This window comes from Streptomyces sp. NPDC058985 (assembly GCF_042740985.1).
Taxonomy (GTDB): Bacteria; Actinomycetota; Actinomycetes; order Streptomycetales; family Streptomycetaceae; genus Streptomyces.
This window is the reverse complement of sequence record NZ_JBHYJX010000022.1, coordinates 1-56,595: the sequence shown is the minus strand read 5'-3', so window position 1 is coordinate 56,595 and position 56,595 is coordinate 1. Positions and strand designations below refer to the sequence as shown.

The following is a 56,595-nucleotide window of genomic DNA, read 5'->3' as shown; positions in this document are numbered from 1 at the left end:
TGTACGCCGACGACGGCCGTACCGTGCGCCTGGGCGGTCACCGCTTCGCGGTCAACACCCAGCCCCTCGACCTCACCCTCGTCCCCCAGGGCGACGGCCTGGCCTTCGCCCTGACGGGCACGGACTACCGCGCCCCGGTCACCGACCCCGAGTTCGCCGCGACCCGGCCTTACTGGGACCGCCCGCTGCCCTCGGAGTCGCCGGGGATCTACCGCGCCGAGCACCTGGCCGCCGCCCTGCTCGACGAGCACGGCCCGGCCGCGCTCGCCGCGGCCGAGGACCTGCCCGCCCTGGTCCGCCACGCGGCGGAGGCGGCCTACGACGAGGGCTACGAGCGCGGGGTGCACGACCACGACGCGGCCCTGATCCTCGCCGCCCTCCTGCGGCTGCACGAGGGCGCCGGCCTCCTGCGCCACGAGCCCGCCGCCCGCGCCGCCGCCCAGTTCTTCTGGGCGCACGGCACCACGGCCGAGGAGCGGGACGCCTGGACCCGCCGCGCCGTCTCCCTCGCCCGGGCCCGCGACACCTTCGGGCTCGCGCCCGCGATCGCCGACCTGGAGGCGGAACTCGCCGGGGCGACCGGCACGCGAGCGGCGGCCGCGTACCTCTTCGAGGAGCTGACCTCCGGTCCCGACGGCTTCGTCATCAGCGCCGGCACGCGGACGCTGCTCGACAAGTTCCGCCGCACGGTGGGCGACTCCGCCTACGACGACGACCTCACCGCCCTCACCGACGAGGCCGCCCGCAGGCAACTCGTCGAGGCGTGGCTGACGTCGTACACGACCGCGACCGGCACCGACCTGGCCCCGGGCGACCTGGCGGAGGCCGTGACCGCGGAGCTCTGCCCCCACCTGCCCCGCTACGAGTCGGACGCACCCCTGGCCGAGACCGTCGGAGACCTGCTCGGCACCCACCCCCGCGTCCACGACCGGACCCTGACCGTACGCGTCGACGAACTCCTCGCCCGCGCCGCGGAGTTCCGCGCCCGTGAGGTGCCCGCCCACCGGGCGTACCAGCGCCGCCGCGCCGCACTGGTGGCCACCGAGCGAGGGCGCCTGCGCCTGGACGAGCACCGGCCGCGCGTGATGTCCGCCTTCGTGCGCGGCAGGCTCATCGACGAGGTCTACCTCCCGCTGATCGGCGACAGCCTCGCCAAGCAGCTCGGCACCACGGGCGACACCAAGCGCACCGACACCGGCGGCCTGCTGCTGCTCATCTCCCCGCCGGGCTACGGCAAGACGACCCTCATGGAGTACGTCGCCGACCGGCTCGGTCTGCTGCTGGTGAAGGTCAACGGCCCTGCCCTGGGCCACGCGGTGACCTCCCTCGACCCGGCCGAGGCCCCGAACGCCACCGCCCGACGGGAGGTCGAGAAGATCAACTTCGCGCTGGAGGCGGGCAACAACACCCTCCTCCACCTGGACGACATCCAGCACACCTCGCCCGAACTGCTGCAGAAGTTCATCCCGTTGTGCGACGCCACCCGCCGCGTCGAGGGCGTGCGCGACGGCGAACCGCGCACGTACGACCTGCGCGGCAAGCGGTTCGCGGTGTGCATGGCGGGCAACCCGTACACGGAGTCCGGCAGCCGGTTCCAGGTGCCCGACATGCTCGCCAACCGCGCCGACGTGTGGAACCTGGGCGACGTCCTGACCGGCAAGCGGGACGCCTTCGCCCTCAGCTTCGTCGAGAACGCGCTGACCGCCAACCCGGTCCTCGCCCCGCTCGCCGGCCGCGACCGCGCGGACCTGGAACTGCTGCTCCGGCTGGCCGCGGGAGACCCCGCCGCGCGCGCCGACCGGCTGGCCCACCCGTACGCACCCGCCGAGCTGGACCGGATCACCGCGGTCCTGCGTCATCTGCTCACGGCCCGGGACACCGTCCTCGCGGTCAACGCCGCCTACATCGCCTCCGCCGCCCAGTCGGACGCGACCCGTACCGAGCCGCCCTTCCGGCTCCAGGGCTCCTACCGCAACATGAACAAGATCGCCCAGCGCATCCAGCCGGTCATGAACGACGCCGAGCTGTCCGCCCTGATCGACGACCACTACACGGCCGAAGCCCAGACCCTGACCACGGGCGCCGAGGCCAACCTGCTGAAGCTGGCCGAACTGCGGGGCACGCCGACCGCCGCCCAGGCCGGCCGCTGGACGGAGCTGAAGGCGGCGTACGCACGCACCCAGACCCTCGGCGGCCCCGACAACGACCCGCTCACCCGGGCCGTCGCCGCCCTCGGGCTCCTCGCCGACCGGGTGGCGGCCGTCGAGTCGGCGATCAACCGTGCCGCCGACCCGCGCCATCTGCTCGCCCATCCGTCCCCCCGGCACGCCGCCCGCCCGGGGCGGGGACCCGGAGAGGACTGAGGAGGGCACCCACCGCGGTGGAGGGGGCCCCACCGCGACGGCGGAGTGCCGGAACGCGGCAGCGCACGGCGTCCGCCGCTGCCCGTCAGATACCTGTCAGGGACGCGTAAGGGACCTGTAGGGTCGGTTGCGGAGTGCCGGGAAGTCTGGTCGGCGATCAGGGAACAGTTGTCTTCGTCGATCGGGGTTGGTCTTCGTGGTGCTCGTCGCGGTTTTCGGCGCGGCTCTGCTCATCGCGGTTCTGCTCTCCGGGCTCGCGGCCCGGACCGTGCTGTCCACCTCCTTGCTCTTCCTCGTCGGCGGTGCGCTCGTCAGCGACGGGTTCCTCGGGCTCATCCACATCACGCCGGACAGCGACATCGTCGCGGTCACCGCCGACCTGGCGCTGTTCGCGGTGCTGTTCACCGACGGCATGCACGTGTCCTTCCCGAAGCTGAGAGAGAACTGGAAGAACCCGGCCCGCGCCCTCGGCCTCGGTATGCCGCTCGCCTTCGTGGGCATGGCACTGATCACCCACTACCTGGTCGGGCTGGACTGGACGACCTCCTTCCTGGTGGGCGCCGTACTGGCCCCCACGGACCCGGTGTTCGCCTCGGCGATCGTGGGCCGCAAGGAAGTGCCCGCCAAGCTGCGGCAGCTGCTCAACGTGGAGAGCGGCATCAACGACGGGCTCGCCCTGCCGGTGGTGCTCGTCCTCATCGCCGCCGCCGGCCCGACCAGCGGCCACGCGGAGTCGGCCTTCGGGAAGATCGCCCTGGAACTCGGGCTCGGGCTCGTCTTCGGCGTGGTGCTGCCCCTGCTGGTGAACGGTCTCGTGCGCTTCAGGCTGCTGGGGGCGGAACCCAAGCTGCAGCCGTTGCTGCCGCTGGCCACCGGCATCGTCCTGTACGCCGCGTGCCACCTGACCCATGCCAACCCGTACCTGGCCGCCTTCTCCGCGGGTGCCGTTCTCACCGCCGTGTCACCGGAGGCGAAGACGGCCTTCGAACCGCTGGGTGAGGCGCTCGCGGAGCTGGCCAAGTTCGCCGCCCTGCTGGTCTTCGGCGCGCTGCTGACGCCCCAGCTCTTCGCCGACCTGTCCTGGACCGGCTACGTGGCCGTCGTCCTGGCGATCGTGCTGGTGCGGCCCGCCTCGATGCTGGTCTCGCTCGCCGGAACGCGGTTCGACCGCCGGGAGAAGCTGGTGGCCGCGTGGTTCGGTCCCAAGGGGTTCGCGTCGGTGGTCTACGGGCTTCTCGTGCTGCAGGCCGGCATCCCGCAGGGGGAGCAGGCGTACACGCTCATCGCCGTCTGCATCGCCTTCTCGATCATCGCCCACAGCAGCACCGACGTGCCCATCGCGAGGATCTTCGACGTGGAGGACCTGACGGGCATCCCCGAGCCGGCCGGCAGCACCCGGCCCCAGGCCCCGAGCGAGGAGGACGGACCCGTCCGCAGGCCGTGAACGCCTCGTCCGCCGGCCGGGACACAGGTCCGGGAGACGGCCTGCCCGCGCGGGGACCCGGACACGGCGAACGGGCCCGTGCTCACCAGGCGCGAGGTGAGCACGGGCCCGTTCAGGAGCCGGGCCGTGTGAGCGGTCAGACGATGGTCTTCACCGACTCCTGGTCGTCGTCGCCGTCGGCGCTTCCGCCCGCCTTCCGGGTGCGGACGTACTCCAGGAACGTGTGGAGTTCGCGCTTGACGACGGGGGCGAGCAGGTAGAGGCCGATGATGTTGATGACGGCCAGCGAGAAGAGGACCGCGTCCGCCAGGTCGATCAGGGTCTGCAGCGTCAGCAGCGAACCCGCGATGGCGAAGACGGTGTAGAGGGCCTTGTACGTGATCTCGCTGACCCGGCTGCGGCCGAAGAGGTACGTCCACGCCTTGAGGCCGTAGTAGCCCCAGGTCAGCACCGTGGAGACCGCGAACAGCAGCACCGCGACGGTGAGGACGTACGGGAACCAGGGCAGGACCGTCTCGAAGGCGTCCGAGGTGATCGTGACGCCGCCGATGTCCTCGCCGAGGCTGTCCGGGTTGGCGATGACGATGGTGAGCGCGGTCATCGTGCAGATGACGACCGTGTCGATGAAGGGCTCCAGCAGGGCGACCAGGCCCTCACTGGCGGGGTGCTTGGTCTTGACCGCGGAGTGGGCGATCGGCGCGGAGCCGAGACCGGCCTCGTTGGAGAAGGCGGCCCGCTTGAAGCCGATGATCAGGGCACCGAGGACACCGCCGGCGACCCCCTCGGGGTTGAAGGCGCGCTCGACGATCGACACCAGGGCGTCCGGGACGGCGGTGATGTTGACCAGGATCACGATGAGGCACGCGACGATGTAGACGCCCGCCATGGCCGGCACGAGCCTGCTGGTGACGTTGGCGATGGAGCGGATGCCGCCGAGGAGCACGATGCCGACGACGACGGCGATCAGGATGCCGAAGAACAGGGCGCCGGCCGAGGAGCCGAGCGCGCCGTCCTCGCCGCCGGTGACGGAGACCAGCTGCGCGTAGGACTGGTTGACCTGGAAGAGGTTGCCGCCGAAGAGACCGAAGAACAGGATCATGAAGGAGGCGAGGACCGCGAGCACCTTGCCGAGCGTCTTGCCGTTCTTCCCGAAGCGTTCGGCGAGGCCCTTGGGGAGGTAGTGCATGGGGCCACCGGACACGGTGCCGTCGGCGTGCACCTCGCGGTACTTCACGCCGAGGGTGACCTCGACGAACTTGGTGGCCATGCCGAGCAGGCCGCACAGGATCATCCAGAAGGTGGCGCCGGCGCCACCGATGGACACGGCGACGGCGACACCGGCGATGTTGCCGAGACCGACGGTGCCGGAGACCGCCGCGGTCAGTGCCTGGAAGTGGTTGACCTCACCGGCCGACCCCTTCTCGTCGTACTTCCCGCGCACCACGTCGACGGCGAGTCTGAACTTGCGGAACTGGATGAAGCCGAACCAGCCGGTGAAGACCAGGCCGGCGACGACGAGCCAGGCGACGATGAGGGGCAGGTCGGTTCCGCCCACGGGGACGGCGTAGAAGACCACCTCCCCCAGCCACTCGGCTATGGGCTCGAAGAATCCGCTGACTGCATCGTCGACGGACTGGGTGACGGAGTCGAGTGACACGTGGCTACCTCGGTGACGCTGGTGTGGCGGGCGGGGAGCCCGCCTGGGTGAGCGGTCTCTGGGCGAACGTCGTTGTCCGATGAGCGAACCCGGGGTACACGAAGCGGTTTCGGAACGTGATCAGCCCGGGCGGTAGTGGGATACAGGCCAAACCCCGCGGATCCCGGTGGCCGACCGAGTCACCTGCGGAGTTGCGCTGTTCTACCACGTCTTTGCCGAACGTTTAGTGACGTATCTCACGTAACGGTTCGTGACCAGTGAAAGTCCCAGCAGGTGAGACCGGACCGTTATTCGGCCACGGGGAGCGTGTCGTCTACACATATACGGGGCCGCCGACCGGGTGACGGGCGGGTGACCGGCGGGTGGACGCGTGGCGTGCCGACGAGAGCGTGCTGGAGGGTACCGGAGGGTGCTCAGCCTTCTCGGGCGGGCCAGTCAAGGAGCCGGGCCCCGATGGTCGCGGTCTGCAGCATGTAGCGGTGGGAGGGGTCCGTCGGGTCGGCGCCGGTGAGCTGGTGGATGCGCTCCAGCCGGTAGGTGAGGGCCCGCACGCTCAGCGAGAGACGGCGCGCCGCCGCGGCGGCGACGCAGCCCGAGTCGAAGTACGCGGTGAGCGTCTCCAGCAGGGGCCCGGCACCGCCGCGCGCGGTGGTGAGCGGACCGAGCGTGTCGTGGACCAGGTCGGCCATGGCCTGGCGGTCGCGGGTCAGAACGGGGTAGACGAGCAGGTCGGCGGCGCGCAGCACCGGATCCGCGAGGTCGAGCCGCTCGGCCAGGTCCAGGGCGTTGAGCGCTTCCTCGTAGGACTGGACGACTCCGCCGGGGCCCGGGTGCGGGCGGCCTATCGCGACCCGGCCGCCGTCGGTGGCGGCGTGCGCCTGCTTGGCGAAGTAGGGCAGCACCTCGCCCTCGTTGCCCGGCGCGATGCACAGGAGCCGGCCCTCCTTGGTGGTGAGCAGGACGTTGTGGTTTCCGAAACGCGCGAACAGCGCCTGCTCCACCTGGCGCGGGGCGCCGGATCCCTCCACGTAGGAGTCGGCGCCCTGCGCGACGGCGACCGCGTGGGCGTGGGACAGGCGCAGCCCGAAGCGTTCGGCCCGCTCGGCGAGCCTGCCGAGGTCACTGCGCCCGTGGAGCAGGTCGTCGATGAATTCGCGGCGTGCGGCCTCCTCTTGCCGTACCGCGAGCCGCTGGGCGCGCTCGTAGCCTTCGGCGAAGGCGTCGATCGCCTGGTGCACGGCTGCGAGAGCCCGGTCCGTCGGTGCGGAGAGCCGGGGCCAGACGGCGAGCGCGGCCGACAGGTGCCCACTGACCAGGGCGCGCAGCCCGTGGCCTGCCTCCGCCGCCCGTTCGCCCAGGACCCGCCTGGAGTCCAGCTCCTCCCGGGACAGCCGGCGGCCGGTGGAAGCGACCTCCGTGAGGATCCGTTCAAAGCCGGCCAGATAATCCTCGGGCACGTCTCCGTCCCGCACACCGCCCCCTGAGCCAGTCATCCGCTTGCGACGCGTCCTTGCTCGGCAGCGTGCCCACAGACCCTAGCGAACGCCACGGGGACGGCGTGCCCGGCGGGGGCGTCCCGGCCGGCGAGCAGGCCCGTGCCGCCCCGTGTGCGGACCCGGCAGAACGGGGCACATGGCGGAGCGCGAGCCCCGCGAGGGGACCACGGACGATGTCGACGCGGTGACGCGGGAAGTGTTGCGCACGGTGGACCGGCTCATCGCAGCCGGTCTCGCGGACCGTCGGACCAATCCGCACAACCGCAGGGAGAACCCGTTCCCGTCGACCACACCGATCCGTCCCCACTCGGCTGGCAGTGACACCGGGTTTCTCCCGCGCGGGCAGCCCTCGGAGGATGCCGCTCAACGTCGCCGAGGACACGGCGAAGGGCCCGGCGAAGGCACGGGCGTTGCCTGAGGCGGCGGGTGCGGCAGGGCGACTGCCGGTCAGGTGACGGCCGAGGCCGTTGAGGTCTCTTCGACGCCGCGGGAACCGACCGCGTACCCCGTCCGACTGCTCTGAGGAGGTGGGGAGGTGGCATGGAAGGGCTGGATGTCCGGCTGTCCGGCGTCGTGTGCCGGCACGGCAGGGTCGAGGCCGTGCGCGACGTCGACCTCGACGTCGCGCCGGGGCAGCGTGTGGCTCTGACCGGTACCAACGGGTCGGGCAAGACCACGTTGGTGCGCGCCGTCCTGGGGCTGCACCGGCATGTCGCCGGCCGGATCCTGGTGGGTGGGCGGGACACCGGGAGCGCCGCCGCGTGGGCATGGCGGAGACGGGCGTGCGCCTGGATCCCGCAGAAGCCGGCGACCGGACGCTTTCCCCTGCTGGGCCACGAGCTGCTGACCAGCGGGGGTGCCCGCGCCGAGGCGCTGGAGGCGGCCGACAGGCTGAGGGTCGGTCACCTCGTGGACCGGCCCCTGCACACACTGTCCGGTGGCCAGCTCCAGCGCATGTACCTGGCGCGGGCGGTCGGCTGTGTGGCGGCCGGGGCGGGCGTGCTGCTCGCCGACGAGCCCACCGCCGCCCTCGACTTCGCCGGGCAGGAGGAGGCGGCCGGCGTACTGCTGTCCCTGCCGGTGACCGTCGTGGTCGTCACGCACGACAGGGCTCTGGCCGAACGCTGCGACCGGGTGCTGGAGATGGCCGCGGGCCGGCTGCGGGAGGCCCGGTGAGTGCCCTGGCCGCAGCCGACGTCGGGCAGCTCCTGCAACTCGTGCCCGTTCAGCGGGCCGGTATCGCCCTGCTGGTGGCCGCGGTCGGGCTGCCGGTGATCGGCGTGGTGATCGTAGGCCTCGACATCATGCCCGTGCGGTTCGCGATGATGCACGTGGCTCTCCTGGGCATCGCCGTCGGTCTGACGACCGGGCTCGACCCCATGCTGTGCGCGCTGGTGGCCTGCGCACTCGCCGGCGCCGGAGTCGCACCGCTGGCCCGCACCCCGGACGGTCTGTCCGGCGCCATGGGACTGCTGATGAGCCTGGCGATCGCCGCCGCCCTGCTGCTGCTCGCCGTCTCCGGCGTCAACGCGGCCGGCGCCTTCGCCCTGCTCTGGGGGTCCATCCTCTCGGTCGGCACCGCCGACCTGTGGCTTCTCGTCGCGCTGGCCGTGGTCGTACCCGCCCTGTTCTGGTGGCGCCGCAGGGACATCGCCCTCCTCCTCTACGACCGTGAACTGGCCCTGTCCTCGGGTGTACGGGCCGACCGGCTCACCCTCGTGCTGCTGGTCCTGGTCGCGGTGTCCGTCGCCGGAGCCATCAAGCTCACCGGTGCTCTCCTCGTGGACGCGCTGACGCTTCTTCCGGCCCTCGCCGCCCGGCGGCTCGGCCGTTCCCTGCTGTCCATCACCGCCTGGGCGATCGGCATCGGTGTGGTCGTGAACCTGACCGGGTTCCTGATCGCGCTCCGTTTCGACTGGCCTCCCGGCCCCGTCCTCGTTCTGACCGCCGGCGTGGTCGTCCTCGCCGTCCACCTCGTACCCGAACGGAGAATCAGCTCATGGCGCGCACCAGCGTCCGCATCACTCCCCTCCTCGCACTGAGCTTCAGCGCGGCCCTCCTGCTGACGGCCACCGGCTGCGGTGGCGACAGCGATACGCCGGCCTCCTCTTCCTCCTCGGCCTCCTCTTCCTCCTCGTCCGGCGCGGAAGGTGACGCGGCCGGTGAGGACGGCCCGGTCGTGGTCGCCACGACGAGTTGGGAAGGCGCGTTCGCCAAGGCGGCCGGTGCCCAGGACGTCACCGTCATCGTGCCGGAGTCGGTACAGCACGCCCCCGACTACGACCCGAAGCCCTCCGATCTCGCGGCCGTGGCGGACGCGGACTTCGTGCTCTACGCGCCCTTCGAGCCGTACGCCGAGAAGTTCAAGGAGGCCGCCGGGGGCGACGCCGAACTCGTCGAGGTCAATCTCGACAACGACGCGGACAAGGCGAAGGCGGAGGTGACGCGGCTGGGCCGGATGTTCGGCACCGAGGCCACCGCCGCCGAGTGGATCACCTCGTTCGACACCGAGTACGGCAAGCTGCGGAAGGATCTCGAGAGCGTCTGGCCGGGCGGCAGGGCACCCACCGCCGTCGCCCAGGTCTTCGCCGCCTGGTCGGCGAAACTGGCGGGGGCGGAGGTGGTCGGGACCTACGGGCCGGAGGCGGTGACGGCCAAGCAGTTGTCCGACCTCTCCAAGAAGAAGCCGCAACTCGTGCTCGACAACGTGCACATGGCGACCGGCACGGTGCTGCCCGACTCTGGGGCGCGCCAGGTGGGGATCGTCAACTATCCGGACAAGGGGCTGGACCTGCTGACCGTCTACAAGAACGCGGCGACGACGCTGGAGAAGGCGATGAAGGCCTCCTGAGGGCGACGCCCGCCGGATGGGCCGCCCGGGGCCTCCCCCCGGCGGCCCTCCGTCGTCCCGCGGTCAGCCTGCCGGGGCCAGCGGGTGCCGGCGCTCCGACGCGGAGGCGCAGCGCTCCCGCATCGCGGCCCGGTCCGGCTTGCCGGCGGGCGTCAGCGGCAGTCCGCTCAGTACCAGCAGGCGCTCGGGGTGCTTGCGCCGCTCCACGGCCCGCGTGTCCAGGTGGGCGCACAGCTCCTCCAGCGTGGGCGCCGCCGCCCCGTCCCTGGGCACGACGCAGGCCGCGAGACGCTCACCCATCAGCGGGTCGGGCACGCCGACGCACACCACGTCCCGGACCGCCGGGTGCGTGGCCAGTTCGACCTCGACCTCGGCGGGGCTGATGTTCGCACCACCGCGGATCACCACGTCCTTCAGCCGTCCGACGACCCGGAGCGTGCCGTCGTCGTCGATGAGGCCGAGGTCCCCGGTGCGTACCCAGCCGTCCTCGGTGCGGTAGCGGGCGTCGAGGTCGGGGGCGGCGACGTAGCACAGGGGTGTCATCGGGCCACGGGCGACGATCTCACCGACCGTACCCCCGCTGACCTCCCGCAACTCACGGGTGCCGGGGACGGCGATCCGGATGTCGGCGACCCGGGGGTCGGGTTGTCCGGCGGCGATGCCGGGGCGCCCGTCGCCGTCGGGGGAGCCGGATGCCAGCCCCGTGTGGCAGTTGACGCCGTCGGCGGAGCCGTAGAGGTTGACGACCGGGCAGCCGAAGGCCAGGCGTGCCTCGGCCGCGGTGGCCTCGTCGAGGGGCGAGCCGCCGACGACCACGGCCGTCGGCGGAGCGAACGTCCGGTGCCCGCCTTCCGCGATCCGGTCCAGCATCATGCGGATCATGGTCGGCACGCCCAGGACATGGGTCGGCTCGTGCTCGGCGATCGCCTCGAGTGCGGCATCCGGGGTGAAGTGGTCGAGCAGGATCAGCGTTCCGCCGTGCCGGGCGAGGGCGACCGGGGTGCCGTTGCTGCCGAAGGCGGAGGCCAGCGGCACCAGGAAGAGACAGCGCGGCGGGCGTCCGTCCGGGATGAGGGAGCCGAGGAAGTTGCCCCGGCCGCCGGCCAGCGCGTTGTGCGAGTAGGCCACCATCTTCGGCTCGGACTCCGACCCGGAGGACACGAGGATGCGGGCGGCGGTGTCGGGGTCGGGACGGGCCGGCGTGAACGTCTTCGGGTCGGTGCGCATCAGAGCCGACAGGGGGACCGCTCCCTCCGGCGCGGTGCCCGCCGGTCCCGCGGCCACCACCGCACGCAGGGCGGGCAGTTCCTCCGTCAGCGCCAGCAGGTCGGCCGCGTGACGGCTGCCCCGGTGTTCGGCTGCCGCGATCACCGCGACCGCCTCCGATCTGCGCAGCAGCGAGGCCGCCTCGCGCCCGCCCCGCCCGACGGGGAAGGGCAGCGCCACCGCGCCCAGGGCGGCCAGCGCCAGATCCGCGACGACGGCGTCGCGGCCGTTGGGTATCTGGACGCCGACGACGTCACCGGCGCGTATCCCGAGGCCGGAGAGTCCGGCGGCCAGACATCGGGCTCTGCGGTCCAGCGCGGTGTAACAGAGCTTGCCTTTGGCGTCGAGGACTGCCGTGCGGTGGGGGTCGGCGATCTGACGGGCGCGGTACAGGCTGTAGAGGTCCAGGTCGGGGCAGGTTCCCTCGACGGCCCAGGTACGGCGCAGCGTGGCGGGCAGCAGGTCGTGCAGGGCGACGGTCATGCGAACCTCCACGGGGCGGGGACGGCAGGGGAGCCGTGGGCGTCACGGCTGATCGATCCGGAGGAGAGCAGGTCGGCCAGGTCGGTGACGACCGGGACGGCGGCCATGCCGCGCTCGTGCAGCCGTCTCAGCTCCTGGGCCGTGGAGAGGTGCCGCGCGTCGTGCGGGAGGGCGGCGTGGTCGGGCAGGGCGATCCAGCCGTCGGCCGTGGGCACGGGCCTGCGGAATCCGGCCGGTTGCCGTGGGTCGAGGCCCTGGGCCGCACGGCACCGTGCCGACGCGGTGAGGACGTCGGCCGCTCCGAGCAGGGACGAGTCCACCCGCACACCGGCTCCCGTGCGCCGGCGCAGCAGCAGCCCCGCGAGGACGGCTTCGGCCCCGAGGAGCCCTCCGAGTACGTCGAGCAGGGTCATCAGTGACGGCACGGGCGGCTCCTCCGCGGCACGTACCGCCTCACCCACCCCGGTGCGGGCCTGCACCATGAAGTCGGTGCCCATCGGCGCTCCGGGGAGCCGGCCGGCCCAGCCGCTGGTGTAGGCGTAGACGAGCGCGGGGTTGACGGCGGACAGGTCCGCGTGGTCCAGGCCGAGGGCGGCGGCCCTGCCCGGCGCCCAGTTGTGGAGGAAGACGTCGGCCTCCGCCGCCATCGCCCGCAGCCGCTTCCGGTCCGTGGCGGACTTGATGTCCACCTCGACGGCCTTCTTGCCCCGGTTGAGCGCCAGCCAGCGAGCCGAGACGCCCGAGCAGGTCGGCGGCATACCGCGCAGTGGATCTCCGCCCGGCGGTTCGATGCGCACCACTTCGGCGCCGAGCAGTCCCAGCAGATGCGCCGTGAGCGGTGCCTGGATGCGGCGGCCGGCCTCCAGGACGGTCAGTCCGGCCAGCGGGGCGTCGGTGTCCGGTGGTGCGCCGGGGTCGGAGTACGACGCGTCGTGCGCCGTCAGTTCCCAGGGCGGGGCGCCGTCGTACTCGGCGGCCCGCTCGGTGAGGGAGTGCAGCGCACACACCTCGGCACCGGAGGCCCGGGCGGCTTCCCGGACGCGCTCCCAGCCGTGGCTCCCGGCCGCGGTGTGCAGCTCCTGCGGGAAGGGTGCGCAGGCCGTGGCGTACCGGAACTGGAAGGGCCGCCAGCCACGCCGTACCGCGTCCGCAGGCGCGTCGAGGGTCCGCCAGAACGCGGCCCACGCGCCCGGATCCAGGGTCTCCAGCTCGAAGACGATGCCGTCGGCGGAGGTGAACGGAGGACCGCCCGGTGCGGTCTCCGCCGCCTCGGCCTCCTCCGCTCCGGCCGCGGCCAGGTACTGGGAGACGGCGAGCAGTCCGGCCCGCTCGACGCTGATCTCGGTCCGCGTCACCTGGGAGCCGCACGTCTGGGCGAGGAGCCCGGCCAGCAGGCCCTGCACGGTCAGCACGCCGGCGGCGGTCGCGGCGTAGTCGGCGGCGAGCCCGCGAGGCGTCCCGTCCCGGCGGCCGTGTACGCCCATGATGCCGGTCACCGCCTGCGCGGTCGCCTCGTCGACGGCTCGGCCGCCCCACGTCGTGTGGGCGGTGACGCCGCCGAACTCCGCGCCGACGAGTGTCATGTGTTCGCCGGAGCGTCCGGTCTCCGCCGCGCCGAGCAGCCGTAGGTGCTCCGCGACGAGTCCGCCCGCCGGGCCCGGCGGTCCCGAGGCGTCCAGACGGAGTCCGTCGAGGGGTCGGGACGGCTGCGCGATGGGCGGTGTGGCCTGTGGTGCCATGCCTCTCCTTTCCTGACGCGCGGGAACCCGGGGGCGATCACCCCCGACCGGTTCCACGAACAGACAGTCGGACCGGCGAGAGCCGAAGTTCCCTGGAAGGTGGGGGAGACGTGCTGGACGAGACGCTCGGTGACCCGCAGTGCCCTTCGGACGTACGGGAGTTGAGAGAGCGGGTCGCGGACTTCGTCCGCACCCGGGTCGTGCCCGGTGAACGGGTTCTGGACGGTGGTGGTCCGGACGCGGCCCGGACGCTGCACCGACTGCGTCAGGAGGCCAAGGACCACGGCCTGTGGGCGCTGCCTCTCCCGGTCGAGCTGGGCGGTCAAGGGCTTGGACTGCGGTCGTATGCCCATGTCGCGGAGGCGGAGGGCGCCAGTGACCACGGGCCGGCGGCCCTCGGGTCGGATTCCCTGCTGGACGCGCTCATGCTGTGGCGACACGGCGGTCCACGCGTCCGCGAGCGGTACCTGGCGCCGCTGGTCGCCGGAGAGCTGCGGGCCGGTTACGCGATGACGGAGCCGGAGGTCCCGGGCACCGATCCGTTCCTCACCGCCACCCGTGCCGTTGAGACCGAGACCGAGGCTGAGGCCGAGGGCGAGGGCGGCTGGCGGGTGACGGGGAGCAAGTGGTTCGTCAGCGGGGGCGACGCCGCCGACCTCGTCACCGTCCTCGCCCGCACGGACGGGCAGCCCCCGCAACGGGAGGGCCTGTCACTCCTGCTGGTCCCGGCCGGCTCTCCCGGCTTCCGGGTGGTGCGCGAGCTGCCCGTGCTGGGGGCGGCCGGACAGGTGGAGATCGCACTCGACGGAGTCGCGGTGGACGCCGACCACCTGATCGGCGAACGCGGCAAGGCCCTCGCCGTCGCCGCCGAACGGCTCCAGCTCGGCCGGACCCTGCGCTGCCTGCGCTGGCTCGGTCAGGCCGCCCGCGCCTTCGACCTCATGCGGGAACGCGCCGTCACCCGCTCCCGCTCCCGCGGCCCCCTCGGCGACCTGCAACTCGTCCAGCGCCACGTCTTCGAGTCACTGCTCGCCCTGCGGACGACCCGGCCGTTGGTCCACGAGGCCGTGGCGCGGCTGGACGTGGGCGTCGACGCCCACGTGGAGGTGGGGCTGGCCAAGGTCGCTGCCGCTCGTACGCTCCAACTGGTGGCCGACGCGGCGATACAGGTCCACGGCGCGGCCGGTCTCGGACCGGACACCGCGCTGCCCGCCCTGTTCCGTACGGGACGCGCGGCCCGCATTCTCGACGGACCCGACGAACTGCACATCACCTCCGTGGCACGGCGTGTGCTGCGCGCGGAGCAGGTCTAACCGGCGTGCCCGTCCACCCGGCCGGTGAGTTCCGCGAGGGCGTAGGCCAGGAAGAAGTCGCCCCAGATCAGCTCGTGCCGCACGGCGGTTCCGGCTCCGAGGTCGTAACAGCCGTCCAGGAGGCGGCCGTCGGCGGTCAGGTGCCGCTCGACCAGCGTTTCCAGGATGCCTGCGGCCCGGTCCCGATGGCCCAGCCGCAGCAGCGCGAGCGCGGTGATGGCGGCGGCTGAGGTGTCGAGGGGGCCGGCGGGGCGGGCGGTGTCGGCGAGCGGCACGGAACGGGCCGGCACCAACGCGTCGGCGAGTCCGGCAAGCGCGTCGTCGCCCAGCAGAGGGGCGCCCTCGGCAACGGCGAGCAGCAGCCACGCCGGACCACGGCTCCAGCCCGGCGCCGGGTCGGCACAGGAGGTCCAGCCGGTCGCCTCGGTGTGCCGCCAGGACCAGGACGGCGACCGGGAGTTCTGGCACAGGTCGAGGTGGCGGCGCAGATGCGAGGCGGCGGCCTCCGCGTCCACCGTGGCCAGCAGCGGCACCATGCCGGGTACGCCGTCCACGCGGGCCATCAGCCTCGGCCCGCCGAACGCCGACCCCCACGGCACGAGGCCCAGCTCCGGGTCGAAGGCGTCCCGGCAGGCCCGAGCGGCCCGGTCCCGAATCCGTGCCCCGTCATCGGCGAAGAGGGTGCCGTACCAGAAGATCAGTCCGCGGGTGGAGGTGTCCGCCTCGATCCAGCGGGCCAGTCCGGCGGTGCACGCCCGCGCGGCCTCCCGGTCGGAGGGGGCGCCGCTGTGCCGGGCGAGCAGCCACAGCAGTCCGGCCCAGAAGCCGCCGGTCCAGGAGCCACGCGCGGTGGTCTTCCACCGGCCGGAGCCGGGGTCCGCGTGGAGAGGGAACCGTTCGCCGGCTTCGGTACGGGTGGCGGCGGCCCTGGCGAGGACGGAGCCGAGCGCCGAGGCGGCCCACTCGGGCGCGGTGTCCGGGTCCGTGCGGTTGGCCCGCTGTTCCTCGGGGGCGGTGGCCGGGTCCGTGCGGTTGGCCCGCTGTCCCTCGGGGGCGGTGTCGGGTCCCGTGCGGCCGGCCCGCTGTCCCTCGGGCGCGGTGCCTGGTCCCGTGCGGTCGGCCCGCTGTCCCTCGGGGGCGGTGTCCGGGGCCGTGCGGTTGGCCCGTCGTTCCTCGGGGGACCGGGCGGCCCCCTCCGCGTCCGCCCTCACCCCCGCACCACCGGCCGGCGTTCCCGCGCGGCCCACAGCAGCGCCACCAACCCGGCCCCCGCGAACTCGGCCGCCACGAGGAGCCAGCCACCTCCGTACCGGCCCGCCTCGGCCAGCACCCCGAACAGCGGTGGACCGATCGCGAATCCGGCGAAGAAACCGGCGGAGACCAGCGCGGAGTCCTGCCCGGCCCGGCCCGGCGCCGCGCGCTGCATGACGAGCACCATCGACACCGCGTTCGCCGCCACGGCGAACACCCCGACGGCCGGGGCCGCCGCCCACACCAGCGGGCCGGCGGTTGCCGAGCCGACCAGGAGCAGGGCCGCCGCCACCGCTGAGAGGGCGAGCGAACCCGGCAGCCAGACCGCCCGTTCGGGCCGCCCGGCCACCTTCGACCAGCCCAGCCGCCCCACGATCCCGGAGACGCCGAGCACGGCCACCAGCGCCCCTGCCGCCGTGGGACCCAGCCCCAGACGCTCGGTGCCGTACAGCGACAGGTAGGTGTTGACCGAGGCGATACCGCAGCCGAGCAGCAGCGAGAACACCATCAGCCAGGCGATCATCCCGCGCGGGACCCGGACCGTCGGGGTGGACTTCGCGGGCGGGTCGGCGGGCAGGGCGCGGGCCGCCCACACGGCGGCCACCGCCGCCGCACCCGCAGCGGTCCACACGGCGCCCCGCCACCCGGTGAGGCCGGCCAGCGCCGCGAGCGGCAACCCCGCCGCGAACGCTCCCAGTTGTACCCCCGACTGCTTCATGCCGGTCACCGAACCGCGCCGCGCGGGCGGAACGGCGGCGAGGATCGCCTTGTTCGTGGCCGGGTTGGCCAGCGCCTGCGGCACACCACCGAGCGCGACGGCGGCCAGCAGGAAGCCGGAGCCCGGAGCCGTGCCGATCAGTGCCAGCGCGACGGCGGCCACGGCAAGGAGGGCCACGAGGCAGCGACGGGGCCCCACCCGGTCCACCACCCGGCCGCCGACCGGGGAGAGCACGGCCGCCGTGGTGAACCCGACGGTGGTCGTCAGCCCGAGCACCGTCGCTGACACGCCGAGGTCCGCGACGAGTCGCGGGCCGAGGGCCCCGAGCAGGAACAACTGCATCATCGAGAAGGCCATGGCGCACGTCAGCAGCGTGGTCAGCGGCCCCGCCGCCCCTTCGGGCGCTCCCTCGGCCGCCCGGCCTGCCCCGCCTCGACCGACTTGCCCCGCCCGTCCCGTCGTCACAGACACACCTCCTTGGAGGAGGTGGTCGAAGGCAACCTCGCCCGGGTTCCCGCGGTGTGACGTGACGTGAATCACCATGAGCGGGTTGAGTGGTGGACTGGGCAACTTTGCGTACTGCCACAGGACGGTGCGCCGAAAATGCAAGGATGAGCCGCCATGAGTGCTGGGTGGTGTCTCCGCACGACACGGGCCGCGGTGTTCGCGGCCGTCTGCGTGCTGCTCGCCGCCCTGGGGCACGTCATGATGTCCGGCCTCTCCGTGCCCTGGTGGTCTCTCGCAGCCGGGGTGGTGACGTGCGGCGGGACGGGATGGTGCCTGGCCCGCCGGGAGCGCGGGCTGCTTCTCGTCTCCTCCGTCGCGGTGGTGGCCCAGTCGGCACTGCACGCGTGGTTCTCCTACGCCCAGGCGCTGTCCGCGCCTTCCCTGTCCATGGGCGGTACGGCTGACGACGTGCTCCCCACGCTCTCCGCAGCCTCCGCGGGGCACACCGGTCATGCCATGCACTCCATGAGCCATGGCGGGCCCGCCATGGAGCCGGCGGACGGCATGGACCCCATGACTGGGGTGGACCCCATGACTGGGGTCGACCACATGATGGGCGGTGGGATGGGCGCGGGCATGCTCGTGGCTCACCTGCTGGCCGCCCTGCTGAGCGGCCTGTGGCTCGCTCACGGCGAACGGGCGGCCTTCCGCATCCTGCGGGCCGTCACCGGATGGCTGGCCGCCCCACTGCGACTGCTCCTCGCCCTCCCCGCGGCGCCACACCGCCCGCGCCTCCTCCCGCGCCGTGGCCGCACGGACCGCCGTCCACGCCGGCTGCTTCTGGTGTACGCGATCACCTCCAGGGGCCCACCGACGGGAACCGCTGTCCGCTGAGACAGCCGGCTCCCCGACACCGTCCTGGGCCAGTCGAGCCCGGACGGCTTCGGGCACCGGGAGTACGCCGTGATCCAGGCGTACTTCCGCCGTCCCCCGCCCCTGCCGGACCCGGGGTGTGCCTCACGGCTGCCCGGTCCGGTCTCCGGATGTCCGCGTGCCGGCCCTCCGGACCCTCGACAAGGACACCAGGTGATCAGTCCAGTTCTGTCTGCCGCATGTGCCAGGACCCAGCAGCCGCCCAGAACACCTGAGGAAGGGAGGTCTCCCGACGAGCTGATAACGACCTGGGCGCTCAGCGCCCGCGGTGGTGATCCGGAAGCTGTCGAGAGGTTCGTCCGCGCTCTCCAGCGAGACGTCCGGCGCTTCGTCGGGTATCTCAGTGCCGACCCGCAGGCCGCCGACGACCTGGCTCAGGACACCTTCCTGCGGGCACTGGGCAGCCTGCACCGCTTCGAGGGCCGGTCCTCTGCCCGTGTCTGGATGCTGTCCATCGCACGCCGGGCGGTGATCGACAGTTACCGGTACGCGTCCGCCCGGCCGCGTCTGGCCGACACCGACGACTGGCAGGCCGCCGCCGAGCGAGCCCAGGAGCGCGGACTGCCCGGCTTCGACGACGGTGTCGCGTTGTCCGAACTGCTGGACGCGCTGCCCGCCGAGCGCCGGGAGGCATTCGTTCTCACCCAGCTCCTCGGTCTCCCCTACGCGGAGGCGGCCGAACTCAGCGGCTGTCCGGTCGGCACGGTCCGGTCACGTGTCGCCCGGGCCCGTGCCGCGCTGCTGGATTTGCTGCACGAGGCGGAACGCGCCGACCCGGTGGGGACGCCGGCCTGACCGGACGCCCGGCACACGGCTCACAGCAGGCCGGCGAGAGCCGTGCGTCCGGGCTGGGCGGGACTCGGTGCCTGCCGCGCGCCGGGCAGGTGGCATCCCCGGTGACGGCGCTGGTCCGCCGAGTGCCAGGATGGGGCGCCATGTCAGTCGGTGGGCTTCTGCGAGTGCTGCGGGCCGCGGTGTTCGCGGCCGTCTGCGTGGTGCTCGCCGCCCTCGGACACGTGTTGATGTCGGAGGAGGGGCTGCCCTGGTGGGTGCTCGTCTCCGGCACCTTGGTGGTCGGCGCCGTCGGTTGGGCCTTCGCGGCCCGTGAGCGGCGCCGCCGTACGGTGGCCGGTCTGACCGTCGCCGCGCAGACCGGCCTGCACGTCGCCTTCACGCTCGCCCAGTCCGGCGACCGGCCGGTCGCGGCGCCCGGGACGACGCAGTCCCTTCGGCAGTGGGCCGACCACTTCCTGTGCGGTGCGGCTCCGACGCCCGCGCAGGCCGCCCGGGCTTACGACATCGCCGTGGCGGCGGGGCTGCCCCACGCGGATCACGTGACCGCTCACGGCGCCCACGACGTGGCCCCGGCGAGCCACGCCATGCCGGCGATGACCGGCATGGGTGGCATGGACGGCATGCATGGCATGCACGGCATGACGCACATGGCCGGCTCGTCCTCGTGGGGGATGCTGGCCGCCCACGTGCTGGCCGCGGTCCTGTGTGGACTCTGGCTGGCCCAGGGCGAGAGCGCGGCCTTCACGTTGGTCCGCGCCTGCGCCGACCGCGCGTTCGTGCCGTTGCGGCTGGTGCTGGCCGTACTCTGCCCGCCTCCCGCTCTGCCCTCCTTCCGGCCGGCTCCCCGGTCGAGGGGGCGACTGCGGCAACTCCTGCTCGTCCACATCCTCGCCACCCGGGGACCTCCCGGGGAGACCGCTGTCGTCTGACAGCCGGATCACCGCCACCGCCTTGCGTGCGGGGGCGGTCTCCCGTCCGCCCTCTCACGCGGCCGGGTCTCCCCAACACCCGTGCGACGGCCTACGACGCCCCGCGTCGATTCCGGCCGGTGCGCACGGGATTCAGGAAGGACCACAGGACCATGACCCCTGCCCTGCCCACCGTGACCGACGAGACGGTCACCGCATGGGCCCTCGCCGCCGCCGACGGCGACAGTGAAGCGGTCGACCGCTTCGTCCGGGCACTCCAACGCGACGTGCGCCGCTTCGTCACGTACCTCGCCGACGACGCGCAGGCGGCGGACGACCTGACCCAGGACACGTTCCTGCGCGCCTTGACGGCACTTCCCCGGTTCGAGGGACGTTCCTCGGCACGCGTCTGGCTGCTGTCGATCGCCCGCCGGACCGTCATCGACAGCCTGCGCCGCGCCGCATGCCGTCCCCGCACCGCGGGGACCGACGACTGGCAAGCCGCGGCCGAACGCGCTCAGCCGGCCGGACTGCCCGGCTTCGACGAGGGCATCGCCCTCATGGAGCTGGTCGATGCCCTCCCCGGTGACCGCCGTGAGGCGTTCGTGCTGACCCAACTCCTCGGCCTGCCGTACGCCGAGGCCGCCGAAGTGAGCCGGTGCCCGGTCGGCACGGTGCGTTCCCGGGTGTCCCGGGCCCGGGCCGCCCTGGCCGAGTGGGCGGCGGAGGAGTCCGCCACCCGCCACTCGGTGGAACTCGCCGCGGCCTGACGAGACCACCAGGCGCCCCCCCCGGACCGATGTCCGCTGCCCTGTGGCAGCGGACATCGCGTGCCGTCAGCCCTCAAGACCGGCCAGTGACGGGCATCACACTCACCCTGGGGAACTGGCACACCAACGACCCCGACTGGTGTACCGGCACGGCACGGCACGGAACGCCATGGCGCGGCTCGCTCCAGCGGCAGCCGCAGGACGTGCGACGCGATCGGGAGAGTCGACAGATGGCGCAGACACGGCAATCCGCCTCCGGCGCACCGGCCGGCCTCCTGCGCCGGCTACTGCCCCCTCCCGCCCTGTGCGGGTTCCTCGTGCTGCTGGCCCTGCTGTTCGCCGCCTCCTACGCCGTCGGCCGGGGTCTCGGCCCCGTCGCCCCCGGGATGCACGGCCCCGGCATTACCCAGGACGGTCACGAGGGCGGCGGCATGGACGCGGAGGACGACGACATGGGCGGCATGAACCACGGGAGCGGACACTGATGGCCGGCGAACCGGCATCCGTGCAGGAGGTGACCGACCTCTCGGTCGGCGGCATGACCTGCGCGGCCTGCGTGAAGCGGGTGGAGAAGAAGCTGGCCAGGCTGGACGGCGTCACCGCGAGCGTGAACCTGGCCACCGGGCGGGCCCGCGTGCACCATCCGCCCGAGGTACGTCCCGAGCAGCTCGTCACCGCCGTCGAGCAGGCCGGATACACCGCCGCGCTGCCCGAGCCGCCCGAAGAACGACGCCGCGAGGATGATGACGCCGCGGAGACGGAGGCCGGGCAGGAACGCGAACGGCTGACGGTCACCGTCCTGCTGGCCGTCCCCGTGCTGGTGCTGTCGATGGTGCCCGCCTGGCAGTTCCGCAACTGGCAGTGGCTGTGCTTCGTGCTCGCCGCGCCCGTCGTGGTCTGGGGCGCCCGGCCCTTCCACCAGCGGGCGGCGCGGGCCCTGCGGCATTCGGCGTCGACCATGGACACCCTGGTCTCGCTGGGCACCCTGGCCTCGTTCGCCTGGTCCTGCTACGCCCTGTTCTTCGGCGGAGCGGGCGATCCGGGCATGCGGATGCCCTTCAGCCTGGTGCCGACCGCCTCGGACGGCGTCGCCCACATCTACCTGGAAGCCGCCGTCGGCGTCCCCCTGTTCGTCCTGGCGGGCCGGTATCTGGAGGCACGGGCCCGACGCGGCACCGGAGCCGCCTTGCGTTCACTGGCGGAACTGGCCGCCAAGGAGGTCGCCGTACGCGACGACACGGGTGAGCGTCTCGTCGCCATCGGGGATCTCCGGGTGGGCCAGATCTTCGTCGTCCGGCCCGGGGAACGCGTGGCCACCGACGGCACGGTCGCCGAAGGCAGTTCGGCCGTCGACCTCTCCCTGGTCACCGGAGAGAGCGAGCCGGCCGAGGTCGGGCCCGGCGCCGCCGTGATCGGCGGTTCCGTGAACGTCGGCGGCCTGCTGGCAGTGCGGGCCACCGCGGTCGGGGCCGACACACAACTGGCCCGCATCACCCACCTGGTGACCGAGGCCCAAGCCGGCAAGGCGCGGGCACAGCGCCTCGCCGACAAGGTCGCCGGCGTCTTCGTACCGGTCGTGCTGACCCTGGCCGCGACGGTCCTGGGATTCTGGCTCGGCGCGGGGGCCGACCCGCAGGCCGCGATCACCGCCTCCGTGGCCGTCCTGGTCGTCGCCTGTCCCTGCGCCCTCGGCCTTGCCACCCCGACCGCCCTGATGGCAGCCACCGGCCGTGGCGCTCAACTGGGCGTCCTGGTCAGCGGCCCGCAGGCCCTGGAAGGACTCCAGCACATCGACGCCGTGGTGCTCGACAAGACCGGAACCCTCACGTCCGGGCACATGAGCGTCGCCCGGGTCACAGCCGCGCCCCGGGGCATCGGCGAGGACCAGGTGATCAGGCTCGCGGGCGCGGTGGAGCGGGGCTCCGAACACCCACTGGGACAGGCCGTCACGGCCTGTGCCCGGCGCGCCGCACCGGCCGGGACGCTGCCGGACGTGACCGGCTTCGCCGCTCTGCCGGGACGCGGTGTGCGCGGCGAGGTCGAGGGACGGCTCGTGGAAGTCCTGGCACCGGACGACGAACTGCCCGCACCCCTGGCCGAGGCGCTGTCCGCCGCCGAGACGGCCGCCCGCACACCCGTCATGGTCCGCGTCGACGGAGTGACCGAGGCGCTCATCGAGATCGGAGACGTACTGCGACCGGGCAGCTACCGGGCCGTGGACCGGCTCCGCCGCCTGGGCGTACGTCCGGTGCTGGCCACCGGAGACCGCGAGGCGCCCGCCCGAGCCGTCTCCACGGCCCTGCGCATCGACGATGTCCACGCCCGCTGCACCCCCGAGGACAAGGCCCGACTCGTCCGGGAACTGCAGGAAGAGGGCTGCCGGGTCGCCGTCGTCGGCGACGGCGTCAACGACGCCGCGGCCCTGGCCGGAGCCGACCTGGGCATCGCCATGGGCACCGGTACCGACGTGGCGATCGGAGCCGCCGACGTCACCCTCGTGCGCGGAGACATCGACGCCCTCGCGGACGCCGTCCGCCTCTCCCGCAGCACGCTGGCGACGATCCGCGTCAACCTGCTGTGGGCCTTCGGCTACAACGTCGTGACCGTACCCCTCGCCATGGTCGGACTGCTCAACCCGATGCTGGCGGCCGTCGCCATGTCCGCCAGCTCACTCCTCGTGGTGGGCAACAGCCTGCGGCTGCGCGCCTGGCAGCCGTCACCGGCCCGCGGCCGCAGACCGTCCGCGTCGCCGGCCAGGACGGAGACCCCTCGATGACACTTCCCACCTGGGCGCCCACCCGGCGTCGGCTCGCGGACACCGCCCTGGCCGCCCTGGCGCCGGTCTGCGCCTGCGTGCTGGCCCTGGGCGGTCTGGCGGTCTGGACCGCTACGGGCAACGCCGGCACGCCCGCCCGCATCGCTGTCGCTGACGCGCGGCTCTTCCTCCCCTCCCGGGGAGTGCCGGAGACAGCGGCGTTCTTCCGGATCAGCAACACCGGTGGCGCTCGGGACCGCCTGCTGGAGGTGACCTCGCCCGACGTCTCCGAGGGCATCTCCCTCAGCAGCCACCGGATGACCGCCGGCGGAGCGGCCTACCGACAGCCGGCCGACTCCCTGCCGGTTCCCGCGGGCGGCACCCTCGACATGACGCCGCTCAGCAACGACGTGACCGTCCCGGCCGCGGCGGGCTGGGAGATCGGCGACCTGGTGCCCTTCACGCTCCACTTCGAGCACAGCGGACGAGTGGAGGTCCCGGCGGTGGTCGTCCGGCCCGTGTCCGAGTGACCACGAGGCGTGAGAGGGCCGGCAGTGAGCAGTCGCCGAACGCCGTGTCCGAGTTCCTTGGCAGGACGTGGATCACCCGCGCGGGTGAGGACCGACCGGCCGGCGCCACCGCGGGCACATCTCTCCTCGCGAGATCGATGTGCCCTCAGGGCCATACAAGGCAGTACGGCTGATGCCCCGCCTCATGCAGCCGATGGCTGAAGTCCTGCCACTCGTGCAGCAACTGGTACACGTTGAACGCGTCCCGCGGCCCGCCCCGGTCCGGGACCGTCGACCAGATGAAGGCCGCCGCGCCGACCGCTTCCTCGCCGATGCCGCGCAGGGGGTCGACGACGGTCATCGGGAGTTTCACCACCGCGTAGTCGGGGTGGAGGACGACCAGTTCCAGCGGGGGGACCTTGTGCAGGGGCACGCCCTCGATGCCGGTGAGGACCATGGCGGCCATGGTCTCCGGCTTGATCTTGGTGAACATGCCGTTCATCCCGAGCTCGTCGCCGCCGAGCTCCTCGGGGCGCATCGAGATCGGGACGCGGGCCGCGGTCGCGCCGTCGGGCGCGCCGAAGTATTTGTAGGTCACCCCCACCCGACCACCATTCCTGCTCTCCGCCCCCGGCCGGTCGGCGTGCCGTGCGTCCCGGTCGGGCTCGCTCGGTGTGCCGTGTGTCTGACGTGCTTCGGACGCTTCCTCCGCCTCGCGTCGGTGCCTTCCCCGCCGGGCACGTCGAGGACCCAGGTCGTCGGTCCCCTCGCCCAGTCCGCCACCGCGATGCATATCTCCACCCGACTGCTTTTCTAGGACGCGTGGCCCCCGCCGCGCAACCCGATCATCGTGTCAGTGACCTCCCCCACGGCCGCTCGCCGAAACGTGCGGTGAAACATCTGTCCGTCACGAGTCCGCGGGACGGTCGGCAGCCACGCCCGCGCCGCCTCATTGAGCTGCGTGGACGGGCTCCAGTCTGGCAGACGGCACGGCGATCGGGGCGGTTGTCTACCCTTGTCAAGGTCACCCTGGGCAACCAGAGGCCGGGCCGGGGCCGATCAGGGTCCGCGCATGGCCCGGGCGGGGGCCACGCAGAGTCCGATTCGTCAGAGAAGGTCGAGAAGGTCGGAGAAGTCGCAGGTCATGAGCGAACTGGCATATCCATACGAAGCACCGGCCTCGCAGGCTCTGTTCGACCGCGCGGCGGCCGTCACACCCGGCGGCGTGAACTCCCCGGTGCGCGCCTTCCGTGCGGTCGGCGGCACGCCGCGGTTCATGGTGTCCGGCACCGGGCCGTACCTGACCGACGCGGACGGGCGCGAGTACGTCGACCTCGTCTGCTCCTGGGGCCCGATGATCCTCGGGCACGCCCACCCCGAGGTGATCGCCGCCGTGCAGGAGGCGGTCGCGCGCGGCACCTCCTTCGGTACGCCCGCCGAGGGTGAGGTCGCCCTCGCCGAGGCGATGGTCGAGCGGGTCGCGCCGCTGGAGGAGGTGCGGCTGGTCTCCAGCGGGACCGAGGCGACCATGTCGGCCATCCGGCTCGCCCGCGGGTTCACGCGGCGCACCAAGGTGATCAAGTTCGCCGGGTGCTACCACGGCCACGTCGACTCGCTGCTGGCCGCCGCCGGCTCCGGCGTCGCCACCTTCGCGCTCCCCGACACCCCCGGCGTCACCGGCGCCCAGGCGAGCGACACGATCGTGCTGCCGTACAACGACCTGGAGGCCGTGCACGCCGCCTTCGCCGCGCACCCCGGCGAGATCGCCTGCGTGATCACCGAGGCGTCCCCCGGCAACATGGGCGTCGTGCCGCCGCTGCCCGGGTTCAACCAGGGGCTGAAGGACGCGTGCGCCGCCAACGGCGCGCTGTTCGTCTCCGACGAGGTCATGACCGGGTTCCGGACCAGCCGTGCCGGGTGGTACGGCGTGGAGGGCGTCGTCCCCGACCTCATGACCTTCGGCAAGGTCATGGGCGGCGGGTTCCCCGCCGCGGCCTTCGGCGGGCGCGCCGACGTCATGGCGCACCTCGCCCCGGCCGGCCCCGTCTACCAGGCCGGCACCCTCTCCGGAAACCCCGTCGCCACCGCCGCCGGCCTCGCCCAGCTGCGGCTCCTCGACGACGCGGCGTACGAGACGGTCGACGCCGTGTCGCAGCAGATCCAGGGGCTCGTCACCGAGGCGCTGAGCAAGGAGGGCGTCACGCACACGCTGCAGAACGCCTCCAACATGTTCTCCGTGTTCTTCACCGACCGGCCGGTCATCAACTACGAGGACGCCAAGGCGCAGGAGTCCTTCCGGTTCACCGCGTTCTTCCACTCGCTCCTCGCGAACGGCGTCTACCTGCCGCCGTCCTCCTTCGAGTCCTGGTTCGTCTCCACCGCCCACGACGAGCGGGCCGTCCAGCGCATCGCCGACGCCCTCCCGGCGGCGGCCCGCGCGGCCGCGGAGGCGACGGCATGAGCGGGGCGAGCGAGACGAGCGAGACGCGCGACGACGACCTCACCGTCGTCCACGTGATGCGGCACGGCGAGGTCGAGAACCCCACCGGCGTCCTCTACGGACGGCTGCCCGGCTACCACCTCTCCGAGCTGGGCCGGCGGATGGCCGACCGGGTCGCCGAGCACCTCGCCCCCCGCGACGTGACCTACGTCGTGGCCTCCCCGCTGGAGCGGGCGCAGGAGACGGCGACCCCGATCGCCAAGTCGCACGGCGTCGACCTCGACACCGACGCGCGGCTCATCGAGGCCGGCAACGTCTTCCAGGGCAAGACCTTCGGCATCGGGGACGGCGCGCTGCGCCGGCCCGGCAACTGGAAGCACGTGGTCAACCCGTTCCGGCCGTCCTGGGGCGAGCCGTACGTCGACCAGGTCGTCCGGATGAAGGGCGCGCTGGACGCGGCCCGCGACCGGGCCCGCGGCCACGAGGCCGTGATCGTCAGCCACCAGCTGCCGATCTGGATCCTGCGCTCGTACGTCGAGCGGCGGCGGCTGTGGCACGACCCGCGCAAGCGGCAGTGCACGCTGGCGTCCCTGACGACGTTCACGTACCGCGGCGACCGCATCGTCTCCGTCGGCTACACCGAGCCTGCCCGCGACCTCGTCCCCGCCCACCTCCTCGCGGGCGCCAAGCCCGTCAAGGGGCAGGGCAAGGCGTACGGCGCCTGACCTGTCGGTATGCCCCGGTGCGGGGTGTGACGCCCGTTACCGAATCCGCACAGGTTTTCGCGAACCCGCCCGTTCGTCGCGTCCTCTCACAGGGTGACCACCCAAGGACGCGACGAACGAGGTTGCGATGCGCACTTCCAACCGCACTCTCACCCGCAGGGGGATGCTCGGACTCGGCGCCGGCGCCGCGGCGGCCGTCGGCCTCGCGGGCTGCGGCTCCGGTTCCCACCAGTCGGCGGCCGGCTCGCACCAGGCCGGTGACTCCGGGAAGCCCTCACCCTCCGGCAGCGGCGAGGCCCCGGCGAAGCCGATCGGCGACGGCTCCACGTCGTACACCGGCAAGCAGCCGCACCAGCCGGACGCGCCGGTGCCGTTGGAGCCCGGCCAGACGCCCCCGCAGTTCGTCGTCTTCTCCTGGGACGGCGCCGGCGAGGTCGGCAACGGCCTCTTCCCGCGCTTCCTCGACCTCGCGCGCGAGCACGACGCGCACATGACGTTCTTCCTCTCGGGCCTGTACCTGCTGCCCGAGTCGAAGAAGCGCCTCTACGACCCGCCGAACAACCCGCGCGGCGCCTCCGACATCGGCTACCTCACCGACGCCCACATCAAGGACACGCTGGAGAACGTCCGCCGGGCCTGGCTGGACGGCCACGAGATAGGCACCCACTTCAACGGCCACTTCTGCGGGGGCGGCGGCTCGGTCGGCAACTGGACGTCCGCGCAGTGGCGCAGCGAGATCGACCAGGCCAAGTCCTTCGTCAAGGAGTGGCGGACCAACAGCGGCTGGACCGACCTGCCGTCCCTGCCCTTCGACTACGACAAGGAACTCGTCGGCGGCCGCACGCCCTGTCTGCTCGGCCAGGACAACCTGCTGCCCACCGCCCGCGAGCTGGGCTGGCGCTACGACGCCTCCTCGCCCGGCGGCCGCCAGGTGTGGCCGGCCAAGAAGGACGGCGTCTGGGACTTCCCGCTGCAGCAGATACCGTTCCCCGGGCACTCCTTCGAGGTCCTCTCGATGGACTACAACATCCTCGCCAACCAGTCGGTCAACTCGACCAAGGCCCCCGCCCACAACTACCCGGGCTGGCGCGAACAGGCCACGAACGCGTACATATCCGGCTTCAAGCGGGCGTACGAGACGAACCGGGCACCCTTCTTCATAGGCAACCACTTCGAGGAGTGGAACGGCGGCATCTACATGGACGCCGTCGAGAACGTCCTGGGGCACGTCGCACGGGAGAAGGAGAAGGGCGAGGACATCCGGCTCGTCTCCTTCCGCCAGTTCACCGACTGGATGGACGTGCAGAAGCCGGAGGTGCTGGCCAAGCTGCGCACCGTCGAGGTGGGACAGCGGCCGGCCGGCGGCTGGAACGCCTTCCTCAAGGACGCGCCGGCCACCGCGGGAGCACCCTCGAACGCCGCCTGAAATGCGGGTTTCGGGCGGTGAGGGGGGTGCGCAAGATCCTCGGAACGGACATGCGAAACTTTTCACATGAGTGCCGCCAGCCGCGCCCCCCTGCGCTCGAACCGCACCTCCGTCCGCCTGAGAGGGCGTGCCGTCCTCGCCGTCGGCACCGCCGCCGCGGCGCTGCTCGTGTCCGCGTGCAGCTCCGGCGGCACCTCGGGCGGCGGCGGCCAGACGGGCTTCATCACCGGCTCGGACGGCATCGCCACCGCCAAGCAGGGTGAGCGCGCCGACGCCCCCGAGCTGTCCGGCAAGACCGTCGACGGCGGACAGGTCGACGTCGCCGACTTCAAGGGCAAGATCGTCGTCCTCAATGTCTGGGGCTCCTGGTGCGGGCCCTGCCGCGCCGAGGCCAAGAACCTGGAGGCGGTCTACAAGGACACCAAGGACCAGGGCGTCCAGTTCGTCGGCATCAACACCCGCGACACCTCCACCGGCCCGGCCCGCGCCTTCGAGAAGGACTACGGGATCACCTACCCGAGCCTGTACGACCCGACCGGCAAGCTGATGCTCCGCTTCGAGAAGGGCACCCTCAACCCGCAGGCCATCCCCTCGACGCTCGTCATAGACCGCGAGGGCAAGGTCGCCGCGCGCACGCTCCAGGCGCTCAGCGAGGAGAAGCTGCGCAAGATGCTCGACCCGTTCCTCCAGCCGGAGAAGTGACGTGTCGACAGCGATCACCCTCGCCGAGGCGGCGGGCAGCAACAGCACGGTGCTCAACGGCGCTCTGCTGGTGGCCCTCCCCATCGCCCTGCTCGGCGGCCTCGTCTCCTTCTTCTCTCCCTGCGTTCTGCCCCTCGTACCCGGCTATCTCTCCTACGTGACCGGGGTCACCGGCACCGACCTCGGTGAGGCGCGGCGCGGTCGGATGGTGGCGGGTGCGTCCCTCTTCGTCGTCGGCTTCACCGCGGTGTTCGTCTCGGGCGGAGCGCTGTTCGGCTACTTCGGCTACACGCTCCAGGAGAACCGGGGCGTCCTGACCAAGGTGCTCGGCGCCTTCATGATCCTCATGGGCGTCTTCTTCATGGGCCTGATGCCCTGGCTCACCCAGCGGGAGTTCCGCTTCCACCGAAGGCCCGTCAGCGGTCTGGTCGGCGCCCCCGTCCTCGGTGCTCTGTTCGGCATCGGCTGGACCCCGTGCATCGGCCCGACCTTGTCCTCGGTGCTGGTGCTCTCCTCGCAACAGGGCACCGCCGGCCGCGGCGCGATACTGACCGTCGCCTACTGCCTCGGCCTCGGTGTCCCCTTCGTCCTCGCCGCGGTCGCCTTCCGCAAGGCGCTCGGCGCCTTCGGCTGGATCAAGCGGCACTATGTCTGGGTGATGCGCGTGGGTGGCGTCATGATGATCGCGACCGGCCTGCTGCTGGTCACCGGCGCGTGGGACGCCATCGTGCAGGACATGCAGACATGGTCCAACGGCTTCACTGTGGGGATCTGACCGATGAGCAAGACGACAACGGGCGAGACCCCGACAGCCACCGACGAAGGAGAGCTCGGCGCCGCCGGCTCCCAGCTCTCCACCGCGCCGAAGGAGGAGGCCCCGAACCTCCCCTCGCTCGGCGTGATCGGCTGGGCCCGCTGGTTCTGGCGCCAGCTCACCTCCATGCGCGTCGCGCTGCTGCTCCTCCTGCTGCTGTCGCTGGGCGCGATCCCCGGGTCGCTGATCCCGCAGGACGGCGTCGACGCGATGAAGGTCGAGGAGTTCCGCCAGAACCACGACATCCTGGCGCCGGTCTACGACAAGCTCGGCCTCTTCCACGTCTACAGCTCGGTGTGGTTCTCCGCGATCTACATCCTGCTGTTCGTCTCCCTCATCGGCTGCATCGTCCCGCGCACCTGGCAATTCGTCGGCCAGCTCCGCGGCCGTCCGCCGGGCGCCCCGCGCCGCCTGGACCGGCTGCCCGCCTACACCAGCTGGCGCACCGGGGCCGAGCCCGAGGAGGTCCGCGAGGCCGCGCTGACGCTGCTGAAGAAGCGCCGCTTCCGCGCCCACGCCGTCGGCGACGCCGTCGCGGCCGAGAAGGGCTACCTGCGGGAGGTCGGCAACCTCGCCTTCCACATCGCGCTGATCGTGATGCTGATCGCCTTCGCGTGGGGCCAGCTGTTCAAGTACGAGGGCAACAAGCTGATCCTGGAGGGCGACGGCTTCGCCAACACCCTCACCCAGTACGACGACTTCAAGTCCGGGAACCTCTTCGGCCAGGACCAGCTCGACCCGTTCAGCTTCACCCTGAAGGACTTCCGCGGCACCTACGAGCCGACCGGCCCCAACCGCGGCACCCCGCGGATCTACGAGGCCCACGTCACGTACAGCGAGGGTGCCGACGGCGCCGAGAAGACCAGGACCATCAAGGTCAACAAGCCGCTGGAGATCGAGGGCTCCAAGGTCTACCTCGTCAGCCACGGCTACGCCCCCGTCGTCACCGTCAGGGACGCCAAGGGCAACGTCGTCACCGACAAGCAGGCCGTGGCCCTGCTGCCGCTGGACTCCAACGTCACGTCCTCCGGCGCCATCAAGGTCATGGACGGCTACCGCAACGCGAAGGGCGTCAAGGAGCAGCTCGGCTTCAACGCGTTCTTCCTGCCGACGTACGGCGGCGAGGACAGCGGGATGCGCTCCACCTTCCCGGCACTGATCAACCCGAGGCTCGCGCTCTCCGCCTACCACGGCGACCTCGGTGTCGACGCGGGCTTCCCGCAGAGCATCTACCAGCTCGACAGGACCAACCTGAAGGAGTTCAAGGACTCCGACGGCAAGCTGTTCAAGAAGCGGCTGAAGGTCGGCGAGACCATGACCCTCCCGAACGGCGCCGGCTCGGTCACCTTCGACGGCATCCACGAGTGGGCCGGCTTCCAGGTCACCCAGCAGCCCGGCAGCGGCTGGGCCCTCGGCGGCGCCGTCGTCGCCATCCTCGGCCTGGCCGGCTCCCTGTTCATCCAGCGCCGCCGCGTCTGGGTGCGGGCCGTGCGCGGCGCCGACGGCGTCACGGTCGTCGAGATGGCGGGCCTCGGCCGCAGCGAGTCCGCGAAGGTCCCCGAGGAACTGGGCGACCTGGCCGGGGTCCTCTACGACCAGGCACCGGACGCGCCGAAGAACGACGTGCCGAAGAACGACGACGACACCCCCGATTCCCCGGGTTCTCCCGACACCCACGCCGTACCTGCCGAAGGGGCTGAGAAGTGACTCTCGCCGCCGCAACCGAGTTGGCCGCCGCGACCAACGAGAATCTCGCGAACGTCAGCAACACGCTGATCTACTCGTCGATGGCCGTCTACACCCTGGCCTTCTTCGCGTACATCGCCGAGTGGCTCTTCGGCAGCCGCAGCAAGGTCGGCCGTACCGCCGCCGCGCTCACCGCCACCGACGGGACCAAGGCGGCCAAGGGGAAGTCCGGTCCGGCCGTCACCGTGAACAAGGCCGGCGGCACCGCCGTACTGGAGCGCCCCGAGGTCGTCGTCCGCGCCGCCTCCGGCTCCCGCGACGTGCCCGACGGTCCCGGCGCGCACGGCGGCACCGAGCAGGGCGACCTGTACGGCCGGATCGCCATCTCGCTCACCCTCCTCGCCTTCGCCATCGAGGCGGGCGGCGTCCTCACCCGCGCCCTGTCCGTGGAGCGGGCGCCGTGGGGCAACATGTACGAGTTCAACATCACGTTCACCACGACGGCCGTCGGCGTGTACCTGGTGCTGCTCGCCCTGAAGAAGAACGTCCGCTGGCTGGGCCTGCCCCTGATCACCACGGTCCTGCTCGACCTCGGCCTCGCCGTCACGGTCCTCTACACCGCCAGCGACCAGCTCGTCCCGGCCCTGCACTCGTACTGGCTGTACATCCACGTCTCCACCGCGATCTTCTGCGGCGCGGTCTTCTACGTGGGCGCGGTCTCCACGATCCTGTACCTCTTCAAGGACTCGTTCGAGAACAAGCTCGCCTCCGGCGGCACCCCCGGCCGCTTCGCCAACTCGGTCCTGGACCGGCTGCCCTCTGCCGCCTCCCTCGACAAGTTCGCCTACCGCGTCAACGCCGCCGTCTTCCCGCTGTGGACGTTCACGATCATCGCGGGCGCGATCTGGGCGGGCGACGCCTGGGGCCGCTACTGGGGCTGGGACCCCAAGGAGACGTGGTCCTTCATCACCTGGGTCGCCTACGCCTGCTACCTGCACGCCCGCGCCACCGCCGGCTGGAAGGGCCGCAAGGCCGCCTGGCTGGCCCTGATCGCCTTCGGCTGCTGGCTGTTCAACTACTACGGCGTCAACATCTTCGTCTCCGGCAAGCACTCGTACGCGGACGTGGGCCTGGGCGCCCTCCAGTCGGTGGGCTTCTGACCAAGGCGCCGCGCAAGGCCGGTTCCCGTGACCCAGAGCACCGGGACCGGCCTTTCGCGTGCCGTCCGGAGACGGGAGGCGTGCGCGCGGCCGCCGCCGACGTACGCCTGCGCGCGGGGAGGGTTTCCCTCACCCGCGGCTGGGGGCCCTCGGTACCGGGCCGGAGCGGGCCACGCCCCTGACGACGTCCCGCAGGCGCTCGACGTACAGCCGCAGGTTCTTGTGCGCCACGTCGGTGTCCGGGTAGCGGCTGGCGAACCAGAGGCCCTCGGGGAGCCGGGTGACCCACGCGCACACCTGGTCGCCGTACGAGACCCGGAGCAGGGCGTACGCCGACTGGTCCGGCCAGTGGCCGGCACCGGGGACGTCGCGGGCGTCGACGTACGAGACGATCGAGTACAGGTCGGGCGAGGTCGGCCGGAAGTCCGTGCCGAGCAGGCGCAGCACCCGGTCGATCGGCATGCGGGACAGCCGCCGGTTGGCCTGGAGTTCGGCGCGTACGGTGCGCAGGGCGCTCGGGAAGTCGTGCGCCCCCGCCACCGGGACCTCGATCGGGGCGCCGCCCACGTACCAGCCCACGGACTCCGACCACTGGGAGCGGGACCGGGTGTGGAAGGGGACGACGGTGCGGTAGACGGGCTCGCCGCCGATCTCGTGGACGATCAGCGCGGTCGCGGCGAGGACGCCGACCAGGCTGCCGCCGTACGGGCGGCAGTACGCCTCGAAGGCGGCGGCGTCGTCCGCGTCCACCAACGGCTCGCGCAGCATGTGCTGTTCGGGCAGCGTGCCGCCCGGCTCGACCCCGAGGTCGACGGGGAAGGACGGCAGCCGCCCGTCGCACCGCTGGATGAACTCCCGCCAACGGGCGACGATGTCGTGGCTGCCGTCGATCCGGTCCGCGTCGGCCCGCTCGGCCTCGCAGAAGTCGACGTAGGAGCCGACGCGGGGCCGCGGCACGCTCCGGCCCGCGACGCCGGCCGCGTACAACTCGCCCACCTCGGCGGGGATCCGGTAGATGGAGTACGCGTCGACGTTGCTGTGGTCGAAGGCCATGTAGACGCTGACGCCGTCCTCGCGGACGACCGCCGTGTAGATGAGGTTGGGCCAGCGCAGCGCGTCCGCGACCCGGTCGAAGCGGTCCTGGAGGTGGCGGGCGAGGGCGGTCGCGTCCGGGAAGTCGCCGACGTCCTCGCGGTGCAGGGACACGGAGTCGGCGTCGAGGGTGAACCGCCGCATGTCGTCACCGTTCTCGCCGCCCCACCGGAAGCCGCTGCGCAGGGTCTCGTGCCGCAGGGTCCAGGTGCGCAGCGCCTCCTGGAGCACGTCGAGGTCGACCGGGCCGGGGATGTCGAAGGCCGCGCCGAGCCAGGTCGGCACGAACAGCCCGTCCTCGCGCACCGATCGGGCCGTGCGGATGTGCGACTCCTGGATATAGGCGGGTGGTCGCGCGTCCTCGGGCAGCGCCGCCGCGATGTCGAGCGTCCTGGGACTGAGCGTCCACTCGACGAGGCGCCCGGGCCGGATCTCGCAGCGGTGGATGTCGGTCATTCGCACGAGGGGTCTCCGTTCGCAGATGTAACAGACCCGACCAAGGGAATGCCGCTTTTACGACCGCACACCCGCCGTGTCGCCACGGTTCAACGGAACGGATGGCCTTTCGAACGGGGGTACGCCTATTCTCCGATCGGTTCCCAGCCGACGACCCGGCCGCAGCGGCGGCACCGGTGGAGCAGCACGTGGCCGCCGCCGAACGCCGTCCCCGCCGACCGGAATCCCGCACCTTCCTGATCCGCGTGTGGGCGCACCGGGTGGCGGCTGCATCGGCTTCGGCACGGTATCCGGCATACCACCAGGAGCCGCCCGGTCCCCAGTTGTACTGCTTTCCCGACTCCGCGTCGCATGCGGGCACCCAGTGGCGCAACAGGCCGCCCAGCCGGACCCACAGGGACCATTCGTCGCCGCACACCAGGCAGCGCCAGCCGATCCCGCCCGCGTACCTGGCTACCGAATGTTCCCAGCCGCGCATGTGCCGGTACGGGGACAGCCCGGAATACCGTTCTCTCCAGGGGTGCAGGCTGTAGCCCTTTGGGCGACCGCACGGCCGGCACGAATGCGTCCGGACACGCTTCTGGCCCATGCTCCGAGTGCGCTGACCCCGACATCCTCCGCCACTGGCTCACCCGCGCCGTCACCGCACCCAGCGCCGAGGCGGTCTTCGAGGACGACTGACCCCACGCCGAAGACCCCGGGCCGTGGCAGGGGAGGCCACGGCCCGGGGCCGGTCCGGAGGGTCAGTGCTGGTGGGCCGCCTGGCGGGTGACGTTCTCGACGGCCTTGAGAGCGAGGTCGGGGCGGTCCGTGTGGATGTAGTGGCCGGCTCCCTCGGCGGTGGTGAGGCGGCTGTGGGTGGAGAGGGCGCGCCATTCGTGCTGGCCCTTGGTCCACATGCGCTCCAGGGCGGGGCCGTACTGGGGAACCTCGGCGTACTGGGACTCGTGCTTGAGGATCTCGACGGGGATGCGGCCCGCGGAGCGGACCCTGCCGTCGGCGATGACGAACTGCTCCGGGTTCTGGCCCTCGTTGACGGCGAGGGCGCCGGCGCGGACCTGTGCGGGGATGCCGGTGGCGTCGGCGGGGATGGTGCGGTTCATGTCGCGGGTGAGGTGGGGGATGGTGGCGTCGAGGAGGACGAGGCCCTTGACGCGGTCGGTGTGGTGAGGGGTGTAGCGGGCGGCGATGTAGCCGCCGAGGGAGTGGCCGGCCAGGACGACGGGGCGGTCGCCGGCGAGGCGGTCGAGGACCTTGGTGAGGAGCCTGCCGGTGTCGTCCATGGTCTGCAGGGTGCCTGGGGCGGGCTTGTCGCTGGCGCCCTCGCCGAGGCGGTCGTAGGAGCAGACGCGGTGCGTCCTGCTCACCGTCTTCTGGAGGGGAGCCATGTTGTCCAGGCCCTCGCCGCCGCCTGCCATCAGCATCACCAAGGGCTGGTCCGTGTCGTCGGCCTTGCCGGAGCAGGAGACGCTGACCGTGTGGCCGTCGACGCGGAGCTTCTTCGTGCCGGTGAAGGTGGCTCCCTGCGAGGCCGCCTCGGACGCGGTGCCGGTGGTGGCCTTGGCGTACTCCTCGTCGAGGACGAGTCCCGCACCGGCGACGGTGCAGACCACGGCGATGGCGGCGGTGGCCTTGGCAAGGGTGCGGAACATGGGGGCCTCCAGCAGGCATGGTGGGGGTAGGGCAGCGTGTGAGTGGGGGTTTTCGCCGTCGGCCTTCGTCGGCCTCGGTCGGTCTCCGTCGGCCTCGGTTCGGCCTGTCGTGCTCGGCGACTGGTGAAGACTCTATGGACGCGGCCGTCCGCGATCGTCACCCTGCGGTGGACACCTGCGTGTAGCTCCCCCGGGGGACAGGCGGCAGGGGGGCAGGGGACAAGCCGCCGCGTCTACTCTCCGCCCGCGCTGATCGAGCGCCAGATCCGGTCCGGCAGTACCCGCGCCGCCTCCTCCAGGTCCAGGTCCCGGATGCCGGCGACGTGGCGGCGGGCGACGGCCACGACCGGGCCCAGGACCAGGGACTCCAGCACGGGCTGGGGCAGCGGGGCCAGTTCACCGGAGGCGATGTGCGGCTGGGCCCACGCGGCGAACGCCGACACGGCCGGTGCCTGCGCCTCCATCGTCTCCCGGGCCCTCGGCATCATGCGCTCGTCGGCGTAGGGGGAGTGGAGGAGCAGGGCCGCGCCCGGGTGGTCGCGGACGAAGGCGAGGTACGCCTCCACCACCGCCCGGATCCCGGCCCGTGCGCCCTCCGTGGCGATCAGCGCGGTGGCCAACTGCCCCATCAGCCTGCCCGTCCAGCGTTCCGTGAGGGCCGTGAGCAGGCCGTCCAGGCTGCCGAAGTGGTGGTACAGGCTGCCGAGGCTGACGCCGCTGGTCCGGGTGACGGCGGTGACGGTGACGCCCTGTTCGCCCGACTCCGTGTAGAGGCGCAGCGCGGCGTCCAGAAGGCGGTCGGAGGTGACCTCACCGCGGTGCTGCTTGGGGCTCATGGTCAGGCCGTTCTCGTCGTCCGTGCCGGGGCTCGTTCTCGATATGTTTCTAGAATCAGTTTCTAGAAAACACTTCCAATTCTACGTCCTCCTGGCACAGACTGTCCCACGTCGGACGCGCGCGTCCGCCCGGATCCAGGAGGGGAGCGGGCGGGCCGCGGGTCCGCGGTCGTCAGGACAACGGGGGGACGGGTCAGGCGCGTCGATTTCGCCCGGGGAACCGGGACCAGGACGGTCTCCGGCCGATGATGGCCTGGGCCGACAGCGTGCCGATGCCGGTCGTCCGGGCCGTCGGACTGGCCGAACTGCTCGGCGCGGCCGGACTGGTGCTCCCTCCGCTGACCGGCGTCGCGCCCTGGCTCGCCCCGGCCGCGGCGGTCGGCTTCGTGGTCCTCCAGATCGGCGCGACCGGGGTGCACCCGCGGCTCCGGGACCGCGAGGTCGCCCTCAACCTCGCGCTGCTCGCCACCGCGGCCGTCACCGTCCGGCTCGCCACGACCTGGCTGTGCCGGGGCGGGCGGCGATCCTCAGCCGTGGGGCGGTGTGCGCCGGGCCGAGTCCAGGAGCCGGTCCGCGAAGTCCGCGACGAGATCCCCCAGTTCCTCCGGCCGCTCGACGGCGAACGGGCGGTCCAGCGAGGCGAGCACACCGGGCAGCCAGTCGAGTCGCTCGACCCGCATCTCGACCCGCGACCAGGTCTCCGGCTCCGACCCCGAACGGGCCGCCTCGGCAGCGGCCCCGTCGCTCACCCCGCCGGTTCCCCGCGCCTCCGCCCCCACGATCGCCACACTGCCCGGCAACCGGGTGCGGATCTCCTCGGCCGTCCCCCGGACCCACACCGTCACCGCGTGCCGGTAGGGGGCGGTGGCCAGTGCCGTCAGGACCCGCTCCGCCGGGTCGGGGCCGGCCGGCGGTTCGAAGGAGCCGGGCAGGATCCGCACCCCGGCGACGCGGTCCAGCCGGAACGTCCGGTCGGCACCGACCGAGAGGTCCCGTCCGGTCACGTACCACCGGCCGGCGTGCGCGACGAGCCCGTACGGGTAGAGCGTGCGTTCGCCGTCCCCGCCCCGGCCGCCGGTGTACCGGATCGCCACCGGCCGGTGATGGCGTACCGCGTCGGCGACCGGGAGCAGGACCGCGGTCTCCGGGGCGGCCGACTCGGCCGGCGGGGCCGTGAAGGCGACGGAGTCCAGTACGGCGTCCAGGCGGCGGCGCAGACGATCCGGCAGCACCCGCCGGATCTTCGCCGACGCCGTCTCGCCCGCCGTGTCCGCCGCCGCGGTGAGCCCGGTCCGCCGCCCGGAGACCAGGCCCAGCAGTACGGCCAGAGCCTCGTCGTCCGTCAGCATGAGCGGCGGCATGCGGTGGCCGGGGGCGAGCCGGTAGCCGCCGTGGCGGCCGCGGACGGACTCCACGGGAACGTCGAGGTCGATGAGGTGGTCGACGTACCGGCGCACCGTGCGCTCGGCGACGCCCAGCCGTTCGGCGAGGTCGGCGACGGTCCGGACGCCGCCGGCCTGGAGGAGTTCGAGCAGGGTGAGTACGCGCGACACGGGACGGGACATGCCCGCAAGTGTGCCGCCGATACCGGCCGGATTGTGACCGGTATTGCCCCTAGCGTGAGGACCCGAGCAGCGAGCCGCAAGCAGCGAGCCGCAAGCAACGATCGGCCAGGAGGCCCCCATGAACCTCGTCTCTCTCCGCGTCATCACGCACGACGTCGCCCGCCTCGTCGGCTTCTACGAGCGCGTCACCGGCGTACGCGCCGACTGGTCCACCAAGGACTTCGCCGAACTGCGCACCGCCTCCGGCACCCTCGCGATCGGCAGCACCCGTACCGTCCCGCTCTTCGCCCCCGGCTCCGCCCACCCGGCGGACAACCGGAGCGTGATCATCGAGTTCCTCGTCGACGACGTGGACGCCGTGCACCGGAATCTGACCGGCTTCGTCACCGAGTTCGTCAAGGAACCCACCACGATGCCCTGGGGCAACCGCGCGCTCCTGCTCCGCGACCCGGACGGCAACCTGGTCAACCTCTTCACCCCGGTCAGCCCCGCCGCCGTCGAGAAGTTCGCCGTGTTCTCGCGCTGAGCCGGCTGTGGGTGGGTGAATCGTGTGACAGGACTGATGCGTTCTCACCATCGTTCGGCAAAGCGGGAGTTGGGGTCGCCATGCTAAAGATGTAGCTCGCAGTGAGTCGGTGGACGGGCGGGGGAGAGTTGAGCGGGGAAGCCGGAGGCGCCCTCACGGGCAGTGGCGCCGAGCCGTTGGAGGACGACGACCCGCGCCGCATCGGACCGGTCCCGCTGCTGGGCCGGCTCGGGGCGGGCGGCATGGGCCGCGTCTACCTGGGCGTACACGAGGGCCGGTACGCGGCCGTCAAGCAGGTCCTGACCTCGGTCGTCGGCGAGGACAAGGAGTTCCTGCGCCGCTTCGGGCACGAGCTGGACAACCTCGCCCGGTTGCCCGCCGGGGCCACCGCGCCGCTGCTCGCGGGTGACCGGGACGCCCGGCCGCCGTGGTTCGCCACCGCCTACGTGCCCGGCATCACCCTGCGCGAGGCCGTCGACCTGCACGGGCCCCTGCCTCCGGCGGCGCTGTGGCTGATACTCCGGGAGGCCGCCACGGCACTGGCGGCGGTACACGACCTGGACATGGTCCACCGCGACCTGAAGCCGTCCAACGTGATGCTGACCCTCGACGGCCTCACCCTCATCGACTTCGGTGTCGCCCGCGCCGCCGACCAGAGCCAGCTGACCAGGACCGGCATGGTGGTGGGCACGCCCGCCTACATGTCGCCCGAACAGGCCTCCGGGAAACGGGCGTCGAGCGGGATCGTGGACGTGTTCGCGCTGGGCTCGGTGATCGCTTACGCGGCCTCGGGCCGGCCGCCCTTCGGCGACGAGTCCGGGCACGCCGTGCTCTACCGCATCGTGCACGAGGAACCCGACCTCCAGCCGCTGCGCGAGCTGGACCCCGGACTCGCCGACGTCGTCGCGGCCTGCCTCGACAAGGACCATGAGGGCCGGCCGACCGCCGCCGAGCTGGCGGAGACCGCGGAGCGGCACGGTCCGTTCACCGCGCCGCTGTGGCCCGGGGCGGTGAGCGGCCCGCTGGCCGAGCGGGCGGCGTTCGCGGCCACCGTCCCGGACCCCGGGGACCTGCCCGGCCCGCGGGAGGAGACCGAACCGTCGGCCGGTCCCGCCGAGCCGTCTCTCCCAGTGGTCCCCGGTGGAAAGCCGGAGAGGCGCGAGCGGCGACGGCGTACGAAGGTACTGGCGCTCGTGGTCCCGGTCGTCGTGACGGGGACGACGCTCGGCATCACCCTGCTGCCCTCCGTCATCGACAGGCCGGACGCGGGCGCGGACGCGATGCCCTCCGCCTCCGGGCAGGCCTCCGCCTCCGAGGGTGCCGGCGGTGCGTCCGGCACGGAGAGCCCACGCCCGTCCGGAACGCCGTCGGGGCGGCCGACGGCCACCGGCGGTCCCAAGGGCAGTGACAAGGAGAACGCCGACGACGGCGACGCGAAGGGTGAGGAGAGCGGGAGGGATGCGGTGCCCGGCTCCGCGGACGGTGGGGCCGGTGGTGGGGCCGGCGGCGGTACCGGCTCGGACGGCTCCTCCGGGGGTGCCTCGTCCTCCGGTGGCTCCTCCGGCAACGCCGGTGACGGCGACGGTGGTGGCGACGGCGACGGTGGCGGCGGCAACGAGGGTGGCGGTGGCGGTTCGGAAGGGGGTGGCGGGGCGCCGTCCGGGCCCGTCATGCTCAAGAACGCCGAGAACGGCAAGTGCGTGACCCACGGCGTGGGCAACAGCCCCTACGACGGCAGATGTTCCGGCGCCGGCGCCACCTGGTCCTTCACCGCGCTGTCGGGCGGCACCTACCAGATCGTCAACGGCGAGAACGGCGAATGCCTGGACGCGGGAGCCCTCGGTCACCAGGTCCAGTCGTTCAGGTGCATCTCCGGTACGGACAAGCAGTGGCAGCTGAGGTCGAACGGATCGATCAGGAACGTCGGGACCGGCGGCTGCCTGGACCTCAGCGGGTTCAGCGGTTCGGGCGTCGTCACCGAGGCCTGTGACGGCTCCCCCTCGCAGCGCTGGGCGCGGACCTGACGCACCGGGCGTGACGGGTTACTTCCCGCCGCGCTCCCCGTCCGGCCGGTCGTCCTTGTCGGCGTCCCGGTCCTTGTCGGCGTCCCGGTCCTTGCCGCCGTTCCCGTTCCCGTCCGCGTCCGCGTCCCCGTCCGGGTTCTTCTGGTCGTCCTTGCCCAGCGACTTCAGGAAGTCGGGATTGTCGTCCGGCGCGACCCACTGCCGCCGGCGGCCGCCGCCCGCCCAGGGCGCCGCACCCGCCGGCTGCCGCTTCTTGCCGGCGATGATCCAGGAGATGGACCCGACCAGCGGGAACACCAGCACCAGGATCGCCCACAGCGGCTTGGGCATGTGGCGGATGTCGGCGTCCTTCGTGCTGATGCAGTCGATGAACGCGTAGACGCTCAGGGCCAGTGGCACGAGGAACATCAGCACCCGGAGCATGGGCGTCTCCAGCGGAAGCGGGGGGGTGGGGACGCGTGACGGCCCCCAGGTACAGGGCCAGGGTAGCGGCTCGGGGATACTGGACGGCATGGCTTACGACGATCTTCGCTCCCTGCTCAGGGCGCTGGAGCGCGAGGGCGACCTCAAGCGCATCAAGGCCGAGGTGGACCCGTACCTGGAAGTCGGGGAGATCGTCGACCGGGTGAACAAGGCCGGCGGCCCCGCCCTCCTCTTCGAGAACGTGAAGGGCTCCGACATGCCCCTCGCGATGAACGTCTTCGGCACCGACCGCCGCCTGCTCAAGGCCCTCGGGCTCAAGTCGTACTCCGACATCTCCGACAAGATCGGCGGCCTGCTCCGTCCCGAGCTGCCGCAGGGCTTCGTCGGGATGCGCGAGGCGTTCGGGAAGCTCGGCACGATGACGCACGTGCCGCCGAAGAAGGTGAAGCCGGGCAGCGCGCCCGTCCAGGAGACCGTCCTCACCGGCGACGACGTCGACCTCGACCGGCTCCCCGCCCTCTTCACCTGGCCGGACGACGGCGGCTCCTTCTTCAACCTGGGCCTCACCCACACCAAGGACCCGGAGACGGGCATCCGGAACCTGGGCCTGTACCGGCTCCAGCGCCACGACAAGCGCACCATCGGCATGCACTGGCAGATCCACAAGGACAGCCGGAACCACTACCAGGTGGCCGCCCGGCGCGGCGAGCGCCTGCCGGTCGCCATCGCCTTCGGCTGCCCGCCCGCCGTGACCTACGCCTCCACCGCCCCGCTCCCCGGCGACATCGACGAGTACCTGTTCGCCGGGTTCCTGCAGGGCAAGCGGGTCGAGATGGTCGACTGCAAGACGGTCCCGCTCCAGGTCCCCGCGCAGGCCGAGGTCGTCATCGAGGGCTGGCTGGAGCCCGGCGAGATGCTCCCCGAGGGCCCCTTCGGCGACCACACCGGCTTCTACACCCCGCAGGAGCCCTTCCCCGCCCTCAAGATCGACTGCGTGACGATGCGGAAGCGCCCGCTCCTCCAGTCGATCGTGGTCGGCCGCCCGCCGACGGAGGACGGACCGCTGGGACGGGCGACGGAACGCTTCTTCCTCCCGCTCCTCAAGATCATCGTCCCGGACATCGTGGACTACCACCTCCCCGAGGCCGGCGGCTTCCACAACTGCGCGATCGTCTCGATCGACAAGAAGTATCCCAAGCACGCCCAGAAGGTCATGCACGCCATCTGGGGCGCCCACATGATGTCCCTGACCAAGCTGATCGTGGTCGTGGACTCCGACTGCGACGTCCACGACCTGCACGAGGTCGCCTGGCGCGCGCTCGGCAACACCGACTACGGACGCGACCTGACCGTCGTGGAGGGCCCGGTCGACCACCTCGACCACGCCTCCTACCAGCAGTTCTGGGGCGGCAAGGCGGGCATCGACGCGACGCGGAAGCTGCCCGAGGAGGGCTACACGCGCGACGGGGGCTGGCCGGACATGGTGCTGTCCGACCCGGATACGGCGGCGAAGGTCGACCGCCGCTGGAAGGAGTACGGACTGTGACGTCGGCATCCGCCGCGCTGCCGCATCAGCCGGGGCGCACCAAGGCGTTCCTGCGCCTGGTGATGATCGAGCACTCGGTCTTCGCCCTGCCCTTCGCCTACATCGCCGCGCTGACCGCGATGTACGAGTGGGACGAGAACATCCACTGGGGCCGTCTGCTCCTGGTCACCGTCGCCATGGTCGGCCTGCGCACCTTCGCGATGGCGGTCAACCGGATCATCGACCGCGAGATCGACGCCCGCAACCCGCGCACCGCCCACCGCGAGCTGGTCACCGGCGCGATGTCGGTCCGGCACGCCTGGACCGGCGCGCTGATCGCGCTGGCCGTCTTCCTGGGCGCGGCGGCCCTGCTCAACCCGCTCTGCCTCGCGCTCGCCCCCGTCGCGGTGATCCCGATGGTGGTCTACCCGTACGGCAAGCGGTTCACGAACTTCCCGCAGGCCATCCTCGGCCTCGCCCAGGCGATGGGCCCGATCGGCGGCTGGCTCGCCGTCACCGGCAGCTGGTCCTGGGACGCGGTGATCCTCGGTCTCGCGGTCGGCATCTGGATCGGCGGCTTCGACCTGATCTACGCCTGCCAGGACGTCGAGACGGACCGCGAGGTCGGCGTGAAGTCGGTCCCGGCCCGCTTCGGCGTCCCGGCGGCGATCTGGGGCGCCCGCGCCTGCCACACGGTGACCACCGCGCTGTTCGTCTGGTACGCCCTCGCCACCGACGCCGGCGTTCTCTTCTGGCTCGGCCTGCTGATCGTCGCGGGCGCCTTCGTCTACGAGCACACCATCGTCCGGCCCACCGACCTGACCCGCCTCAACAGGGCGTTCTTCAGCGTCAACGGATTCATCGGCATCGCCCTCTTCGTGTGCGCCCTGCTTGATCTGCTGGTGCGGGGCCTCACGGTCTGAAAACCCTGAGCCTGCGACTAGGCTCGACATCATGAACCCAGGACAGACGCAGCGCGTGCCTTGGATCGTGGGGGTCTCCGGAGCATCCGGCACCCCCTACGCCGCCGCCGTGCTGCGCGCGCTGCTCGCCGTCGGCGAGAGTGTCGACCTGGTGGTCAGCCGGGCCTCGCGGCTCACCCTGCTCGACGAGACCGGCATCTCCTTCCGCGACGCCCACTGGCAGCACGACCTGCGCGAATGGCTGGCCCGCGGAGCCGACGGCAAGCCCGGCACCTTCGACGTGGACGTCTCCGGCGTACGGCACTGGAGCGCGGGTGACCTCGCGGCCGGGCCGTCCTCGGGGTCGTACCCGACGAAGGGCATGCTGATCGTGCCCGCGTCGACGGCCTGCGTGGCCGGTGTCGCGCTCGGGCTGTCCAAGGATCTGCTCCAGCGCACCGCGAGCGTGACCCTCAAGGAGCGCCGCAGGCTGGTCGTGGCCGTGCGCGAGACCCCACTGGACGGCCGGACCCTGCGGCACCTGGTGACCCTGGACGACGCGGGCGCGAGCGTGGTGCCCGCCTCGCCCGCCTTCTACGCCGGGGCGACGCACATCCAGGACCTCGTGGACTTCGTCGCCGGACGCGTCCTCGACGCGGCGGGCGTCCCGCACGACCTCTACCGCCGCTGGCGCGGCGACCTCGGCGGGGCCCGCCCCACCACCTGAGCACCACCTCCCCCCACACGTTGGTTAGCCACATCTTCAGAACTCTTCAGTGGAAGGCATCGATCGCATGGACGCGGTGGACAGGCAGCTCATCCAGGCCCTGAGGGAGAACGGCCGGGCCTCCTACGCGGAGCTGGGGCGCCTCGTCGGACTGTCGGGACCCAGCGTCACCGACCGCATCAACCGGCTGGAGGCGGCCGGCGTCATCACCGGCTACCGGGCGACGGTGGACTCCGCCTCGCTCGGTCTCGGCGTCATCGCCCTGATCGGCATCTCGCTCTCCGACGCCGCCGACCACGAGGACGTGGCGCAGCGGCTGAAGGACCTGAGCGAGATCGAGGACTGCTGGTTCATCGCCGGCGACGACTCCTACATGCTCAAGGTGCGGGCCACCGACGTGGACGGTCTGGAGAGCATCATCCGCCGCCTCTCGGGCACCAAGGGCGTCTCCCGCACCCGCACCACCGTCGTGCTCTCCACGAAGTGGGAGAACCGGGTGGGCGAGCTGCCCGAAGAGGTCTGACGACCCGGTCGGACACCGAGGCCCGGCACCGGGGGGCGTACGGTTGACGAGTTCTTCTCAGAAAGAGGTATCGCATGGACGCCGGGCTCAAGCGGGAGCTGGAGCAGAAGGTCCGCTCCGGGGAGCGGCTGACCCGCGAGGACGGCATCGCGCTGTACGAGTCGGACGATCTCGCCTGGCTCGGCGGCCTCGCGCACGAGGTGCGGACGCGGAAGAACGGCGACGTCGTCCACTTCAACGTCAACCGCCACCTCAACATGACCAACGTGTGCACCGCCTCCTGCGCGTACTGCTCCTTCCAGCGCAAGCCGGGGGAGAAGGACGCGTACACGATGCGCATCGAGGAGGCGGTGAAGCTCGCCAAGGCGATGGAGGGCGAGAACCTCACCGAGCTGCACATCGTCAACGGCCTGCACCCGAACCTGCCGTGGCGCTACTACCCGCGCTCCCTGCGGGAGTTGAAGGCCGCGCTGCCGGACGTCTCGCTCAAGGCGTTCACCGCCACCGAGATCCACCACTTCGAGACCATCTCCGGGATGTCCGCCTCCGACATCCTCGACGAGCTGATCGACGCCGGTCTGGAGTCCCTGACCGGCGGTGGCGCGGAGATCTTCGACTGGGAGGTGCGGCAGCACATCGTCGACCACCGCACCCACTGGGAGGACTGGTCGCGCATCCACCGCCTGGCGCACGAGAAGGGTCTGAAGACCCCGTGCACCATGCTCTACGGCCACATCGAGGAACCGCGCCACCGCGTGGACCACGTGCTGCGCCTGCGCGAACTCCAGGACGAGACCGGCGGCTTCCAGGTCTTCATCCCGCTGCGCTACCAGCACGACTTCGTGGACATGAAGGACGGCAAGGTCCGCAACCGGCTCCAGGCGCGCACGCAGATGGCGACCGGCGCGGAGGCCCTCAAGACCTTCGCCGTCTCGCGCCTCCTCTTCGACAACGTCCCGCACGTCAAGGTCTTCTGGGTCATGCACGGCGTCCAGACGGCCCAGCTGGCCCTCCAGCACGGCGCGGACGACATGGACGGCTCGGTGGTCGAGTACAAGATCACCCACGACGCGGACGACTTCGGCACGCCGAACAAACTGACGCGGGAGGATCTGCTCGACCTGATCCGCGACGCGGGGTTCCGGCCGGTGGAGCGGAACACGCGGTACGAAGTCCTCCGGGAGTACGAGGGGCCCGACGCGGGGCGTCGGGAGTCGCCGCAGCCGATGCGGGTGTGACTCTCCGGTTGTTCTCCGGCTGCGGGTGAGTGGGGGCTGGTCGCGCAGTTCCCCGCGCCCCTTTCAGGGGCGTCCAGTGCATGTCCCTCAAGGGGCGCGGGGAACTGCGCGAGCAACCACACTCAGCCCGCACCTGCCGGTAATGGTTACCATGGCCCCGTGTCCCTTACCTTCGCCTTCGATCCGCCCGTCACCCCCGACCTCCGCGACGGCGTACTCGACCTGTGGACCGACGTCACCAACGCCGGCGGCTCCGTGGGCTTCGTGCCGCCGGTGACGCGGGAGGACATCCGTCCCGAACTGCTGAAGCACCTGACCGGCATGGCCGAGGGCCGCACCCGCCTCCTCGTCGGACACGACGCGGAGGGGCAGGTGGCCGCCACCGCGTTCCTCGCCCTGAACACGCACCGGCTGATGGGCCACTGGCTGTGGCTCTACACGGTGATGGTCCACCCGCGCCACCAGGGCCGCGGCTACGGCCGGGACCTGATGACCGCCGCCGCGGACGCGGCCCGCACCGTCGACGGCATCGAGGCGATACGCCTCACCTGCCGGGGCGGCCTCGGCCTGGAGCGGTTCTACGAGTCCTGCGGCTACAAGGAGGTCGGCCGGGTGCCCGGCGCGATCCGGGTGGCCCCGGGCGACGACCGCGACGACATCTTCCTCCTCCTGCCGCTGGCCTGACTCCACCCCCTTGTGGGACCCGCGCCCCGGCATGCTTCACTGGACGGTGCCTCTTTGTGCCAGAAACGGAAGAGTGGATTGAGATGCTCCGGTACACGCTGATGCGGCTCGGGATCTTCGTGGCCTGCCTCGTGGTCGTCTGGGGCCTCGTCTACGCCGGCGCGCTCCCGCGCGGCCTCGGTGACTCCAACGGCATGTGGGTCATCCTGCTCGCCCTGCTGATCTCCGCCCCCATCAGCTACGTCGCGCTGCGCAAGGAGCGGGACCGCGCCTCCGTACAGGTCGTCGGCCGGGTGGACCGCATGAAGGCCAACCTGGAGGCCAATCGCGGCCAGGAGGACCTCGCCGACGACTCCGCACGGGCGCAGGCGCGGACGCGGGAGCAGACCTCGTAACGTCCGTCACACCACGCGCAACACCACGCACGCCCCGGTCTCCTGATTCGCAGGAAACCGGGGCGCTTTGCGTTTTGCGGGCGATAGTGGACTCCAGCCTCTCAAAGACAGGCTTTGAGTGTCCCAAAGCATGGGTGTTAAAGTCGTGTGCATGAAGCAAGCAGCCGCGCCCGCCACCCCACCGAGCCTCGGGCTCGTGGCGCGCCTGCACGTGGACCTCTGTCGGTGCGCGTCCGCGAACTGTCGCCCCTGACGTTCCCCCCTCATCCGTCGTTCTCCACGTCAGTCCAGCGCGTCCGTCCCCGCGTCCCGTCCCCCTACGGAGCATGTCCGTGTCTTCAGAGACTTCAAAGTCTTCGGTGTCCTCGGTCACGAAGTACTTCAAGGTGCCCTTCTGGGCCCAGATACTCGCCGGCCTCGTGCTCGGCGTCCTGCTGGGCTGGCTGGCCCGCAACCAGGACATATCCTGGCTGGTCACCACCCTGGAGAAGGTCGGTGACACCTTCATCGGCCTGCTGAAGCTGGCCGTCGCACCGCTCGTCTTCTTCGCGATCCTGGTGTCGATCACCAACCTGCGGAAGGTCAACAACGCGGCCCGCCTGGCGTCCCGCACCCTCCTCTGGTTCATGATCACCTCGCTGATCGCGGTGGCCATCGGTCTCGTCATCGGCCTGGTCACCAACCCGGGTGCCGGCACCGGACTCACCCCGGCCGACGGCGCCAAGCCCGAGAACACCGGGTCCTGGATCGACTTCCTGACCGGCATCGTGCCCACCGACGTCATCACGCCGTTCACCGAGCTGAACGTCCTGCAGATCGTCTTCATGGCCGCCGTCGCCGGCATCGCCGCCCTCCAGCTCGGCGAGAAGGCCCAGCCGATCCTGAACCTGAGCGAGTCGATCCTCGCACTCCTCCAGAAGGCCCTGTGGTGGGTCATCCGCCTCGCCCCGCTCGGCACCGTCGGCCTCATCGGCAACGCCATCGCCACCTACGGCTGGGACCTGATCGGCAAGTACGCCACCTTCACCGCCGACATCTACGTCGGCTGCGCCATCGTGATGTTCGTGGTCTACCCGACGCTGCTCGCCACCGTCGCCAAGGCCAGCCCGGTCCAGTTCTTCAAGGGCGCCTGGCCCGCGATCCAGCTGGCCTTCGTCTCCCGCTCCTCGGTCGGCACCATGCCGCTGACCCAGAAGGTCACCGAGCGCCTCGGCGTCCCGAAGGAGTACGCGTCCTTCGCCGTGCCGTTCGGTGCGACCACCAAGATGGACGGCTGCGCCGCGATCTACCCGGCGATCGCCGCGATCTTCGTCGCGCAGATCTTCGACATCCAGCTCGGCATCGGCGACTACCTGCTGATCGCCTTCGTCTCGGTCGTCGGCTCCGCCGCCACGGCGGGCCTCACCGGCGCCACGGTCATGCTGACCCTGACCCTCTCCACCCTGGGCCTGCCCATGGAGGGCGTCGGCCTGCTCCTCGCCATCGACCCGATCCTGGACATGATGCGCACCGCGACCAACGTCGCCGGACAAGCGCTGATCCCGGTCATCGTCTCGGCCCGCGAGGGCATCCTCGACCGCGAGGCGTACGACGACGCGCACGCCTCGCCGATCGACGAGCCGGAGCGCGAGAAGCAGGCACCGGAGCCGGTCCCGGCCGCCGCCTGAGCACGGGCCGACCCGACAGAAAGACGCCCCGCGCCGGCCTCCGGCGCGGGGCGTCCTGTCGTGCCGTGCGAGCGGCCGGCGTGGAGCGTGTGGGCGGTGACGTCCTGATCACCGCCGCGCGGACCGTACGCTGATGCGCATGGGTGCCGGGAAGACCAAGCGGATGCCGCGTGCGGTGCGTGAGCAGCAGATGCTGGACGCCGCCGTGCGCGTCTTCGGACAGCGCGGGTACATGGCGGCGTCGATGGACGAGATCGCCGAACTGGCGGGTGTCTCCAAGCCGCTGGTGTACCTGTACCTGAACTCGAAGGACGACCTGTTCACCACCTGTATCCGGCGCGAGGCCCGCGCGCTCACCGAGGCGGTCCGGGCCGGTGTGCGTCCGGGGCTGTCCGCCGACGGGCAACTGTGGTCGGGGCTGCGGGCGTTCTTCACGCACACCGCGCGGTATCCGGACGCGTGGCGGGTGCTGCACCTGCACGCCCGTACCCACGGTGAGCGGTTCGCGGCCGAGGTGGCGGCGATGCGCGAGGAGATCGTCGCGTTCGTGACGCAGCTCATCGCGGCGGCGGCGCGGGACGCGCACCGCGATCCGCATCTGCCCGACGGCGAGGTCGCCGGGCTCGCCGAGGCGCTGGTCGGTGCCGCCGAGTCGCTGGCCGACTGGGCGGGTGGCACCGAGGGCGTCACCGCGAGGCAGGCGGCGGCGACCCTGATGAACTTCGCCTGGGCGGGCCTGGGCGACCTGATGGCGGGCCGCCCCTGGTCCGAGCCCGAGGACGCCGGACCGGAGCCGCTGGCTCAGGCCGCCGGGTAGGGCCCCGCCTCGCCGGACAGGTGCAGCCGTCGCCCGGAGTCGCCGCGCAGCTCGAACCGGCCGCCCCCGGCCCCGTACGTCACCGTCCCCGGCAGCAGCACGGGCGCCCGGAACTCCGCCCGCACCACCGCCGCGTCCGGTGTCCCGTGCTCGGCGAGACAGCGGGCCACGGTCCACATGCCGTGGGCGATGGCCCGGGGGAAGCCGAAGAGGCGGGCGGTGAGGGGATGGAGGTGGATGGGGTTGCGGTCCCCGGAGGCGGCACCGTAGCGCCGTCCGACGTCACCGGCGAGGCGCCACTCGCGGTGGGCGGGGAGAGGCGCGGGGCGGGGAGCGTTCGTGGGGGCGGAGGCCGACAGGGGCGACCCGTGGTTCGGGCCGGAGGGCGGCGTGGGCGAATCGTGTTCCGGGCCGGAGGGCGGCGTGGGCGAATCGTGTTCCGGGCCGGAGGGCGGCAGGGGCGACCCGTGTTCCCGGCCGGAGGCCCTCGCGCTCCCGTGCCGGGCCAGGTACGTGCTGCGTGACTCCCACACCACCTCCCCGTCGGCCCGGACCTCCGTCGCCACCGTGGCCTCGGTGCCGCGGCGGTGCGGTGCCAGGCCCTCGATGTACGTGGTGAGTTCGTACGCGGCGGTCGCGGGCATGGCGGCGTACCGGGTGACGGCGATCGACGTGTGGACGAGCCCGAGCAGCGGGAGCGGGAAGTCCCGGCCGCTCATCAGGCGCATGGCGAGCGGGAAGCCCAGGACGTGCGGGTACGTCACCGGAAGCGCGTCCGCCCCGGTGGGAAAGCCGCACACCCGCTCGTACGCCGCCAGCCGCGCCAGGTCCACGCGCAGGCCGGGCAGGACCAGCCGGGTGAGGGGGAAGTCCGCCTCCGGGCGGGGCCGCTTGAGGGGCGACAGCAGGGCACCGCGGGCGAGCAGCGGCCCGAGGGCGGGCGGCCCGGTCAGGGTGGTGGTCGTGGGGTTCGCGGTGGTCATCACGCCCCCAGCAGGCTCTGGCCGCAGACCCGGACGACCTGGCCGTTGACCGCGCCGGAGGCCGGGTGGGCGAGCCAGGCGGTGGTCTCGGCGACGTCGGCCGGCAGGCCGCCCTGGGCGAGGGAGTTCATGCGCCGGCCCGCCTCGCGGATGAAGAGCGGGACGGCGGCGGTCATCCTCGTCTCGATGAACCCGGGCGCCACCGCGTTCACCGTCACCCCGTGCCCGGCCAGCGCGCGCGGCGCGAGCGAGCGGACCAGGCCCACGATCCCCGCCTTGCTCGCGCCGTAGTTGGTCTGGCCCGCGTTGCCCGCGATCCCGGCGATGGAGGCCGTCGCCACGATCCGCCCGCCCCGGTTGACCGCGCCCGCGGCGAGCAGCGCGTCCGTGGTGCGCAGGACGCTCGCGAGGTTGACGTCGAGGACGGAACCCCAGCGGTCGGCGGGCATGTTGGCCAGACGCCGGTCACGGGTGATGCCGGCGTTGTGGACGAGGACGTCGATGCCGCCGGGCACCGCGGCGGCGATGCGCTCGCCCGCGTCGCCGGCCGTGATGTCGAGCGGGAGGGCGGTACCGCCGAGGCGTTCCGCGGCCCGGCGTGCCTCGTCCTCGGCCTGCGGTACGTCGAGGACGACGACCTGGGCGCCCTGTCCGGCCAGGGTCCGGGCGACGGCGGCGCCGATGCCGCGGGCGGCGCCGGTGACGAGCGCGGTGCGCCCGGCCAGCGGCAGTTCCCAGTCGTCCGGGGCGGTGATGCCGTCCGTGCCCGGGGCGCCGGCCCCGCCCGCACCGCCGACCTCGACGACCTGCCCGCTGACGTAGGCGGAGGCGGGGGAGAGGAGGAAGCGGAGGGTGGACTCGGCGGCGCCGGCGCCGGCGTCGGCGTGGGCGGCGTCCGCGAGCCGGACGAGGTTGACCGTCCTGCCCCGCCCGATCTCCTTGCCGAGCGAGCGGGTGAAGCCCTCCAACGCCTGCTGGACGGCGGCCTGGTGGTGGTCGGCCGGGTCGGGCGGCGTGCCGAGCACCACCACCCGTCCGCTCGTCGCGACGGACCGTACGACGGGGTGCAGCGCGGCGTGCACCTCGGCGAGCGCGTCGACGTCCCGGACTCCGGTGGCGTCGAGGACGACGGCGGCGGGGCGGCCGGTGTCGTCCGGGCCGAGGCCGGTGCGGGCGAGGACGGGCGCGAGGTCGAGGACGGTCTTGCCGGCGGTGAGGTGCAGCAGGCCGCCGGAGAACGCGCCGCGTTCCAGCGCGGCGGGTTGCGGCAGCCCCAGTCGCCGGGTGAGGAAGCGGCCTGGCGCGGTGCCGGTGAAGCTGAGATAGCGGTCGGCCATGTCCTGTCTCCCCAAGCCCTCGGTCATACCCACGTGGTCATACCCACTTGTGCTTACTCTGGAGTAAGGTTACCGAAGGTAAGCCTACGTCACGGGTGAGGAGCAGGTCGAGATGAGCCCTCTGGCAGCGCAGCCCCCGCGCCGCGTCGCGGTCATCGGCGGCGCCCGCGTCCCCTTCGCCCGCTCCGACGGGCCCTACGCCACCGCGTCCAACCAGGAGATGCTCACCGCGGCCCTCGACGGCCTGGCCGTCCGCTACGGCCTCCAGGAGCCCGGCGCCGTCGGCGAGTTCGTGGCCGGCGCGGTCCTCAAGCACAGCCGCGACTTCAACCTGGCCCGCGAGACGGTCCTCGGCTCGGCGCTCGACCCGCGCACCCCGGCGTACGACATCCAGCAGGCCTGCGGCACCGGGCTCCAGGCGGTGATCGCCGCCGCCAACAAGATCGCTCTCGGGCAGACCGAGTCGGCGGTCGCGGGCGGCGCGGACACGGCGAGCGACGCCCCGCTCGGCGTCAACGACCGCCTGCGCCGCATCCTGTTGGAGGCCCGCCGCGCGAAGTCCCCCGTCGGCCGGGCGAAGGCGCTGGCGAGGATCCGCCCCGGCCACCTGGTCCCCGACATCCCGCGCAACGCCGAACCCCGCACCGGCCTGTCGATGGGCGAGCACGCCGCGGTCACCGCCCGGGTCTGGGGCATCGCCCGCGAGGCCCAGGACGAACTGGCCGCGACCAGCCACCAGCGGCTGGCGGCCGCCTACGAACGCGGCCTGTTCCGGGACCTCGTGGTCCCCTTCCGCGGCCTGGCCCGCGACCAGAACCTGCGCCCGGGCTCGACGGTGGAGAAACTGGCGGCGCTGAAGCCGGTGTTCGGGCTCTCCGGCGCCGAACCGACCATGACGGCGGGCAACTCCACGCCCCTGACCGACGGCGCGGCCACCGTCCTGCTGGCGAGCGAGGAGTGGGCCGAGGCCCGGGGCCTCGAACCGCTGGCGTATCTGACGGCGTACGAGACGGCGGCCGTGGACTTCGTCGGCGGTGACGCGGCGGGCGGCGAGGACGGGCTGCTGATGGCCCCGGCGTACGCGGTCCCGCGCATGCTGGAGCGCGCGGGGCTGGGCATCGAGGACTTCGACCTCGTCGAGATCCACGAGGCGTTCGCGTCCCAGGTGCTGGCCACGCTGGCGGCCTGGGAGAAGCGCGGTCTCGCCCCGGTCGACCGGGCCCGGCTGAACGCGGCCGGCTCCTCCCTCGCCACCGGCCACCCCTTCGCCGCGACCGGCGCCCGCGTCGTGGCGACCCTGGCCACCCTGCTCGCCGAACGGGAGGGCCCGGGGCGCGGACTGATCTCGGTCTGCGCGGCGGGCGGCCAGGGCGTGACGGCCATTCTGGAACGCACGTGACCCACCCGCGGGCAAACGTGACCTACCCGCAGGTAACCCCCGAGACTGCACACCCCCGGCGCCGGACCATCCCCGAACGCGCACCAACTCCCCACGCGGGCCCCGTACGATCCCGAGACTGACCGCCGGTAACCCCGCCAGCCCGGTACCGGCGATGAACGCCTCGGCGCGCGAGGCACGTACGTCATGCAGCAGAGCACCGACCGCAGAGCGGTGTCGCCGCTGCACGTCCCAGGAGCCGCCCGTGTCCACCCCGCTTCCCTCCTTCGCCGCATCCGCCGCCTACGCCGACTCGCCCGGCCCCACCCTGGTGGCGCCCGAGACGCGGCGGCTGGACGGCGCCGTACGGGAGGCCTACGTACCGCCGTTCGCCCCGCCGGTGCGCCGCGGGTCCCTCGCCGACCTGCCCTTCGACAACGCGGCGGCCGTCCCCGGCCAGGTGGTCCTCAGCCGCCGCTCGGCGGACGGCGACTGGTCCGACGTGACGGCGGCGGACTTCGCCGACCAGGTGCACGCCGTGGCCAAGGGCATGATCGCGGAGGGTCTGATGCCGGGCGACCGCATCGCGATCATGGCGCGGACGACGTACGAGTGGACCTTGCTGGACTTCGCCGCGTGGGCGGCCGGCCTGGTCACCGTCCCCGTCTACCCGACCTCCTCCCTCTTCCAGACCCGCTGGATCCTCCAGGACTCCGGCGCGGTCACCCTCGTCACCGAGACCACCGCGCAGGCCGCGGCCCTCGGCCCCGAGCTGGACCGCTTCCCCGACCTCCAGCACCTGTGGGTCATGGAGAAGGGACACGTGGAGCGGCTGGCGGAGCTGGGCGCGCGGGTGCCGGACGCGGAGGTCGAGGTACGGCGCGGCATGCTGGGTCCCACCACCCTCGCCACCCTCATCTACACCTCCGGCACCACCGGCCGCCCCAAGGGCTGCGTCCTCACCCACGGCAACTTCTTCGCCGAGGTGGACAACGCGATCGAGCTGCTCTACCCCGTCTTCAAGGCGGAGACCGGCGAGGAGCCCTCGATCCTGCTCTTCCTGCCGATGTCCCACGTCTTCGGCCGCATGGTCGCCGTCGCCTGTGTCCGCGCCCGGGTCCGCCTCGGCCACGCCCCGAGCCTGAAGCCGGAGGACCTGCTCCCCGACCTCGCCGCCTTCCGTCCGACCTGCCTGCTGACCATCCCGTACATGCTGGAGAAGATCTACAACAGCGCCCGCGCCAAGGCCGAGTCCGGCGGCCGGGCCTCCGCCTTCGACCGCGCCGCCTCGGTGGCCGTGCGCTACGGCGAGGCCCGGGAGGCCCACCAGACCGGCACGGGCGGCGGCCCCGGCCGCGGCCTGAAGACCGCCCGCGCCTTCTACGACCCCCTCGTCTACCGCAAGATCCGCAATGCCATGGGCGGCCAGGTCAAGTACGCCATCTGCGGCGGCTCCCCGCTCGGCCGCCGCCTCGCCGCCTTCTACGCCGGCGCCGGCATCGAGATCTTCGAGGGCTACGGCCTCACCGAGACCACCGCCGCGGCCACCGTCACGCCCCCGCTCAAGCCGCGCCTCGGCACGGTCGGCTGGCCGCTGCCCGGCACCCGTATCCGCATCGCCGCCGACGGCGAGATCCTCGTCGCCGGCGAGCAGGTCCTGCACGGCTACTGGGAGCCGCAGGCGGGCGGTGTCGTCCCGGCCGCCCCCGACGGCTGGTTCGCCACCGGCGACATCGGCAGCCTGGACGACGAGGGCTACCTGACGATCACCGGCCGCAAGAAGGAACTGCTGATCACCGCGGGCGGCAAGAGCGTGGCCCCCGCCCCGCTGGAGAACTGGCTGCGCTCCCACCCCCTCATCTCCCAGTGCATCGTCCTGGGAGACCGCCGCCCCTACGTCTCCGCCCTGTTCACCCTCGACCCCGACGGTGTCACCCACTGGCGCCGCATGAACGGCAAGCACCCGGTGCCACCGGAGCTGCTCACCGACGACGAGGAGGTCCTGGCGGTCCTCCAGCGCGCGGTCGACGAGGCCAACAAGCTGGTCTCCCGCCCGGAGTCCATCCGCCGCTTCGCCGTCCTGCCGAGGGACTTCACGGAGTGGGAGGGCCACCTCACCCCCTCGATGAAGCTGCGCCGAGAGGTGATCATGCGGGACTTCGCGGACGCGGTGGAGGGGCTGTACGACACGTAGGCCGCGCGTCCGCCCCAGGGCCTGTCCGGCGGATCATGCCGCACACGCGGGGTCTGGCGCGCCCGTCTGCGGCGTTGTCGTCGGTTGCCAACTCCCGCACGCCCGGCTCTGCTCGCGCGGGGGACCCCCCATCGCGTTGTCGCCCTCCTCCGCCTTGCAACTGGACGCACCAGACCCCGCTCACCCGCGCTGATCATGTGCCGACATTTCCCTGCGACCTGATCCGCCGGACAGGCCCTGGCGGCGGGCGATCAGGCAGGCCTGCGGGACCTGCGCGGAGGTGTCCGCCTCCTGTACACGCACCGTCCGCGACAGCACGGTGAACCCGGCCCGCTCCAGCAGCTCGGCCATCGCCTCCGGCCGCCGTCGCTCGAACTCCAGGGCGACGGGGTGGCCGAACGGGCGGTCGAGGAGGCTCGGCTCGTCGCCGACCTGGAAGCCGAGCAGCAGATGCCCGCCCGGCGCCAGCACGCGGGCGATCTCCCCGAAGAGGTCCGGCAGCCGCTCGGCCGGGGTGTGGATCGACGAGTACCAGGAGACGGCCCCCGCGAGGGCGCCGTCGGGCAGGTCCAGCTCCAGCATCGAACCCTGCTCGAACCGCAGCCCCGGGTTCTCGCGGCGCGCGATCGCGAGCATGGACGCGGACAGGTCCAGGCCGAAGACCCGCAGGCCCAGCGAGGCGAGGTGAGCGGTGACCCGGCCGGGCCCGCAGCCGAGGTCGGCCACCTGCCCGTCCGGCCCCACCAGCTCGGCGAAGGCGGCCATGAGGGCGCGGTCGAGCGGGGCATCCGCGAGAACGGAGCGGAAGCGGGCGTGGTAGTCCTCGGCGATGGCGTCGTAGAAGGTCCGGGTGGTGGTCACGAAGGCGGCGTCGGTCATGGCGGGACCCTAGGGCCTGTCTGACCATTCCCGTCTGCCTCGCGACGCCATGCACGCACTCTCGCCGCACCGGGCGCAGAGCCAAGTACATCCAGTACGAGGCTCTACGCCCGGCACGGCG

49 protein-coding genes and 2 pseudogenes (1 of these 51 only partly in view) are annotated in these 56,595 nt (G+C 72.3%); 36 read left to right on the top strand and 15 right to left on the bottom strand.

The genetic code is table 11. The features are described from left to right. Together ACFW01_RS20550 and ACFW01_RS20545 are read left to right on the top strand one after the other, a co-directional pair. A protein-coding gene (locus tag ACFW01_RS20550; protein ID WP_384505297.1) for a DNA repair ATPase crosses the window boundary here: on the top strand, positions 1–2,363 show its 3' end. It extends 2,515 nt beyond the left edge of the window; the window shows 2,363 of its 4,878 coding nt (coding positions 2,516–4,878); the start codon falls outside the window, past its left edge; its stop codon occupies positions 2,361–2,363. A gap of 196 nt (positions 2,364–2,559) precedes the next feature. Then, positions 2,560–3,807, top strand: coding sequence for a cation:proton antiporter (locus ACFW01_RS20545; RefSeq protein WP_234958129.1), 1,248 nt, complete (start codon positions 2,560–2,562; stop codon positions 3,805–3,807). A gap of 136 nt (positions 3,808–3,943) precedes the next feature. On the opposite strand, the gene ACFW01_RS20540 is transcribed toward ACFW01_RS20545, so the two are convergent. Next, complete coding sequence (locus tag ACFW01_RS20540) at positions 3,944–5,464, bottom strand: alanine/glycine:cation symporter family protein (RefSeq protein ID WP_234958128.1); 1,521 nt, start codon at positions 5,462–5,464, stop codon at positions 3,944–3,946. 413 nt (positions 5,465–5,877) lie between these two features. Continuing rightward, positions 5,878–6,957 (bottom strand): PucR family transcriptional regulator, encoded by a 1,080-nt coding sequence (locus tag ACFW01_RS20535; protein ID WP_384505294.1) that lies wholly within the window; start codon positions 6,955–6,957, stop codon positions 5,878–5,880. Between the two features lie 202 nt (positions 6,958–7,159). Here ACFW01_RS20535 and ACFW01_RS20530 point away from each other — a divergent pair. From ACFW01_RS20530 to ACFW01_RS20515, 4 genes and pseudogenes are all read left to right on the top strand, one after another. Then, positions 7,160–7,231 (top strand): annotated as a pseudogene (locus ACFW01_RS20530) (MarR family transcriptional regulator); the annotation flags it as partial. Positions 7,232–7,500: 269 nt separating this feature from the next. Then, entirely contained in the window at positions 7,501–8,136 is a 636-nt protein-coding gene (locus tag ACFW01_RS20525) for an ABC transporter ATP-binding protein (protein WP_234958127.1), read from the top strand. After that, positions 8,133–9,002, top strand: a complete 870-nt coding sequence (locus tag ACFW01_RS20520; protein ID WP_234958126.1) for a metal ABC transporter permease — start codon at positions 8,133–8,135, stop codon at positions 9,000–9,002. Before ACFW01_RS20525 ends, ACFW01_RS20520 begins: the two co-directional genes overlap by 4 nt. Next, positions 8,960–9,811 (top strand): metal ABC transporter solute-binding protein, Zn/Mn family, encoded by an 852-nt coding sequence (locus ACFW01_RS20515; protein WP_384505289.1) that lies wholly within the window; start codon positions 8,960–8,962, stop codon positions 9,809–9,811. The genes ACFW01_RS20520 and ACFW01_RS20515 overlap by 43 nt, the downstream gene beginning before the upstream one ends. A gap of 63 nt (positions 9,812–9,874) precedes the next feature. On the opposite strand, the gene ACFW01_RS20510 is transcribed toward ACFW01_RS20515, so the two are convergent. Together ACFW01_RS20510 and ACFW01_RS20505 are read right to left on the bottom strand one after the other, a co-directional pair. Further along, positions 9,875–11,560 carry a class I adenylate-forming enzyme family protein gene (locus ACFW01_RS20510; protein ID WP_384505286.1) on the bottom strand — a complete coding sequence of 562 codons (1,686 nt, stop codon included), beginning with the start codon at positions 11,558–11,560 and terminating at the stop codon, positions 9,875–9,877. Continuing rightward, positions 11,557–13,299, bottom strand: a complete 1,743-nt coding sequence (locus ACFW01_RS20505) for a CoA transferase (RefSeq protein WP_384505283.1) — start codon at positions 13,297–13,299, stop codon at positions 11,557–11,559. Before ACFW01_RS20505 ends, ACFW01_RS20510 begins: the two co-directional genes overlap by 4 nt. Before the next feature lie 110 nt (positions 13,300–13,409). Between ACFW01_RS20505 and ACFW01_RS20500 the strand changes: the two genes are divergently transcribed. Then, positions 13,410–14,612 carry an acyl-CoA dehydrogenase family protein gene (locus ACFW01_RS20500; protein ID WP_384505280.1) on the top strand — a complete coding sequence of 401 codons (1,203 nt, stop codon included), beginning with the start codon at positions 13,410–13,412 and terminating at the stop codon, positions 14,610–14,612. Here ACFW01_RS20500 and ACFW01_RS20495 read toward each other — a convergent pair. Together ACFW01_RS20495 and ACFW01_RS20490 are read right to left on the bottom strand one after the other, a co-directional pair. Then, entirely contained in the window at positions 14,609–15,823 is a 1,215-nt protein-coding gene (locus ACFW01_RS20495) for a sugar ABC transporter permease (RefSeq protein ID WP_384505277.1), read from the bottom strand. The two genes, ACFW01_RS20500 and ACFW01_RS20495, sit on opposite strands and share 4 nt — an antisense overlap. Beyond that, positions 15,820–16,938 (bottom strand): MFS transporter, encoded by a 1,119-nt coding sequence (locus ACFW01_RS20490; protein WP_384505389.1) that lies wholly within the window; start codon positions 16,936–16,938, stop codon positions 15,820–15,822. The genes ACFW01_RS20495 and ACFW01_RS20490 overlap by 4 nt, the downstream gene beginning before the upstream one ends. Positions 16,939–17,202: 264 nt before the next feature. Between ACFW01_RS20490 and ACFW01_RS20485 the strand changes: the two genes are divergently transcribed. The 7 genes from ACFW01_RS20485 to ACFW01_RS20455 all read left to right on the top strand — a co-directional run bounded on the left by ACFW01_RS20485 (position 17,203) and on the right by ACFW01_RS20455 (position 23,719). Then, positions 17,203–17,922, top strand: a complete 720-nt coding sequence (locus ACFW01_RS20485; RefSeq protein WP_234958119.1) for a hypothetical protein — start codon at positions 17,203–17,205, stop codon at positions 17,920–17,922. 192 nt (positions 17,923–18,114) lie between these two features. Further along, entirely contained in the window at positions 18,115–18,756 is a 642-nt protein-coding gene (locus ACFW01_RS20480; protein ID WP_234958118.1) for a sigma-70 family RNA polymerase sigma factor, read from the top strand. Between the two features lie 140 nt (positions 18,757–18,896). Next, complete coding sequence (locus ACFW01_RS20475) at positions 18,897–19,685, top strand: hypothetical protein (RefSeq protein ID WP_384505273.1); 789 nt, start codon at positions 18,897–18,899, stop codon at positions 19,683–19,685. A gap of 152 nt (positions 19,686–19,837) precedes the next feature. After that, positions 19,838–20,434, top strand: coding sequence for a sigma-70 family RNA polymerase sigma factor (locus tag ACFW01_RS20470; protein WP_234958116.1), 597 nt, complete (start codon positions 19,838–19,840; stop codon positions 20,432–20,434). Between the two features lie 230 nt (positions 20,435–20,664). Then, entirely contained in the window at positions 20,665–20,919 is a 255-nt protein-coding gene (locus tag ACFW01_RS20465) for a hypothetical protein (protein WP_384505270.1), read from the top strand. Beyond that, entirely contained in the window at positions 20,919–23,210 is a 2,292-nt protein-coding gene (locus ACFW01_RS20460) for a heavy metal translocating P-type ATPase (protein WP_384505267.1), read from the top strand. Before ACFW01_RS20465 ends, ACFW01_RS20460 begins: the two co-directional genes overlap by 1 nt. Continuing rightward, positions 23,207–23,719: a copper chaperone PCu(A)C gene (locus tag ACFW01_RS20455; RefSeq protein ID WP_234958113.1), complete on the top strand. Its 513-nt coding sequence runs from the start codon at positions 23,207–23,209 to the stop codon at positions 23,717–23,719. The genes ACFW01_RS20460 and ACFW01_RS20455 overlap by 4 nt, the downstream gene beginning before the upstream one ends. Before the next feature lie 145 nt (positions 23,720–23,864). Here ACFW01_RS20455 and ACFW01_RS20450 read toward each other — a convergent pair whose 3' ends face one another. Next, positions 23,865–24,491 (bottom strand): hypothetical protein, encoded by a 627-nt coding sequence (locus tag ACFW01_RS20450; protein WP_234958112.1) that lies wholly within the window; start codon positions 24,489–24,491, stop codon positions 23,865–23,867. 351 nt (positions 24,492–24,842) lie between these two features. On the opposite strand from ACFW01_RS20450, the gene hemL reads away from it, so the two are divergent. The 7 genes from hemL (at position 24,843) to ccsB (ending at position 32,651) form a co-directional block, all read left to right on the top strand. Continuing rightward, on the top strand, positions 24,843–26,159 hold the full coding sequence (hemL, locus tag ACFW01_RS20445; RefSeq protein ID WP_234958111.1) for a glutamate-1-semialdehyde 2,1-aminomutase: 1,317 nt from the start codon (positions 24,843–24,845) through the stop codon (positions 26,157–26,159). Further along, complete coding sequence (locus ACFW01_RS20440; RefSeq protein ID WP_384505263.1) at positions 26,156–26,863, top strand: histidine phosphatase family protein; 708 nt, start codon at positions 26,156–26,158, stop codon at positions 26,861–26,863. The genes hemL and ACFW01_RS20440 overlap by 4 nt, the downstream gene beginning before the upstream one ends. Before the next feature lie 127 nt (positions 26,864–26,990). Continuing rightward, complete coding sequence (locus ACFW01_RS20435) at positions 26,991–28,289, top strand: hypothetical protein (RefSeq protein WP_384505260.1); 1,299 nt, start codon at positions 26,991–26,993, stop codon at positions 28,287–28,289. Between the two features lie 66 nt (positions 28,290–28,355). After that, a complete protein-coding gene (locus tag ACFW01_RS20430) occupies positions 28,356–28,991 on the top strand; it encodes a TlpA family protein disulfide reductase (RefSeq protein ID WP_384505257.1) in 636 nt (211 codons plus the stop codon). Position 28,992: 1 nt separating this feature from the next. Further along, positions 28,993–29,766 (top strand): cytochrome c biogenesis CcdA family protein, encoded by a 774-nt coding sequence (locus tag ACFW01_RS20425; RefSeq protein ID WP_234958107.1) that lies wholly within the window; start codon positions 28,993–28,995, stop codon positions 29,764–29,766. Between the two features lie 3 nt (positions 29,767–29,769). After that, positions 29,770–31,512: a cytochrome c biogenesis protein ResB gene (locus ACFW01_RS20420; protein ID WP_384505253.1), complete on the top strand. Its 1,743-nt coding sequence runs from the start codon at positions 29,770–29,772 to the stop codon at positions 31,510–31,512. Beyond that, complete coding sequence (gene ccsB, locus ACFW01_RS20415) at positions 31,509–32,651, top strand: c-type cytochrome biogenesis protein CcsB (RefSeq protein ID WP_234958105.1); 1,143 nt, start codon at positions 31,509–31,511, stop codon at positions 32,649–32,651. The genes ACFW01_RS20420 and ccsB overlap by 4 nt, the downstream gene beginning before the upstream one ends. A 129-nt stretch (positions 32,652–32,780) precedes the next feature. Here ccsB and ACFW01_RS20410 read toward each other — a convergent pair whose 3' ends face one another. The 3 genes from ACFW01_RS20410 to ACFW01_RS20400 form a co-directional block, all read right to left on the bottom strand. Next, complete coding sequence (locus ACFW01_RS20410) at positions 32,781–34,205, bottom strand: condensation domain-containing protein (RefSeq protein ID WP_384505250.1); 1,425 nt, start codon at positions 34,203–34,205, stop codon at positions 32,781–32,783. 737 nt (positions 34,206–34,942) lie between these two features. Continuing rightward, complete coding sequence (locus ACFW01_RS20405; protein ID WP_384505247.1) at positions 34,943–35,851, bottom strand: alpha/beta fold hydrolase; 909 nt, start codon at positions 35,849–35,851, stop codon at positions 34,943–34,945. 233 nt (positions 35,852–36,084) lie between these two features. Next, a complete protein-coding gene (locus ACFW01_RS20400) occupies positions 36,085–36,687 on the bottom strand; it encodes a TetR/AcrR family transcriptional regulator (protein ID WP_234958102.1) in 603 nt (200 codons plus the stop codon). Between the two features lie 221 nt (positions 36,688–36,908). Between ACFW01_RS20400 and ACFW01_RS20395 the strand changes: the two are divergent. Further along, positions 36,909–37,184 (top strand): annotated as a pseudogene (locus tag ACFW01_RS20395) (DoxX family protein); the annotation flags it as partial. Between the two features lie 30 nt (positions 37,185–37,214). On the opposite strand, the gene ACFW01_RS20390 reads toward ACFW01_RS20395, so the two are convergent. Then, complete coding sequence (locus ACFW01_RS20390) at positions 37,215–38,252, bottom strand: helix-turn-helix transcriptional regulator (protein ID WP_384505244.1); 1,038 nt, start codon at positions 38,250–38,252, stop codon at positions 37,215–37,217. Between the two features lie 118 nt (positions 38,253–38,370). Between ACFW01_RS20390 and ACFW01_RS20385 the strand changes: the two genes are divergently transcribed. Further along, positions 38,371–38,778 (top strand): VOC family protein, encoded by a 408-nt coding sequence (locus ACFW01_RS20385; protein ID WP_384505241.1) that lies wholly within the window; start codon positions 38,371–38,373, stop codon positions 38,776–38,778. A 128-nt stretch (positions 38,779–38,906) separates the two neighbouring features. Beyond that, positions 38,907–40,802, top strand: coding sequence for an RICIN domain-containing protein (locus ACFW01_RS20380; RefSeq protein ID WP_384505238.1), 1,896 nt, complete (start codon positions 38,907–38,909; stop codon positions 40,800–40,802). A gap of 18 nt (positions 40,803–40,820) precedes the next feature. Here the strand turns inward: ACFW01_RS20380 and ACFW01_RS20375 are convergent, their stop codons facing one another. Next, positions 40,821–41,225: a PLD nuclease N-terminal domain-containing protein gene (locus ACFW01_RS20375; RefSeq protein ID WP_234958098.1), complete on the bottom strand. Its 405-nt coding sequence runs from the start codon at positions 41,223–41,225 to the stop codon at positions 40,821–40,823. An 88-nt stretch (positions 41,226–41,313) separates the two neighbouring features. On the opposite strand from ACFW01_RS20375, the gene ACFW01_RS20370 reads away from it, so the two are divergent. The 10 genes from ACFW01_RS20370 (at position 41,314) to ACFW01_RS20325 (ending at position 49,703) form a co-directional block, all read left to right on the top strand. Further along, on the top strand, positions 41,314–42,771 hold the full coding sequence (locus ACFW01_RS20370) for a menaquinone biosynthesis decarboxylase (protein WP_234958097.1): 1,458 nt from the start codon (positions 41,314–41,316) through the stop codon (positions 42,769–42,771). Further along, positions 42,768–43,673: a menaquinone biosynthesis prenyltransferase MqnP gene (gene mqnP, locus ACFW01_RS20365; RefSeq protein ID WP_384505233.1), complete on the top strand. Its 906-nt coding sequence runs from the start codon at positions 42,768–42,770 to the stop codon at positions 43,671–43,673. The genes ACFW01_RS20370 and mqnP overlap by 4 nt, the downstream gene beginning before the upstream one ends. A 55-nt stretch (positions 43,674–43,728) precedes the next feature. Further along, on the top strand, positions 43,729–44,379 hold the full coding sequence (locus tag ACFW01_RS20360) for a UbiX family flavin prenyltransferase (RefSeq protein ID WP_384505386.1): 651 nt from the start codon (positions 43,729–43,731) through the stop codon (positions 44,377–44,379). Between the two features lie 67 nt (positions 44,380–44,446). Beyond that, complete coding sequence (locus ACFW01_RS20355; protein WP_234958192.1) at positions 44,447–44,902, top strand: Lrp/AsnC family transcriptional regulator; 456 nt, start codon at positions 44,447–44,449, stop codon at positions 44,900–44,902. 74 nt (positions 44,903–44,976) lie between these two features. Beyond that, positions 44,977–46,140, top strand: coding sequence for an aminofutalosine synthase MqnE (gene mqnE, locus ACFW01_RS20350; protein ID WP_234958095.1), 1,164 nt, complete (start codon positions 44,977–44,979; stop codon positions 46,138–46,140). A gap of 159 nt (positions 46,141–46,299) precedes the next feature. Beyond that, positions 46,300–46,824 (top strand): GNAT family N-acetyltransferase, encoded by a 525-nt coding sequence (locus tag ACFW01_RS20345; protein ID WP_161331362.1) that lies wholly within the window; start codon positions 46,300–46,302, stop codon positions 46,822–46,824. An 83-nt stretch (positions 46,825–46,907) separates the two neighbouring features. Next, positions 46,908–47,219, top strand: coding sequence for a DUF4229 domain-containing protein (locus ACFW01_RS20340; RefSeq protein ID WP_122615617.1), 312 nt, complete (start codon positions 46,908–46,910; stop codon positions 47,217–47,219). Between the two features lie 151 nt (positions 47,220–47,370). Beyond that, a complete protein-coding gene (locus ACFW01_RS20335) occupies positions 47,371–47,472 on the top strand; it encodes a putative leader peptide (protein WP_312023977.1) in 102 nt (33 codons plus the stop codon). A gap of 73 nt (positions 47,473–47,545) precedes the next feature. Beyond that, entirely contained in the window at positions 47,546–48,886 is a 1,341-nt protein-coding gene (locus tag ACFW01_RS20330; RefSeq protein WP_384505227.1) for a dicarboxylate/amino acid:cation symporter, read from the top strand. A 139-nt stretch (positions 48,887–49,025) separates the two neighbouring features. Beyond that, complete coding sequence (locus ACFW01_RS20325; protein WP_384505225.1) at positions 49,026–49,703, top strand: TetR/AcrR family transcriptional regulator; 678 nt, start codon at positions 49,026–49,028, stop codon at positions 49,701–49,703. On the opposite strand, the gene ACFW01_RS20320 is transcribed toward ACFW01_RS20325, so the two are convergent. After that, the gene (locus tag ACFW01_RS20320) at positions 49,688–50,686 is read right to left on the bottom strand and encodes a MaoC family dehydratase (RefSeq protein WP_384505222.1); all 999 of its coding nucleotides are present in this window, start codon (positions 50,684–50,686) and stop codon (positions 49,688–49,690) included. The genes ACFW01_RS20325 and ACFW01_RS20320 overlap by 16 nt on opposite strands. Beyond that, positions 50,686–52,023 carry a 3-oxoacyl-ACP reductase gene (locus ACFW01_RS20315; RefSeq protein ID WP_384505219.1) on the bottom strand — a complete coding sequence of 446 codons (1,338 nt, stop codon included), beginning with the start codon at positions 52,021–52,023 and terminating at the stop codon, positions 50,686–50,688. Before ACFW01_RS20315 ends, ACFW01_RS20320 begins: the two co-directional genes overlap by 1 nt. 112 nt (positions 52,024–52,135) lie before the next feature. Between ACFW01_RS20315 and ACFW01_RS20310 the strand changes: the two genes are divergently transcribed. Continuing rightward, positions 52,136–53,422: an acetyl-CoA C-acetyltransferase gene (locus ACFW01_RS20310; RefSeq protein WP_384505216.1), complete on the top strand. Its 1,287-nt coding sequence runs from the start codon at positions 52,136–52,138 to the stop codon at positions 53,420–53,422. 244 nt (positions 53,423–53,666) lie between these two features. Next, on the top strand, positions 53,667–55,595 hold the full coding sequence (locus tag ACFW01_RS20305) for an AMP-dependent synthetase/ligase (RefSeq protein ID WP_234958089.1): 1,929 nt from the start codon (positions 53,667–53,669) through the stop codon (positions 55,593–55,595). Positions 55,596–55,775: 180 nt separating this feature from the next. On the opposite strand, the gene ACFW01_RS20300 is transcribed toward ACFW01_RS20305, so the two are convergent. Further along, positions 55,776–56,474 carry a class I SAM-dependent DNA methyltransferase gene (locus ACFW01_RS20300; protein ID WP_384505213.1) on the bottom strand — a complete coding sequence of 233 codons (699 nt, stop codon included), beginning with the start codon at positions 56,472–56,474 and terminating at the stop codon, positions 55,776–55,778. Positions 56,475–56,595 lie beyond the last annotated feature (121 nt).

Excerpts from the sequence above, each read along its gene's own strand:
- hemL (WP_234958111.1), top strand. The coding sequence starts at position 24,843 with ATGAGCGAACTGGCATATCCATACGAAGCACCGGCCTCGCAGGCTCTG.
- ACFW01_RS20325 (WP_384505225.1), top strand. The coding sequence starts at position 49,026 with ATGGGTGCCGGGAAGACCAAGCGGATGCCGCGTGCGGTGCGTGAGCAG.
- ACFW01_RS20385 (WP_384505241.1), top strand. The coding sequence starts at position 38,371 with ATGAACCTCGTCTCTCTCCGCGTCATCACGCACGACGTCGCCCGCCTC.
- mqnE (WP_234958095.1), top strand. The coding sequence starts at position 44,977 with ATGGACGCCGGGCTCAAGCGGGAGCTGGAGCAGAAGGTCCGCTCCGGG.
- ACFW01_RS20510 (WP_384505286.1), bottom strand. The coding sequence starts at position 11,560 with ATGACCGTCGCCCTGCACGACCTGCTGCCCGCCACGCTGCGCCGTACC.
- ACFW01_RS20465 (WP_384505270.1), top strand. The coding sequence starts at position 20,665 with ATGGCGCAGACACGGCAATCCGCCTCCGGCGCACCGGCCGGCCTCCTG.
- ACFW01_RS20470 (WP_234958116.1), top strand. The coding sequence starts at position 19,838 with ATGACCCCTGCCCTGCCCACCGTGACCGACGAGACGGTCACCGCATGG.
- ACFW01_RS20455 (WP_234958113.1), top strand. The coding sequence starts at position 23,207 with ATGACACTTCCCACCTGGGCGCCCACCCGGCGTCGGCTCGCGGACACC.
- ACFW01_RS20390 (WP_384505244.1), bottom strand. The coding sequence starts at position 38,252 with ATGTCCCGTCCCGTGTCGCGCGTACTCACCCTGCTCGAACTCCTCCAG.
- ACFW01_RS20535 (WP_384505294.1), bottom strand. The coding sequence starts at position 6,957 with ATGACTGGCTCAGGGGGCGGTGTGCGGGACGGAGACGTGCCCGAGGAT.
- ACFW01_RS20430 (WP_384505257.1), top strand. The coding sequence starts at position 28,356 with ATGAGTGCCGCCAGCCGCGCCCCCCTGCGCTCGAACCGCACCTCCGTC.
- ACFW01_RS20485 (WP_234958119.1), top strand. The coding sequence starts at position 17,203 with ATGAGTGCTGGGTGGTGTCTCCGCACGACACGGGCCGCGGTGTTCGCG.
- ACFW01_RS20435 (WP_384505260.1), top strand. The coding sequence starts at position 26,991 with ATGCGCACTTCCAACCGCACTCTCACCCGCAGGGGGATGCTCGGACTC.
- ACFW01_RS20515 (WP_384505289.1), top strand. The coding sequence starts at position 8,960 with ATGGCGCGCACCAGCGTCCGCATCACTCCCCTCCTCGCACTGAGCTTC.
- ACFW01_RS20355 (WP_234958192.1), top strand. The coding sequence starts at position 44,447 with ATGGACGCGGTGGACAGGCAGCTCATCCAGGCCCTGAGGGAGAACGGC.
- ACFW01_RS20505 (WP_384505283.1), bottom strand. The coding sequence starts at position 13,299 with ATGGCACCACAGGCCACACCGCCCATCGCGCAGCCGTCCCGACCCCTC.
- ACFW01_RS20475 (WP_384505273.1), top strand. The coding sequence starts at position 18,897 with ATGTCAGTCGGTGGGCTTCTGCGAGTGCTGCGGGCCGCGGTGTTCGCG.
- ACFW01_RS20340 (WP_122615617.1), top strand. The coding sequence starts at position 46,908 with ATGCTCCGGTACACGCTGATGCGGCTCGGGATCTTCGTGGCCTGCCTC.
- ACFW01_RS20405 (WP_384505247.1), bottom strand. The coding sequence starts at position 35,851 with ATGTTCCGCACCCTTGCCAAGGCCACCGCCGCCATCGCCGTGGTCTGC.
- ACFW01_RS20335 (WP_312023977.1), top strand. The coding sequence starts at position 47,371 with ATGAAGCAAGCAGCCGCGCCCGCCACCCCACCGAGCCTCGGGCTCGTG.
- ACFW01_RS20300 (WP_384505213.1), bottom strand. The coding sequence starts at position 56,474 with ATGACCGACGCCGCCTTCGTGACCACCACCCGGACCTTCTACGACGCC.
- ACFW01_RS20375 (WP_234958098.1), bottom strand. The coding sequence starts at position 41,225 with ATGCTCCGGGTGCTGATGTTCCTCGTGCCACTGGCCCTGAGCGTCTAC.
- ACFW01_RS20310 (WP_384505216.1), top strand. The coding sequence starts at position 52,136 with ATGAGCCCTCTGGCAGCGCAGCCCCCGCGCCGCGTCGCGGTCATCGGC.
- ACFW01_RS20525 (WP_234958127.1), top strand. The coding sequence starts at position 7,501 with ATGGAAGGGCTGGATGTCCGGCTGTCCGGCGTCGTGTGCCGGCACGGC.
- ACFW01_RS20315 (WP_384505219.1), bottom strand. The coding sequence starts at position 52,023 with ATGGCCGACCGCTATCTCAGCTTCACCGGCACCGCGCCAGGCCGCTTC.
- ACFW01_RS20320 (WP_384505222.1), bottom strand. The coding sequence starts at position 50,686 with ATGACCACCGCGAACCCCACGACCACCACCCTGACCGGGCCGCCCGCC.
- ACFW01_RS20330 (WP_384505227.1), top strand. The coding sequence starts at position 47,546 with ATGTCCGTGTCTTCAGAGACTTCAAAGTCTTCGGTGTCCTCGGTCACG.
- ACFW01_RS20400 (WP_234958102.1), bottom strand. The coding sequence starts at position 36,687 with ATGAGCCCCAAGCAGCACCGCGGTGAGGTCACCTCCGACCGCCTTCTG.
- ACFW01_RS20420 (WP_384505253.1), top strand. The coding sequence starts at position 29,770 with ATGAGCAAGACGACAACGGGCGAGACCCCGACAGCCACCGACGAAGGA.
- ACFW01_RS20440 (WP_384505263.1), top strand. The coding sequence starts at position 26,156 with ATGAGCGGGGCGAGCGAGACGAGCGAGACGCGCGACGACGACCTCACC.
- ACFW01_RS20370 (WP_234958097.1), top strand. The coding sequence starts at position 41,314 with ATGGCTTACGACGATCTTCGCTCCCTGCTCAGGGCGCTGGAGCGCGAG.
- ACFW01_RS20490 (WP_384505389.1), bottom strand. The coding sequence starts at position 16,938 with ATGGCCTTCTCGATGATGCAGTTGTTCCTGCTCGGGGCCCTCGGCCCG.
- ACFW01_RS20460 (WP_384505267.1), top strand. The coding sequence starts at position 20,919 with ATGGCCGGCGAACCGGCATCCGTGCAGGAGGTGACCGACCTCTCGGTC.
- ACFW01_RS20450 (WP_234958112.1), bottom strand. The coding sequence starts at position 24,491 with ATGCATCGCGGTGGCGGACTGGGCGAGGGGACCGACGACCTGGGTCCT.